The following is a 56107-nucleotide window of genomic DNA, read 5'->3' on the forward strand; positions in this document are numbered from 1 at the left end:
CCGGCCCCCGCAGATCGGGCTCCAGCGCGTTGCCGAGGCCGCCGTCGGAGTTCTGGTGGACCCGGAGAGCGTCGAGCGCGCGCGTGCGCGCCCCGTCCCGGAACAGCGCCGCGAACCGCGAGCGGTCGATCAGGCGGGCGCCACGCTCCGGGTGTCTCTCGGCCGAGGCGGGCGCCTCGGGGGTCACCGTCTTCATGCGGGGGACCATACGCGTCCCCACCGACAATTCCGGGCCCGCCGCCGGCGCCCCGCAGGCCGGTGACGGCCGGCAGGGGCGGTACGGGGACGTCGCCACAGGGACTTGAGGAACGACGTCGCTACAGGGACTTGAGGAACTTCGCGGCCACCGGGGCGGCGACCTGGCCGCCGGTGCCGCCGTTGCGCACCAGGACGGCGAACGCCAGGGAGCCGCGGTAGCCGATGAACCAGGCGTGCGCCGCGCCGCCGGAGACCTCGGCGGTGCCCGTCTTGCCCGCGGTGCCCGGCGGGAGCCCGGCCCGCGCGGCGGTGCCCTCGGTGACCACGGCGGCCATCATCGTGCGCAGGCCGGCGGCGATCCCCTCGTCCAGGGGCGCCTCGGGGGCGTCGCGCCCGGCCCCCGGCTTGATCACCGCCTGGCGCCAGGTGCCGCTCGCCACCGCCGCCGCGACCTCCGCCATGCACAGAGGGCTGGCCTGCACCGAGTTCTGCCCGATGGCGTCGGCGCCGAGTCCGTCGGCGTCCTGCGAGTCGCCGATCCGGCAGAAGCTCAGTCCCGGCTTCTCGTGGAAGCCGAAACGGTCGGCGGCCTCGGCGCGCAGCCGTCCGCCGCCGAGCCGCTCGTAGGCCTGCCGCACGAAGGTGGTGTTGCAGGACAGTGCGAACGCCTTGGTCAGCGAGATGTCGCCGTGGTCGGCGCCCCCGTCGTTGGTGAAGCGGCGCGCGTTCGGGATGGTGTAGGCGCCGGGGCAGGCCACCGTGGAGCCGGGGCCGAGCCCGGTGCGCAGCAGCGCCGCGGCGGTGACGATTTTGAACGCCGACCCGGGCGGGTACAGGCCGTTGAACGCCCCCTTGCCGCCGAGAGTGTCCGCCACCGCGCGGATCTCGCCGCTCGGCACGTCCACGGCCACCAGAGCCGCGGGCCGTCCCACCCCCTGCAGCGCCCGCGCCGCCGCGGCCTGGACCGGGCCCGAGATCGTGGTCCTGTCCTGTGCCGAGGTGGGCGGCGCCGACGACAGCAGCACCCGGCCCGAGGGCCGCTCCTCCAGCCGCAGCTCGGTGACCGCGCCGTCCAGCCCGGCGAAGTAGTCGCCCGCCTTGCTGTCGGCGGGGAAGCGGTCGCCCTCCCGGGTGAGCGCGGCGGGACGCCGCACCTTGTTCTCCACGAGGCGCAGGGAACCGCCGTCCTTCAGCGCGGGGTGCAGGACCTCCGGCGACCAGAGGACCTTCCACGCCCCGGCGCGCACGCCGAGGCGCAGCACCGAGGAGAACGGCCACCGGCCGAGCCCGGCCACCTCGCGGACGCCCTGGAACGGCATCTCGGCCGTCTCGGCGCCCTGCCGGACGAGCGGCCCGGGGGCGAGCGAAAGGGAGGCGACGCGCAGGTCGCGCGTGAAGGCACGGTGCCGCTCGGCGAGGTCGGCCGGCGGGTCGGCGACGGTGTCGCGCATGGCGGTGTAGTCGCCCTTGAGCCAGGCGTCGAAGAACCGCGCCGCCACGGGCTCGGGCCCCTGCGTCTCGGCGGGCGCGGAGTTGGCGGGCGTCGCGGCGGCGGGAGCGCCCGTCGTGACGAGCGGCTGACCGGGGGCCGAGGAGGCCGGGACCGGCGGGAACGTCCCGGGGTCGGACGCCGGCGGCTCGGACACCGCCGGCGCGGGGGCGGCGGGCGTGGGGGAGCCCGCCGCGGCGCGTGAGGCGTCGTGCGCCGGGGGTTCCGCCGGCCCCGGGGAGCCGAGGAGCATGTACACGCCGCCGAAGGCGACCATGACGATCACGAGGCCCACCATGAACTGGGGCCATTTGGCGCGGAGGCCGCCGCCTCCCGGCACGCTCATCGAAAAGCCCACCCGTTTCCCATCGCGACAGATGCTAAATGAGACGACCGCGCACGGCAGCTGGTTGTGGTGATTTCGGCGTTCCGTCCGGCCCCGTGGCCCGCGTATTCGGAATGACGGTCACGCAGGGTGTTCCGCGGCGGCCCGTCCGTGAGCGGCGGGCCTCCGGCGGTTTCACGGGCCGGGCGCGGGAGTGCCGTACGGCCAGATGCACTCGTCGAGATAGCCGAGAACGTGCAATTTACGGACGCTCGGATAATGGGTGACCGCAAGCCAATATCCATCTTGGCCGGGATGGATCCTCCAGCCGCCGCCGTGGCGTTCCACCCGGGCCGCCCTGGCCCGCCAATGCGCCACCACGGCCGCCACGAAGCGCTCGACCTCGCGCCGTGAGACGTTCCGCGTGGACGCGGTGTACAGCACGCCGGGCTCGATCAGCCCGGTCGTCCCGGAGCCGGGCCCCTCAGTCCCGCAGTCGGAGGCCGACTCCTCGTAGGTCTCGTCCGGGGTGCGGACGAGCGCGAGCCCGCCGGGGGGAGCGGCGCGGAAGGTCTCCCGCAGGAAGCCTTCGATGCGCGTCTGGGCCTGCTCCTTGGTCATCGTGTGGCCGGGGACCCCGCATCCCGGCGCCAGGGACAGCAGCGCCGCCGCGGCGGCGGCCCAGCCGCCCGCCCGCGACCTCACCGCGGCCCCGCCCCGTCTCCGGGCGCGCCGGCCCTTTTCCCATGGCCGCGCCCCGCCGCGGAGGATCTCACCCGTGAACCGGCCGGCATACCGCCCTCGCTCATCGCTCCCCATTTCGGCAATGGCCAGGGAAACGCGTTTCTCCCGGCCCGAAAACCCGGACACCCGAGGATTCGAGCCCCCGCCTCGTCGGCCTCGTGGAGCGTTTGACTACTGTGGCACGCCATTGGTTCCACCGGATATTTCCCCCGTGTCCGGTGAATCACGGCGACCTTCGGCGCTCAGCGGACACCGTCCCGCCTAGGGCCTGTTTCAAAGACCGGTGAGCCAGTCGTTGATGGACGCGACGTGGATGGTGGCCTCGTAGCGGACGGCGAGCTTGTCGTACCTGGTCGCGATGGCTCGATGGCGTTTGAGCAGGTTGATACCGCACTCCACCGCGTGGCGGGCGCGGTAGCCGGTGAGGTCGAACTTCGGAGGACGGCCACCATGGCTGCCACGCCGTAACCGGGCGGCAACGCGGTCGGCCGGTTCGGGGATGATGCACCTGATCCGGCGTCTGCGCAGGTGAGCACGGATCGCCCGTGAGGAGTAGGCCTTGTCGGCCAGCACCACCTCAGGCCGGGTCCGCGGCCGTCCCACGCCCGGCCGGGGAACTCTGATCGCAGCCATGACCGCCTCGAACTGCGGCGCATCCCCGCGCTGCCCGGCGGTCACCACCAGCGACAGCATCCGCCTGCTCTGCTCACAGGCCAGATGCAGCTTGGTCGTCCACCCACCCCGTGAGCGCCCCAGAGCGTGATCGGCGGGCTCGGTACGCACCCCACCGGGTGACTCGGCCTGCGCCTGCGGGTGCCGCGCTGCGCCGGCCGCGTGTTGATGGGCACGCACGATCGTGGAGTCCACTCCGACCTGCCAGCCGATCAAGCCGGCGGCATCGGCCAGGGCCTGCAGCCCAGTGGCGATCTTGTGCCAGGCACCGGCACGCTGCCAGCGGCGAAACAGCCCGTACACCGCCTGCCAGGAGCCGTAACACTCCGGCACATCCCGCCAGGGCGCCCCCACCCGCACCCGCCACCGGATCCCATCGATGAGCTGCCGCTTGCTCCACTTCGACGGCCGTCCTGATCTCCTTGGCGCGGGCAGCAGCGGCTCCAGGCGTGCCCATTGCGCATCGGTCAGGTCAAACCGCCTCGTCACCGCTAAGGTGGCCACGAGGTCTCCGGTGCTGGGGTTTTTCTTGGTCGATCAACCCTTTATCGGAGACCTCACTGCATGTCCCGACATGACACGCCGTCACACAGCGGACTTCGAAACAGGCCCTAGCCGACACTCCGGGCACCGAGGGAGGCGACGACCCTGACCGGCCGGGCTCCGGCATGGAACACTGTTGTCTGCCGCGAGGCCGACACGCCGGCCCGCGGCGTCGCGACGCGCGGAAGGCGGGTGATGGGCCATGGGCGGAGGTGACTCCGTCTTTCACGCCACCTCCGTGACCACGTCCACCGGCCGCCCGGCCGCACCACCGGTCAAGCCCGTGCCCGCCGCGGCCGCCGTGCCGCACGCGCGTGAGGGCGCGGAGGTCGCGGCGCTCGTGCAGGCCGTGCTGGACGGGGTCCCGGCGCAGGCGGCCTGGTCGGTGCCCGTCCGCGACAAGGACGGCGAGATCGTCGACTTCGAGCTGCTCGCCGCGGGCCCGCACGCCAAGGACATCCACGGCCGCGTCGGCAAGCAGCTGATCGGCGTCCGCGTCACCGGTTCCTATCCCTCGGTCAAGGACACCGAGCTGTGGCGCAGCTACCTGCGGGTGATGAGCACGGGCGAGCCCGAGGAGGTCGCCCGCTACCAGCACGTCGAGACGATCGAGGGCCTGCCGCACCGCTCCACCTTCACCGTCAGGGCCACCCGGGTCCTCGGCGGCCTGCTCGCCGCCTGGATCTGCGACGACGAGAAGGACCGCCTGGTCACCCGCCTCGGGCACACCGAACGCCTGGCCAACCTCGGCTGGGGGCACTGGAACCTGGCCACCGGCGAGGTCGAGTGGTCCACGCAGCTCTACGCCATCCTCGGCAGGGACCCGGCCGACGGGCCGCTCGACCCGAGCGGCTACCGCGCCATCACCCATCCCGACGACCTGCCGGTCATCGACGACGCGCTCGACGCCCTCGGCCGGGCCGACGCGCCGTTCGAGTTCGAGGTGCGGGTGCACGCCGGCGGCGAGCTGCGGCTGGTCCGCGCCGTCGTCGAGGTCAGCAGGGACGGCGCCGGCCGTCCCGCCGAGGTCCACGGCCTGATCCAGGACATCACCGACTGGCGGAGCACCACCGACCAGCTCGCCGCGGCCAGGCGCCTGCTCGCGGAGGAGTCACGGCTGACCGCCGAGCTGCAGCACATCATCATGCCGGTGCAGGACGACTTCCTCACGCTGCCCGGCCTGCGGGTCGGGGTCCGCTACGATGCCGCTGCCGCCGCGCCGCTCGGCGGCGACTGGTACCAGGCGATCCCCCTGGACGGCGACGAGGTGCTGCTCGCGGTCGGGGACGTCGCGGGAAGCGGCCTGCCCGCCGCCTCGGCGATGGCCAAGCTCCGCCACGCGATCACCGGCCTGGCCTTCGCCCACCAGCGCCCCGACGAGATCCTCGTGGCGCTGAACCGCCTGCTGCGCCGCCTGCGCCCCGACGTCCTCGCCACGGCCGTCGTCGCCCGCTTCCGCCCGCAGGACCACACGCTGACGTTCACGCACGCGGGCCACCCGCCCATGCTGCTGGTCCGGGGCCGCACGGTGCGCAGGCTCCTGCATCCCGGGGTGCTGCTCGGCGTCTTCGACGACGTCGAGTACACCCCCGCGACCGTGCGCCTGGAACCGGGCGACCTGCTGGTCATGTTCACCGACGGCCTGATCGAGCTTCCCGGCCGCGACCTGTTCGAGGGGCTCGACGAGCTGGCCGCGACGATCGGCGAGGTCATCGCCGCCCGGCCTCCCGACCGGCTGGCGGCGGTGATGGACGCGCTGGTGCCGAGCAACACCGGCGACGACACCTGCATCCTGGTCGCCCAGCTGACCCCTGCCACACCGGAGGTGGTCTGATGCCCGATCCCGACCTCGCGACCGCCACCCCGTCCTTCAGCACCGTGAGCCGGGCGGGCGCCGGCGTGCTGACGATCCGGGGACGGCTCGACTTCACCACCGAGCGGCGCGTCACCGAGTTCCTCGACCGGGCGTTCGCCCGGTTCGGGCCGAACCTGGTGCTGAACCTGCTGGAGGTCGACTTCCTGGACTCCCGGGCCACCGGCCTGATCGTCTCGTGCTGGAGGCGCGCCGTGGACGCGGGCGGGCGGCTCGCGCTGGTCGCGGTCGAGCAGGGCTCGGCGCGGGTCCTGTGGATCACCGGGATCGCCGGCCGGGTGCCGGTCTTTCCCACCGTCGAGGAGGCCCTGGCGGGCGAGCCGCCCGCCTGACGGTCAGCCGGTCCCCAGCGCGGCGTGACGCTCGCGCACGTCCGCCCAGCGCCGCCGGTGGAACGTCACGGTCCCGTGCACCAGCCCCGCCAGCTCCACGCTCAGATCGCCGTCCAGCGCCGCGTACAGGCCGTCCAGGGCGGCGGCCCCGTCCGGGCCCTCGTCGGCCGTGAGCTCCCCGGTCGGCAGGCAGCGCAGCACGGCGCGGGCGAACGCCTCCAGGGGCGGGGGCAGGAGGGCGCCTGGCAGGGCCTCGGCCGCGGCGGCGATCCTCGCCCGCACCGGCGCGTACTCCAGGCGCAGCCGCCGCAGCTCGGCGGCCGCCTCGCGGACGCGGCGGGGGAAGCGCGGCGTCTCCTCCTCCCACGCGTCGGGCACCCGGGCGGCCAGGGACTCCAGCACGTGCAGGTACCCCTTGTGGACGGCGCGCAGGTCGGCGAACAGCGACTCCAGGTCCTCCGGCGTGACCGGGCGGGCGGTCAGGACCTCGCGTAATCGGTCGGCGGCCTCCAGCGTCGCGGCGGCCGAGCCGATCTCGGGCATGCCGCTGCGGACGATGCGCGCCCGGAGCCGCGCGATGTCCGTCTCCCACGAATTCCGGCGCACCTCTATTCCTTCCAGCGACGCGAGCGGCCGTAGGCCCGGCGCCTTCGGGAAATCATTCGCCCGCAGGGCGCGCGCCCCGTCCACGTAGACCGGAATCACCGCCGCGGGCGCGTTCAACGCCGATTCACACAGGCGCCGGACGTGGTCGCCGGGCAGGTCGGCGCGCCGCCGCCCCTCGCCGTCCGCGAGCCACCGGGCGCCGATCATGACGATCACCACGGCGGAGCGTTCCAAAATCGCGGCGACCTGGGCGAACTCGGGCGGGACGTCCGCGGCGGAAGCCCCGGCGCCGTCCCCGGAGGGGGAGGGGGCGACCTGGACGTGACGCGGGCCGAAGACCTGGCGCAGTTCACGCGCGAGCGCGATGGACGTTTCCCCGGTGTCGTCGGCGCGATGGGCGATGAGAATCAGCGGATCGAGTGTTCCGGAAGGGGCGGGCATGCGACATACGCTACCGTCGCCATGATTTACCGGCCGGTATCGAGAAAAGGCGAAATTTCACCGGCCGGTGCCGGGAATTTTTCCGTAAATCGGCCGCTCCGCGACCGCGCGTGCACCCGGCGGAACAGAGCCGCCGGGCCGCGGAAGATGGTGGGCGATACTGGGATTGAACCAGTGACCTCTACCGTGTCAAGGTAGCGCTCTCCCACTGAGCTAATCGCCCTCGATGAGGATTCAGAGCGGACGACGGGATTCGAACCCGCGACCCTCACCTTGGCAAGGTGATGCTCTACCAGCTGAGCCACGTCCGCGTGCCCCGCCCCTGGCCACCGCCCGGGGGGACGACACGAGACTCTAGCGGGTTTTCCCCGTAGGTGCCTAACCGGCGTGGGATCCGCGGAAGCCCCGCGCGACGCCCCGCTCGATCGCCGGCAGCGTCAGGAAGATCTCCAGGATGCGGGTGAGCCGGTGCACCTCGATGCGGTGGAAGGGCGGCCCCTCGGCCCTGGCCAGCAGGAACGTCAACGCCAGCGGCGGCAGCGGCGCCGCGACGATGTGCAGCCCGGACGGCAGCGTGTGCGCCTCAGGACGCACCGGCGTGATCGAGGGGAACGGCACGTCCTCCGGGGCGCGCCAGCTCGCGTGCAGCACCGTCCGCGGGACCTTCTCGGTCGCGGCGGCGGCCCAATCGGCGCTGAACAGCACCGGCATCGAATCGATCAGCGTCGCCAGCGCCCGGTCGCCCGCCGCGGTGATGTACTTCAGGATCTCCAGCTCGGGGTAGGTGCCCGGCGCCTCACGCGTGCTCCACACCCCTTCGACGACCACCCCCGGCACGCCTTCGAGCCCCTGCGCGAGCGCGTCGCGCGGCGCGGAGTCCGGCCAGTACACGGTGAGATCGTCCACGGCCCTGCCCTCGCCGCGCTCCAGCACGACGAGCTGGATGATGTCGGCCCCCGCGACGCCCAGCACCCGGGTCACCTGGCCCAGGGCCCCCGGCCGGTCGGGCAGGGAGATCCGCAGCCTCAGCAGCATCCAGCCCCTCCCCGGTCGCGTTCGGCGGCACCCCTTCTCGAACCCAGTCCCAATGTAACCGCACGCGCCGAGGGCGGTCCAAGACGCCCGCCCGTGGCGCGCCCGCCCGGCGGTGTATGGGGATTCGACCCGTCCGGTCCGGGTGTGGGGTACAAATGGGCTGGTGAAGATAGGGGCGATCGACGTCTGGCCTCCCGTGGTGCTCGCTCCCATGGCGGGCGTCACCAACGCGGCGTTCCGCACGCTGTGCCGCGAGCAGGGCGGCGGCCTGTACGTGTCCGAGATGATCACCACCCGGGGCCTGGTCGAGCGCAACCCCAAGACCCTGGCCATGATCCGGTTCCCCGAGGGGGAGTCCCCGCGCAGCGTCCAGCTCTACGGCGTGGACCCGGCGGTCGTGGGCAGAGCCGTCCGGATCATCGCCGAGGAGGGCCTGGCCGACCACGTCGACCTCAACTTCGGCTGCCCGGTGCCCAAGGTCACCCGGCGCGGCGGCGGCTCGGCGCTGCCCTACAAGCGCGGCCTGCTGCGGCGCGTCCTGCGCGCGGCGGTGGCCAATGCCGGCACCCTCCCCGTGACGATGAAGATGCGCAAGGGCATCGACGGCGACCATCTGACCTACCTGGACGCCGGCCGCATCGCCGCCCAGGAGGGGCTGAGTGCGATCGCCCTGCACGGCCGCACGGCGGTGCAGCACTACGGCGGGACGGCCGACTGGGAGGCGATCGCCCGGCTGAAGGACGCCGTCCCCGAGATCCCCGTGCTCGGCAACGGCGACATCTGGACCGCCGACGACGCCCTGCGCATGATCCGCCGCACCGGCTGCGACGGCGTGGTGGTGGGCCGCGGTTGCCTCGGCCGCCCCTGGCTGTTCCGCGACCTCGACGACGCCTTCGAGGGCCGCCCCACGCGCGCCCGCCCCACGCTGGGGGAGGTCGCCGCGACGATGGCCCGGCACGCCGCGCTGCTCGTGGAGTGCTTCGGCAGCGAGCCGCACGGCGTGCTCGACTTCCGCAAGCACGTCGGCTGGTACCTCAAGGGCTTCGAGGCCGGCGCGGACCTGCGCCGCGACCTGGCCACCGCGGGCTCCCTGGAGGAACTGCGCGGCCACCTGGCCCGCCTGCCGGCCACGCGTCCCTGGCCGGGCGCGGCGGCGGACGGCCCGCGCGGCAAGACGAACGCCCGTGACCGCGTCCACCTGCCCGACGGCTGGCTGGACGACCAGGGCGACGTCGAGGTCTCCGCCGAGGCCGAGCTGGACGTCTCGGGAGGCTGACCGCGGCGGGCCTCAAAGGCGGCCTCAGAGGCGATTGAGTCCGACGACGTGGACGACCGCCCGTCCCTCCTCGTCGGAGGCCGCGAGGTCCACCTGGGCGTCGATGCCCCAGTCGTGGTCGTCCGCCGGGTCGTGCAGGACCTGCCGCACCCGCCACAGCTCCTGCTCCTCCTCGATCTGCAGCAGGGCGGGGCCGCGGGCGTCCGGGCCGGTGCGGATCTCGTCGTGCTCCTCGTAGTAGGCGTCCAGGGCGGCGGGCCAGTCGATGTCGGCCAGCTCGGCGAGCTCGTCGTACTTCTCCAGCGCCGCCAGCTCGACCATGCGGAACATGGCGTTGCGCACCAGGACGCGGAAGGCCCGCCTGTTGCCGGTGACCGGCCGGGTCTTCTCCTCCAGGCCCGGGCGCTCCACCTCCTCGGAGGGGTTCTGCAGCTTCTCCCACTCGTCCAGCAGGCTGGAGTCGACCTGGCGCACCAGCTCGCCCAGCCATTCGATCAGGTCCTGGAGGTCCTCGGTCTTCATGTGGTCGGGGACCGTGCGGCTGAGGGTGCGGTAGGCGTCGGCGAGGTAGCGCAGCACCGTGCCCTCCGAGCGCGCCAGCTCGTAGAACTGGACGTACTCGGCGAAGGTCATCGCCCGCTCGTACATGTCGCGCACCACCGACTTGGGGCTCACCGCGTGGTCGCCCACCCACGGGTGCCCGCGCCGGTAGGTCTCGTACGCGCCGAACAGCAGGTCTTCCAGCGGCATGGGGTAGGTGACGTCGGTGAGCAGCTCCATGCGCTCCTCGTACTCGACGCCGTCGGCCTTCATCTGGGCGACGGCCTCGGCGCGCGCCTTGTTGAGCTGGGAGTGCAGGATCTGGCGGGGATCGTCCAGCGTCGACTCCACGATCGACACCACGTCCAGGGCGTAGGTGGTGGAGGCGGCGTCGAGCAGCTCGAAGGAGGCGAGCGCGAAGGTGGACAGCGCCTGGTTGAGCGCGAAGTCCTCCTGCAGGTCCACGGTGAGGCGCGCCATGCGGCCGTGCTCGTCCGGCTCGCGCAGCTTCTCCACGACGCCGCCCGCCAGCAGCGAACGGTAGATCGCGATCGCGTGGCTGATGTGCCGCCGCTGGGCCCTGCGCTCCTCGTGGTTGTCGGTCAGCAGGCTCTTCATCGCCGCGAAGCAGTCGCCCGGCCGGTTGATGACGGCGAGGAGCATCGCGTTGCTGACCTTGAACCGGGAGGTCAGCTGCTCGGGCTCGGCCTTCTGGAGTCGTTCGAAGGTCTCCTCGCTCCAGTTGACGAAGCCCTCCGGCGGCTTCTTGCGCACGACCCTGCGCCGCTTCTTCGGGTCGTCGCCCGCCTTGGCCAGCGCCTTCTCGTTCTCCACGACGTGGTCGGGGGCCTGGCAGACGACGTGCCCGAGGGTGTCGAAGCCCGCGCGCCCGGCCCGCCCGGCGATCTGGTGGAACTCGCGGGCGCGCAGCAGGCGGACGCGGTTGCCGTCGAACTTGCTGAGCGCGGTGAACAGCACCGTGCGGATCGGGACGTTGACGCCGACGCCCAGCGTGTCGGTGCCGCAGATGACCTTCAGCAGGCCGGCCTGGGCCAGGCGCTCGACCAGGCGGCGGTACTTCGGCAGCATCCCGGCGTGGTGGACGCCGATGCCGTGCCGGACCAGCCGCGACAGCGCGCGGCCGAACCGCGTGGTGAACCGGAAGTTGCCGATGAGCGCGGCGATGGCCTCCTTCTCGGCCTTGGTGGACATGTTCACGCTCATCAGGGCCTGCGCCCGCTCCATGGCCGCCGCCTGCGTGAAGTGCACGACGTACACCGGCGCGGACTTCGTGGCCAGCAGCTCTTCGAGCGTCTCGTGCAGCGGCGTGGTGCGGTAGCTGTAGAACAGCGGCACGGGACGCGTGGCCGATCGCACGACGGCGGTGTCGCGGCCGGTGCGCCGCGTCAGGTCCTTCTCGAAGCGGGTGACGTCTCCCAGCGTGGCCGACATCAGGACGAACTGCGCCTGCGGCAGCTCCAGCAGGGGCACCTGCCACGCCCACCCGCGGTCGGGCTCGGCGTAGAAGTGGAACTCGTCCATCACGACCTGGCCGATGTCGGCCCGGGCCCCGTCGCGCAGCGCGATGTTGGCGAGGATCTCGGCCGTGCAGCAGATGATCGGCGCCGAGGCGTTGACCGAGGCGTCGCCGGTCATCATGCCGACGTTCCCGGTGCCGAACAGCGCGACCAGGTCGAAGAACTTCTCCGACACCAGGGCCTTGATGGGGGCGGTGTAGAACGTCCGCCGCCCGTCGGCCAGCGCCGCGAAGTGCGCCCCGGCGGCGACCAGGCTCTTGCCGGAACCGGTCGGCGTGGAAAGGATCACGTTGTTGCCCGAGACGACCTCGATCAGCGCCTCCTCCTGCGCCGGGTAGAGCGTCAGCCCGCGTTCGGCGTTCCACGCGGCGAACGCCTCGAACAGCGCGTCGGGGTCGGTGTCCTGAGGGAGGTGCTGGAGGAGGCTCACCCCTCAATACTGCCGAAAGCCACGCCGTGGTCGGTCCACCTTTCGCCCTCGGCGGGCCCGGAGTGAACCGCGGGGAGCCGCGCCGCGTCTTCTGCCGGGGCCCGGACGGGTCCCGGTGGAAGGAGAGATCGATGCGTGGAGCGAGGACCGCCGCGGCACTGGCCGCGGCGGCGATGGTCGTCGTGCCGGCGAGCGCCGCGGCGGCGACGGCCCGGGGAGGGGCGGTCGCCCCGGCGAGCGCCGCCGCGGCGACCCCGGCGAAGGCCGCGAACAAGCTGTTCCGGGCCTGGCTCCGCGACGACAGGGCGGCCGCGGCGGCCGTGGCGTCGCCCGCGGCGGTCAAGACGCTGTTCGCCTACGTGTACCGGGCGCCGGACGAGTTCACCGGGTGCGTCAAGAACGCCTGCCGGTTCACCCACACCAGCGTGCGGGTGCCCGGCGGCCTCAACGGGATCCTGATGCTCGTCTCCGGCGGCAAGGTCGCGAAGGTGTACGAGTCCCGCCACGTCACCGCGCCGGAGAAGGCCGCCAAGTACCTGTTCGCGGCGTGGAAGGCCGGCGACAGGAACCGCGGCCTGGAAATCGCGTCCACCGGCGCGGTGAAGACGCTGTTCCGCGTCGAGTTCGGCGGGGTCGGCTACATCTTCCAGGGGTGCCAGGCCGAGCGCGGCGGCAGGTCCTGCGCCTACTCCTACGAGGGCGGCGCCATGTTCCTGCACGTGCGCGGGAGCAGGACGCGCGGCTACGAGGTGCGGTCCATCTCCTACATCGCCGACTGAGCGCCGCGGCGGCGGGCGGTGGCACGATGGGCGCATGCGTGACCTGTCCGCCGCGTGGCGCGCGCTCGCCGGGGAGTCGGCCGCGTCCCTGGCCGTCGGGGCCGAGCTGGCCGCCCGCTGGGCCGAGCCGCACCGCCGCTACCACACCCCGGCCCACCTGCGCGCCGTGCTCGCCGCCACCGAGCCGCTCGCCGGCCACGCCCGCGACCTGGTGGCGGTGCGGCTGGCGGCCTGGTTCCACGACGCGGTGTACGACGGCAGGCCGGGGTGGGACGAGGAGCGCAGCGCCCAGCTCGCCTCCTCCCGGCTCGCGCGCCTGGGCGGCGGCCTCGCGCGGCGCGCCGGGGAGGTCGCCCGGCTGGTGCGGCTGACCGCCGGGCACGGCCCCGAGCCCGGCGACCGCGACGGCGAGGTGCTGTGCGACGCCGACCTCGCCGTGCTCGCCTCGCCCGGCTACGACGCCTACGCCCGCGCGGTCCGCCAGGAGTACCGCCACGTGCCCGAGGAGGCGTTCAGGACGGGCCGGGCGCGCGTCCTCGCGGGGCTGCTGGCGATGCCCGTGCTCTACCGGACCGCGCCCGCGCGGGAGATGTGGGAGACGGCGGCCCGCACGAACGTGCGCGCCGAGCTCGCCGCGCTCACCGGCCGCGCGGACGTCCCCGGCTGACCCGCCCTCGCGACGCATCCGCGGCCCCGGCGGTCACGGATACCCCTTGGGGCCCCGCGGTCCCGGCGGTCGGGGATACCCTCCTGGGCCCGCCACCGTCCGGGGACCCGTGCGGTCACGGATACGCGGCCCGCGCGTCCAGCCCCGCGTACGCCTTGCGCAGCAGGTGGTGCAGCGTGCGCCGCTCGTCCGGGTCCAGGGCCGCCAGGATCGCCTCGTGGGCGTCCCGCGCCGAGCGGACCGCCTCGGCCAGCGCGCGGCGGCCCTCGTCGCTGATGCGCACCGAGTAGCGGCGGCGGTCGGCGGGGTCGCGCCCGCGCTCGACCAGGCGGCGGGGGAGCAGGGCGTCCATGACCGCGACCAGGTCGCTCGGGTCGATGCCGAGCCGCCTGCCGAGATCGCGCTGCGAGGCCGGGCCGAAGTCGGCGAGCGCGGCCAGGACCGCCAGATGCCACAGGCCGAGCCCGAGGGGCTCCAGCCGGTCCGCGACGGCACGCCTGCCCGCCTGGCCGGTCTTGGACAGCACGAAGGCCGTGATGCCGAGCAGGGACGGCGGCAGTTGCGGCACATCGCTCATCCCGGAATGATAGGGCCGCACCAATCGTTGGTGCTACCCAACTATTAGGAGCGTGTGATGGACGCCCTGTATCCCCGGGTGCTCGCCGGCGACTTCGCCGGCTGCTTCCGCTTCTACGACGGCCTGCTCGGCACGGTGACGGGCGGCACCCTCGTCAAGGGCGACCCGTCCGGCCCGTACGCCAACTGGGACCTCGGCGGCGAGGCCCTGCTGGCGCTGCTGGACAGGTCGGTGATGGACGCGGTCACCGCGCTCGCGCCGCCCGGGCCCACCGGCGGGGTCATGCTCGTGCTGAAGGTCGAGGACGTGGAGGCGGCGGCCGCGGTCGCGCGCGAACACGGCGGGCGCCTGGTCGCACCGCCGGCCGCGCGCCCCCAGTGGGGCCCTACGGTGAGGACCGCGCACCTGCGCGACCCCGACGGCAACCTGGTGGAGCTCCAGTCGTACTGACCGCTCACAGGCCGAGGTCGTCCAGCTCCTTGTAGAGGGCGGCGCGCGAGGGGTCCGCGGCGACCGGGCGGCCCGAGGGCGGCGGGCCCGAGGGGATTCCCGGGACGGGCCTGGCCACACCCGGCATCGGCCGGGGGGCGGCCTGCGGCGGGACGGCGGCGGCGCGGGGACGGCGGTCGCGGAAGAACCAGCCGCCGAGGATGCCCCCCGCGAAGCCGAACAGGTGGCCCTGCCAGCTGAACTCGTCGGTCGGCAGCAGCCCGGTGAAGTGGTAGGCGAAGCACAGCGCCATGACCAGCCCCACCACGATGTCGATGCCGTGCCGGTCGAACAGGCCCTTGACCAGCACGTAGCCGAAGTAGCCGAACACCACCCCGCTCGCGCCCGCGGTGACGCTGTGCGGGCTCGCCACGAACCACACGCCGAGGCCGCTGGTCGCCGCGATGAGCGCGGTCACACCGAGGAACTTGCCCACCCCGCGGTAGGCGGCGAGAAAGCCGAACACGAACAGCGGGCCGGAGTTGCCCTCGATGTGCGCCCAGCTCCAGTGCAGGAACGGCGCGGCGACGATGTCGGGCAGCCGGGCCGGGTCGCGGGCCGCGATGCCGAACGACTGGCTGAGGGAGTAGCCGGTGGCCCAGTTGGCGATCTGGACCAGCCAGATCAGGGCCAGGAAGCCGACCATGACCCAGAACGCCTTGCGGGCCTCGGCGACCATGATCTCGGCCGTCCGGGAGTCGCCGCCCATGCTGTCTCCTGACTAGTGCACGCGCCGGAACCTGTGGCCGGACGCCCGGGCAGCACCCCGTCGGTCCGTCACGGTATTTTCGCAAACACCGCGCCGGTAGGGCCACCGGTCGCGTAACCCGTACACGACCGGTGGCCCGGCGATCTCCCGCGCCCGCTCAGCCGCCCGCGCGTTCGAGGATCACGACGGGGATGTCGCGGTCCGTCTTGGCCTGGTAGTCGTCGTACTGCGGCCAGGTGGCGGTCATCAGCCGCCACACCTCCGGCTTCTCCTCCGGCGTGGCGGTGCGGGCGCGCGCGGTGAACCTGTCGCCCTCGACCTGCACCTCGACCTCGGGGTGTGCCGTCAGGTTGTGGTACCAGTCGGGCGACTCGGGCGCTCCTCCCTTGGAGGCCACGATGACGTAGTCGTCCCCGTGACGCTGGTAGATGAGCGGTGTGGTGTGCTCCCGGCCGCTGGTGCGGCCGGTGGTGGTCAGCAGAAGGACCGTGGTGCCGTTCCAGTCGTGCCCTTCCTTGCCGTCCGTGGCGCGATATCTGTCCACATGCTCTTTTCCGTAAAGCATCCGATCACCCTCCGGGTCGACCTGTACGCGGATGGCCTACCCCCTTTGGGGCGGGGCTCATCCAGTGTCGGATCATGCCCTGCGTGAACCCCGCGAGGAAGCGCAACCGCGGACCGCGCCGGGTACGAAGTCGGCATCGGAGGTGATGCGGATGACCCGGTGCCTCGTCACCGGCGCGACCGGTTACATCGGGGGCAGGCTGGTGCCCGAGCTCCTGAACGCCGGCCACGAGGTGCGCTGCATGGCGCGCTCGGCCCGCCGCCTGCGCGACCAGACGTGGATCGGTCGCGTCGAGGTCGCCGAGGCCGACGCCACCGACCACGCGGCCACCCGGGCCGCGCTGGAGGGCGTGGACGTCGCCTACTACCTGATCCACACCATGGCCGCGGGCCGCGGCTTCCCCGAGCGGGACCGCAGGGCCGCGGAGACGTTCGCGGCGGCGGCCGAGGAGGCGGGGATCGGCCGCGTCGTGTACCTCGGCGGGCTCGCGCCCGAGGACCGGCCGTCGGCGCACATGGGGTCGCGGGCCGAGGTGGAGCGCGTCTTCCTGGAGTGCTCGGTCCCCGCTGTGACCTACCGAGCCTCGGTGATCATCGGGTCCGGCTCGGTGTCGTTCGAGATGCTGCGCTACCTGACCGAGCGGCTGCCGGTGATGACCACGCCGCGGTGGGTGGGCACCCGTACCCAGCCCATCGCGATCCGGGACGTGCTGCGCTACCTCGTCAAAGCGGTGGAGATCCCCCGCGAGGTGAATCGGGGCTTCGACATCGGTGGGCCCGACGTCCTGACATATGCCGACATGATGCGCGGGTACGCGGCCGTGGCCGGGCTGCCGCGCCGTGTGATCATTCCGGTGCCGCCGCTCACGCCCCGGCTCTCCAGCCTCTGGATCGGCCTGGTCACCCCCGTCCCGGCGAACGTGGCCAGGCCGCTGGTCGAGTCGCTGCGCGACGAGGCGGTCTGCCGCGAGCACGACATCGCCCGGTACGTCCCCGACCCGCCGCACGGGCTGATCGACTTCCGCGCGGCCGTGCGGCTGGCGCTCCAGCGGATCAAGGAGGCCGACGTCGCGACCCGCTGGTCCTCCGCCTCCACGCCGGGCGCCCCCAGCGACCCGCTGCCCACCGACCCCGACTGGGCGGGCGGCAGCCTCTACACCGACGAGCGCGCCCGGGTCGTGGACGCGCCCCCCGAGGCCCTCTGGCGGGTCATCGAGGGCATCGGAGGCCGCAACGGCTGGTACTCCCTGCCCCTCGCCTGGGACGTCCGCGGGCTGCTCGACCGCGTGTTCGGCGGGGTCGGCCTGCGCCGGGGGAGGCGTGACCCCGCGCGGCTGCGGGTCGGCGACGCCCTGGACTTCTGGCGGGTGGAGGAGATCGAACCCGGCCACCTGCTGCGGCTGCGCGCCGAGATGCGCCTGCCCGGGCTGGCGTGGCTGGAGCTGACCTGCCGCCGCGACCACGGCCGCACCGTGTACGGGCAGCGGGCCGTCTTCCACCCGCGCGGACTGCTCGGGCACCTCTACTGGTGGGGCGTCTCGCCGTTCCACGGGCTCATCTTCGGCCGCATGCCGCGCAACGTGGCCAAGGCGGCGGAGACATTCGCGGGTTCCCGTTCCTGAATTACCAGATATCGGGCAAAATACCGAGTCTCCGGCAAAGACATGCGCCCTGGTATCTCCGACGTATAACCTTCGCACGCTGATGTGGCGTAAGCGCAGAGGGAATACAGAAGGAATACGGTGTGGCGCGTTCGTGGGCTGAGTCGCCGGGGGAGGTCGCGCACTCCTGGGCGGAGCTGCCCGCGGACCGGGTCGTGCTGCTGGCCGGCGCCGGCGCCGCCGCGCACGCCCTGACCGCAGAGCCGCCGCCCGACGCCGCGCCTGCGATCCTCACCTGTGTCCCGGTCGTCGCGCGGTCCGTCGCGGAGGCCGCCGGCCACATGCTCGACGCCCTCCAGGACGCCGCCCTCGACCTGTTCCCGGCCTGGCTCCCGGACGCCGCCGGCATCCAGGCCGGAGCCGCCGGCACCCTCGCCGTCCGAGCCCTCGCCCTGCGCACCGCCGCCACAAGCCCCCATTTCGGCCCCTTCCTCGCCGCCCTCGCCGAATCCGCCCTCCACCACACCGACGGCACCCCCCGCCGTACCGCCTCAGGTGGCCCTCCTGACGCACGCTCAGGGGGTTTTCCCGGCGCGCGGTCCGGCACGGGCGCCTTTGCCCGGACGTCTCGGTTCGGACCTGAGGTGCGCGCGGCCGGGCTGGCCCGCGTGCTCGCCGCCGGGTTCCAGCGGTCCGGGACCGCGCTTCTCGTACCGGTGCCGGAAGACTTCTCCCGCGCCGACCAGGACGTCCTGCTCGCCGCCGCCGAATGGCTGGCCGCGCGGGGCGGCTTCGGCGTGTGGCTGACCGGAGCCCTCTCCGCGCCCGCCGACCGCGTCACGCACGTGACCCTGCGCCTGCCGTCGCCCACGAGCGCCGATCCCGGGCTCTCTCCCCCTTCCACGCTCCCGCCGCGCGCCGTGACCTTCCCCGCCGTGACCGGGATGCCCCACCCCGCGAGCCACGCCGAGAAAGCCCTGGAAAGAGCCCTCGCCGCCCGCCCCTGGTCACACGGCCGCGCCTGGAACCAGACCTACAGGTCCGGCCCCCTCGCCAACCCGATCCGCGTGGACCTCATCTGGCGCCGCGAACGCTGCATCGTCGAAATCGACGGCGAGGACCACCACAGACCCGACCGCTACGCCGCCGACCGCCTGCGCGACGTCCAGTTGCAACTCGACGGCTACGCGGTGCTCCGCTTCACCAACGCCCAGGTCCTGATGGACGTCGAAGCCGTCGCCGCCCGTCTGGAGCGCTACCTCACAACCCGCCGCGACACACTCGCGAAAGGATCCCCCCGTGTCTGACGAGAAATTGTCCCTCCCCGAACTCGCCGTCCTGGTCGCCCTCATGCGGGAGGCCAGCGAGGTCTCCAACGCCGGCCTGGAAGAGAAATACGGCTTGCGGCTCGACGGAAAGCGTCGCGTGAAGCTGAACGACATGAAGCTGGTGGAGACCCGTAAAGAGGGACGCGTATTCGTCCACATGCTGACCGACGACGGCTGGAGCCGGATGCGGCGGGAGATCGGGGCGGGCCTGCGGAACCCGCAGATCACGAAATCCCCGAAAGTCCTCGTGGAAGGCTTGGCCGCCGGGCTTGTCGCCATCATGGAACGGACCGGTCACACCCTTGCGGACGTTTTCGCCCCGTCACCTGACCCCGTTCAGGAACCCTCGCCCGGCCCGGAACCGGGCGACATCGAGGGACGGATACGGGCGGCCTACAGAGATCTGGCGAATGAACCCGGCGCTTGGGTGGGCATCGCGGAGATCAGGTCGTATCTCGGGGACGTGCCGAGGGACGAGGTGGACGAGGCGCTGAGGGCGATGAACCGTCTCCCCGACGTCAGTCTGGTGCCTGAGTCCAACAACAAGGTTCTCACCCACGAAGACCGCGACGCCGCGGTGACGATCGGGGACCAGGACAAGCACCTCATCTGGATCGGAGCACGATGAACGGTGAGGAGCGGCGCGCCCTGGCGGCCCTGCGCTTCAACTACGCGGAGGTCGCGGACGACGTCTGGCGCCGGTCGGAGTTCCACGTGGACGGCCTGCACCGGGCGACTGTCCAGGCGCTCGTGGACGGCATGACGGAGGCGGGCGAGAGCGTCACCGCCAGCCCGATCGGCGTCGTGGTCCAAGGACAGCGCGGCTCCGGGAAGACGCACCTGGTCGGCTGGGTGCGGGAGAGGATTCAGCAGGAGGGCGGCTATTTCTTCCTCGTCAGCCTTCTGGACACCCGGGATTTCTGGGATAGCGTGCTCGTGTCGATGCTGGACAGCCTGGCGCGTGACTTGGACGCCGACAACCAGCTCAGATCGTTCCTGAGACAACTCTCGTCACGTGTCGGCATGCCGCGCGTGGACCGGCTCCAGTTGTTCGGCCACGCCCCGTTGACGAGGCCGATACTGGACGCCTTCATCGATGCGTTGCGCCGATTCGACGACAGGGTGGGCCGCGACACGCAGGACACCGCGCGGGCTCTTGTGCTGCTCGCGTCCGACGACTTCCACGCGCAGGACGTCGGCACCTCCTACCTGTCCTCCCAGCCGGAGGAGGAGCCGGGTGAACGGGCGGACTGGGGAATCAGAGAATCGAAGAAGTCTCCGCAGGAAATCGTCAAGGACGTGTTCCGCCTGCTGGCCGTCATCGGGCCATCGGTGATCGCCGTCGATCAGGTCGACGCCCTGATCGCGCAATCCTCCATCGCCACCAAGGCCGCGGCGGAATATGACTGGCGTAACGCTCTGGTGATCGAGCAGATAGCCGGTGGCCTGATGTCCCTGCGCGAGAACACGAGCCGGACGTTGACGGTGCTCTCCTGCCTGCCGGCCTCATGGGCGCTCATCAAGACAGTGGCCGTGGACAGCGTGCGCGACCGGTTCCGTGAGAGCATTCCCCTCCAGTCCGTCCCGAGTGCCAAGATCGGGCGGGATCTGATCGAGAAGCGGCTCGCGAAGCGGTACCGGGCGATCGGTTTCCGTCCTCCGTATCCGACATGGCCGGTGAAAGAGTCCGCCTTCGAGAACGCGCCCGACTTCACCGTGCGGCAGCTTCTCATAAAGATCGACGAGCATGTCAGGAACTGTCTCGTCGGCGACGAGATTCGTGAGCTGGAGCATCTCACCGGTGAATCCGGCCCGGTGGCCGACCGCACTGTCCCCGTGATCGACACCTCGGCGCTGGAGGCACTGGACGCGCGGTTCGCGGCCCTGAAGGACGCCGCGGAGACCGGCCCGGCCCTCGATCCGCGGAGCGAGGACGCGGTGATGCCCGCGCTGCTGTCCGCCGGGCTCGCCGCCTGGATCGCCGGGTACGGCGACGCCGGGAGGGAACTCGGCCAGGACGCGCCGCCGAGTGGCAAGCCCTCCCTGCACGCGCGGCTGCGGCGGAGCCTGGACGAGTCCACGGAGGACGAGGCGCACTGGGCGTTCCGCGCCATCGCCGCCGGGCATCCGATCGCCGTGCTCAACCGCCTGCGCGCCGCCTCGGTGGCCGCCGGCCTCAACTCGGGGGCCTCGCGGCGACGGCTGTTCGTCCTGCGCAACGACGAATGGTCCGGCGGGCCCCGTACCCGCGAGGCGGTCGCGGAGTTCGAGCGGCTGGGCGGCAGGGTCCTGCCTGTCGGGACGGAGGATCTGAGGACCCTCGCGGCGCTCAAGGCGTTGATGGCGGAGAACGCGCCGGAGTTGCCGACGTGGCTTGTCGCGCGCAAGCCGGCCGCCGAGGTGAGGCTGCTGAACGAGGCGCTTTCCGATGTCTGGACCGTTCCTGAGGCAGGGGTGGAGGAAGCGGAGTCCGCAGGCGTAACCGGTGGGGCGGACGTCGATGCGGTGGAGACGGACGGGCAGGTCCCGGTGAAGCCCGTCAAACGCGGAGGTCTCGGACCAGGAGGCGCTGCGGCGCTGAACGCCGTCCGGGGACTGGACATCGTCGGCGGCGGAAGCGTCACCGGCAACGAGGAGGAGGCCGCAGGTGAGGGGGCTCCAGCGGTCACCCGCGTGACCGAGACGGTGGGGCGCGACGGTCTTTCTGATGAAGCGGTCGAGACCCTCGTAGTCCAGGCGGGCGAGGCAGGCGAGGGGAGCGAGGAGGCTCGGGCCGTCCACTTCGAGGAGGTCGCCGGGCGTGCGGTCACGGAGACGGCGATCACGGTCGGGAAGGGGCTTTCCGATGAGGCGGTGATCGTAGAGCTGGAGGCGTTGCGGAAGCACACGGTGATCTTCGCGGGGTCGGGGTCGGGGAAGACGGTGTTGATTCGGCGCGTGGTCGAGGAGTGTGCGCTGCGCGGCGTGTCGGCGATCGTGCTGGATCCGAACAACGACCTGGCCAGGCTTGGGGACGCCTGGCCGGAGAACCCTCCGCAGTGGGGGCCCGGGGACGCCGGGAAGGCCAAGGAGTACCTCGACGCGACCGATGTCGTGGTGTGGACGCCGGGGCGGGACGCGGGGCGTCCGCTCACCTTCCAGCCGTTGCCCGACTTCACCGGCGTCGTGGACGACCCGGACGAGTTCCGTGAGGCGGTCGGCACGGCGGTGGAGTCGCTGGCTCCGCGTGCGAGGCTGACCGGCAACAACACCAGGGCCCACCGGGGCATGGCCGTGCTGAGGGAGGCCCTGACGTACTACGCGCGGCGCGGCCGGGTGACGCTGAAGGGGTTCACCGAGGTGCTGGCGGCCCTGCCGGAGGGCGTGAGCGAGCTGCGCGACGCGCAGAAGCTGGCCGCGGACATCGCCGAGAACCTGCACGCGGCGACGGTGAACGATCCCTTGTTCGGCGGGGAGGGCACGCCGGTGGATCCGGGGGTGCTGCTGACGCCGGCCGCGGGTAAGCGGGCGCGGGTGTCGGTGATCAACCTGGCGGGGCTGCCGTCCGACGGGCAGCGGCAGGGGTTCGTCAACCAGCTCCAGATGGCCCTGTTCTCGTGGATCAAGCGCAACCCGGCGGGGGACCGCCCGCTCGGCGGCCTGTTCGTCATGGACGAGGCGCAGACGTTCGCGCCGTCGGGGGCGATGACCGCCTGCACGCACAGCACGCTGGCGCTGGCGTCCCAGGCGCGCAAGTACGGGCTCGGGCTGGTGTTCGCGACGCAGTCGCCCCGGGGGTTGCACAACAGGATCCCGGGGAACGCGGCGACGCAGTTCTTCGGCCTGCTGAACGCCCCGGTGCAGATCGAGGCGGCCAAGGAACTGGCCAGGGCGAAGGGCGGCGCCGTCGCCGACGTCGCGCACCTCGGCGCGGGGGAGTTCTACGCGGCCCTGGAGGGCGGCGGCTTCCGCAAGGTGCGCACCTCGCTGTGCCTGAGCCACCACCCGAAGAGCGCGCTCACCACCGACGAGGTCATCGCCAGGGCACGACGACCGCTGGAGCGCTGACGCCGCTCCGGGGGCCTTCCCGGCGACGACGAAGGCCCCCGGAAGGATCGCCGCGCCGATGTCATAAGGTCCGGGGCCGATCGTTACCCGGTGTCACAAAGCTCGCGAGCGGATCGCTACTCCGATATGTCATTACGTGGACGAGCGTTCCGTATGTGCGGAAGACTGTCCGGATCGATCACTGGCCGAGCGGGGTGGGCACGGCCAGGCACCGCGGCCGCCTGCCTCCTCGCTCCGACGCACCACGGGAGCACGGATGAGTGCGAGCCGCATGACCGCGACGGACCCCGCGCCCTTCAGGCTCAGGCGGAACACCCGGGACCTCCCGAAGGCCGTCGAGACGCTCGCCAAGGCGCTGCCCGCGCGCGACCTGAAGACCGTCCTGGCCGACGCGAACCGCACGGCCGTCCGCAAGGGGAGCACGTCGGCGTTCGGCTCGATGAGCCCCAAGCCCGCCGACTGGTACTGCTTCGAGGAGGGCGACGACCAGACCACCGACTGGTACCCGCAGGGCGTCGCCGCGTCCGCGGAGGCCGGCCGCCCGGACCTGCGCACGTTCGTGGTGAGCTGGTACTGGAGGCCCGAGGGCAAGGCCACCGAGCGGGGCGTGCGCCTGTCGTTCCTCAGCGCCGAGACCCGCAGGTACCGGCACGTCCTGCTGGTCGAGCCCAAGGTGGACGGCTCGTACGCCGCGGTGAACATCCACGCGGGCGGAGTCGCCTGGTACGGCGACCTGCTCTACGTGGCCGACACCTCGCGCGGCTTCCGGGTGTTCGACCTGCGGCGGATCTTCGAGGTCAAGGGCGACGACGACAAGATCGGCAAGCAGGGCGGGCGGTACCACGCGTTCGGTTACCGGTATGTGATGCCGCAGGTGGACGCCTGGGCGGGCACCGGGTCCGCCCGGTTCTCCTTCGCCGCGGTGGACCGCAGCACCACCCCGCACTCGCTGATCTCCGGCGAGTACGTCGACCCGTCCGACGACCCGGGCGTGGCCGGCAGGGTGGCGCGCTGGCCGCTCGCCCCGGACGGCACGCCGGTGGCGGGCACGGACGGGACCGCCGCCGCGGCGGACGCGTTCACGCTCGCCGGAGCGAAGATCCAGGGCGCGCTGTCGCACAAGGGCGCCTGGTATCTCAGCCAGGCGGCGTCCTCGACGGTCAACGGGTCGCTGCTGGTGGTGCCGGACGGGCGGACGGCGCAGGTCAGGAAGTTCCCCGTGGGCCCGGAGGACCTGACCTGCTGGGGGGAGAAGAACCAGCTCTGGTGCGTCACCGAGTTCAAGGGACGCCGCGCCCTGTTCACCGTCCCGCTCTGAGGCCGGCCCCTCCAGGCCGGGACGGCCCGCTTGCACGACTTGCGGACGGCTTGCGCGGGAGGGGGCAAGCGGACGTCAAAGACCGTGCAGGCGGGCCCGCGTATCACTGGGTGTGCAAGGCCCCGGCGCCAAGGACCGGACCGGGAAGCATTCGCCCCAGGAGAAGAACATGAAGCGCACCCTGCTCGGTCTCGCCGCCGCCGCCACGCTCGCCGGGCCGGCCGTCACCGTCCCCGCGGTCTCCGCCTCGGCGGCCACCGGCGACTTCGGCCCGGACACCTGCCGCCAGGGCTACGTGTGGCGTGAGGCCCGTCCCTCCGACCACGTGTGCGTCACCTCGGGCACCCGCACCCAGACCCGCGACGACAACGCCGCCGCCGCGTCGCGGTGGACCTCCGGCGCGTTCGGGGCGCACACCTGCGTCCAGGGCTACGTCTGGCGGGAGGCGTTCGCGGGCGACGACGTCTGCGTCCTGCCCGCCGTCCGCTCGCAGGCGCGCGCCGACAACGCCGCCGCGGCCGACCGCAGGGTCTCCGCCCGCCTGTGGATCACCAAGTACACCGTGCCGCCGACCGACAACGGCGACGGCACCTCGACCACGACCTCGGTGGACGACATCCCGCGGCTCAAGCTGAGCGGCGACCACTTCAACTTCGGCCAGGTCAAGCTGTACCTGCGCTACAACACCGGCCGCACCTACTGGAGCGGCGCCGTGACCGCGAGCGCGCACGGTGGCTTCGCGGGCGGCAGCTTCGGCAAGAAGAGCGGGGTGTTCGACTGCTCGGGCGCCGCGCGCCCGGCCAACGGGTACGCGCAGGCGTACGACGTGGTGTCCGGCCGCTGGTCGGCCAAGGTTCCGGTGCGGATCGGCTGCGCCGTCCTGTGAACCGCGGTCCATGGGCCGGCTCCTGCGCGAGGGGCCGGCCCTCCGGCTTTTCGAGGGACAACGCCGGGGAGGACATCGGGGGAGGGGGACCCCGGGAGCGGTCTCAGGGCCGTCCCTGACTCCTCCCTGAAGTCGCCTCCGGCCTATGTCGCCGGGCGTCGCGGCCGCCTAGCGTGAATGCCATGGGACGCATTCTTCTGATCGTCATCGCCGTCATCGTCGGCTTCTTCCTGCTCGGCAGCGTGCTGGGCCTCATCGCCGGCCTCGTCAAGTGGGCCCTGATCATCGGCGTGGTCGCCCTCGCCGTGCTGGCCCTCACCAAGATCTTCCGTTCCCGCGCGGGCTGATCCGCGCGGGACGCCCGCGGGGCCGCCGGGCGGGTAGCCGTCCGGGCGGATGGGGTATGGGGTCGGTAACCGGTCACATGCCGAGGAATCTGGAGGAACCATGCGATACCTCGCACGTCCCCACCAGATCCCCCCGAGAGTCGCCGTGGGCGCGTACTTCCTGGATTCGGGCCTGTCGAAGTTCGACGCCGACGAGGGGACGGCCGAGGGAGTGCACGGCATGGCCGTGCGCGCCTATCCCTTCCTCGGCAAGGTGGACCCGATGCTGTTCACCCGGGCGCTGTCGATCACCGAGATGGCCCTCGGGGCGGCGCTGCTGGTGCCGGTGGTGCCCTCGGTCGTGGCGGGGGCCGCGCTCGCGGGCTTCGCCGGGGGGCTGATCGGCCTCTACCTGCGCACGCCGGGCATGACCCGCCCGGGCGGGGTGCGGCCGAGCGACCAGGGCAAGGCCGTCGCCAAGGACGTCTGGCTGCTCGGCATCGGCCTCGGCCTGGTCGTCGACGAGTGCGTCCACGAATGCGCCGGCCGAGGGGCCGCGTGAGCGGTCACCAGCCCTTGCGGCCCCGCGTCCGCGTGTCGGACACGAAGGCGCCCAGGGCGTCGCGGGTCGCGCGCAACGCCTCGTTGGCCGCCTCGGCCGTCCGCTGCGCCACGCCGACGAACACGTAGTCCACGATCAGCAGCTGGCTGATCCTGCTGGCCAGCGCGCCGGGACGGAACGCCGTCTCACGGCCCGCGGAGATCAGCACGTGCCCGCACACCTCGGCCAGCGACGAGCGCGGGTTGTTGGTGACGGCGACGGTCGTCGCGCCCGCCTTGGCCGCGCGCCGCAGCGGCTCCACCACGTCCGGCGTCTCGCCCGTGGTGCTCACCCCGACCGCGACGTCGCCGGGCCTCAGCAGGACGGCGCTGGTCAGCGCCAGATGGGCGTCGGTGAACCCGTGCGCCGACAGCCCGATGCGCATCAGCTTCTGCGCCATGTCGAGGGCCACCAGCCCGGAGGCCGCGACCCCGTACACGTCGACGCGCCGCGCGGCGGTGATGGCCGCCACCACCTCGCCGAGCAGCTCGGGGGAGAGCTGCGCCGCGGTGTCCTCCAGCGCCTGCGCCTCGGCCCGCGTCACCTTGGCGATCACGTCGGACAGGGGGTCGTCCGGGGCGAGGTCGCCGGGCACCAGGCGGTCGGGCCCCTGCCGCGTCGTGGCGGCCGCGGCGGCCAGCGCCAGCCGCAACTGGGCGTAGCCGGAGAAGCCGAGGGCGCGCGCGGTGCGCACGATCGTCGCCTCGCTGGTGGCCGAGGTGGCGCTGAGCTCGGTGATCGTGCTGCGCGCGACCGTCGCCGGGTCGTCGAGGATCAGCCGGGCGATGATCTGCGCCGAGGGGGTCAGCGAGGGAAGCACGGCCCGCACCCGGGCGACCAGGTTCTCCGGGGTCGAGCCTTCCGGGTCGATCATGGGGGTCCTTTTCTGTTACCGACACATTACTCAATCATGGCCTTTTCCGGACTGCTCCATGGCCGTACGGCACGCGCACGCGACCAGGGGAAGAGCGGCGGGCCGTGGCTCAGCCGGAGGTGAGCCACTCGGCGGCGGCGATCGCGCTCACCCGCGAGTCGCCGCCCGTGGCCAGGTGGACCGCGCCGCAGGGACGGCCGGGCAGCCCCATCTCGATCACCACGGCGTCCGGGCGGCGGCGCAGCACCTCCGCGAGCACCCGGCGCATCCACGCGTGCCGGTGCGCGTCCCGCGTGACGAGGACCGGCGGCGCGTCCCCGTGGCCGCCCAGGGGAGGGACGGCGTGGTGGTCGGGGGTCAGCGTCACGCGGGTCGTGCCGGGCAGCCGCGCCGCCAGCGCCTCGGCGGGCCCGTAGGGGGGAGCGTCGCCGATCGCCTGGTGGGGGCGCGCGGTCATCTCGATCACGACCGGCGCCCGGGTCAGCACCGGCCGCGCCACGGCCCCCTCGCCCGGCACGGCGCGCAGCGCCAGCCGGGCGCTCTCCAGGCCGAGCCGCGACACCCCGTACTCGGGGTCCAGCGGCACGCCGGGCCCGCCGGCGGGGCCGCCGCCCGTCCAGGCCACCAGCGCGGCCACGCGGTCCGCCGCCTCGGCCAGCCGCGACTCCGGCAGCGTCCCGTCGCGGACGGCGCCCGCGATCGCCTCCCGCATCGCGGCGACGTTCTCGCCTCCGGGGGAGGAGATCCCCACGCAGATCGCGTCGGCGCCCGCGGCGAGCGCGCGCACGGCCACCTCCGGCTGCGACATGCGCGCCGAGACGGCCTTCATCTCGATCGCGTCGGTCACCAGCAGGCCCTGGAAGCCGAGCTCCTCGCGCAGCAGGTCCGTCATCACGCGGCGGCTCAGCGTGGCGGTGAGGTCCGGGTCCAGGGCCGGCACCAGCAGGTGGCCGCACATGATCGCCCGGACTCCCGCGGCCACGGCCGCGCGGAAGGGGGGCAGGTCGCGGCGCTCCAGCAGCTCGCGGGAGGCGTGGAGGGTCGGCAGGGCCAGATGGGAGTCGGTCACGGTGTCCCCGTGGCCGGGGAAGTGCTTGGCGCAGGCGGCCACCCCCTGCGCCTGCAGCCCGGTGACCCACGCCGCCGCGTGCCGGGCGACCAGGCCGGGATCGGCGCCGAAGGACCGCACGCCGATCACCGGGTTGGCGGGGTCGGCGTTGACGTCCACGTCCGGCGCGTAGTCGAGCGTGACGCCCGTGGCCGCGAGGAGCCGCCCGATCTCGGCGGCGGTCCGCTCGGTCCTGGCCACGTCGTCGAGCATGCCGAGCGCGGCGTTGCCCGGCCACGAGCTGCCGCGGGCCGCCTCCAGGCGGGTGACCGTGCCGCCCTCCTCGTCAGCGGCCACGATGACCTCGGGGTTCTCCTCGCGGAGCCGCCGCACCACGTCCGCGGGGTCCCCGTCGATGTTGCGCGCGAACAGCACCACCCCGCCCAGCCCTCCGGCGAGCTCCCTGAGCACCCAGTCCGGCGGCGTGGTGCCGTCGAAGCCGACCTGAAGCACGGCGGCGGCCAGGCGGTCGAGATCGGACCTGCGGGACGAGCGATCGGGCATGAGCGGCGCCTCCGGTGGCGGGACATGGCGGAACATGGCGAGTGTGGCGGGCCCCGCACCGGTGGCGTCCGTGCCGGTGAGGGCCGGGACGGTGCGGGCGGGGTGGTCGGACGGTGATCCTTCCGGGCTGTGGACGGTGACCGCGCCGGAGGACTTTGCCCCCGGTGTGGCACTACGCGACACTTGACGTATCTTCTATGAAGATTTCCTTCATGAGCTCTCGGTTAGGTCACGGCCTGATGACAATTCTCTTCGAACCCCTCCCCCCAGATGAAAGCGACCGCCAACTCCGCCCGCGCGACGCCAAGCAGGCCCGCCCCCTCGCCGAGCCCCCTGCCCTCACCCATCCCGCCCCTCACCCGTTCCCGCCCCGCCGAACCGTGACCGGAGACGCGTCGTGAACGCCGGCCCGGTCGGCCGCAGGTTCTTCCTGAAGGGCCTGGCCGCCGCGGCGCTCGTCCCCGCCGCCTACCTCGGCGTGCGCGCCGTCACCGGCGAGGCCGATGCCGAGGCGCCCGCGAGCGACGCCGCGCTCGAACCCGTCCTCGCGCCCGCGCCCCGCCAGATGCGCGGCATGTGGATCGGCACCGTCGACAACGACAGCTGGCCCTCCCGCCCCGGCCTGACCGCCGACCGGCAGAAGGCCGAGTTCGCCGCCTTCCTGGACTTCGCCAGAGCCAAGCGCTTCAACGCGGTCTTCGTGCAGGTGCGGCCCGCCGCGGACGCCTTCTGGCCCTCGCCCCACGAGCCCTGGTCGCAGTACATCACCGGCGTCCAGGGCCGCGACCCCGGCTACGACCCGCTGGCCTTCATGGTCGAGGCCGCGCACGCCCGGGGCCTGGCCTTCCACGCCTGGTTCAACCCCTACCGGGGCTCGCTCCAGCCCGACCCCGCCCGGCTCGCGGCCGGCCACCCGCTGCGGCGCAACCCCGGCTGGGCGGTGCCCTACGACGGCCGGCTCTACTACAACCCCGGCCTGCCCGAGGTCCGCGCCTTCGTCCAGGACGCCATCATGGACGCGGTCACCCGCTACCCCATCGACGGCGTCCACTTCGACGACTACTTCTACCCGTACCCGGTGGAGGGGCGGTGGTTCGACGACGCCACCGCCCACGCCCGCCACGGCGGCGGCTTCCCCGACCGCGCGGCCTGGCGCCGCCACAACATCGATGTGCTGATCAAGGAGATGGCCCACCGGGTCCGGTCGGAGAAACCCCACCTGCAGTGGGGCGTGAGCCCGTTCGGCGTGTGGCGCAACCGCGCATCCGACCCCGGCGGCTCGCGCACCGAGGCCCTGCAGTCCTACGACGACCAGTACGCCGACACCCGCGGCTGGATCGAGAAGGGGTGGCTCGACTACGTCGTGCCGCAGCTCTACTGGACCATCGGGACGCCCGCCGCCGACTACGCCGAGCTGGCCGCGTGGTGGGCGCGGGCCGTGGCCGGCGGCGACACCCAGCTCTGGGTCGGGCAGGCCGCCTACCGGGCCTGCGCGCCCGGCGAGACCGGCGCCTGGCGCGACCCCGCCGAGCTGTCGCGCCACCTGGACCTCGGCCGCGACCACCCGGCCATCGGCGGCGACGTCTACTACAGCGCGAGCGACCTGCGCGCCGACCGCCTCGGCTTCACCACGCGGCTCTGTGAGGACCACTACACCCGGCCCGCCCTGCCGCCGCTCCTGCCGCGGCACGCCGACGGCCCCCGGCCACACCGCCCGGTGCTGACCGGCGTCCGCCCGGTCTCCGGCGGCGTCGAGATCTCCTTCGCGGCCCCGGAGCCGCCCCGGCCCCGCCTCTACGCCCTCTACCGCTCCAACGGCGGGGCCCCGGCCGAGCTGATCGCCACGCTGCCCGGCGCGCCGGAAGGCCGCCACACCGATCCCGGCGGCCGCCCGGACTCGGTCTACCACGTCACGGTCCTGGACCACGCCAACCGTCAGAGCCACCCGAGCCGCCACCCCGGCTGACCGTGGACGGCCGCCGGTCTTTCACGGCGGCCCCCGCCAGGGGCGGCCTATAGTTGCGCGAATCCGGGGCAGGAGAGGCTTATGGGCGAGGCCGTGCCGTTGGTCGTCGGAGTGGACGGCGGAGGGACGAGCACACGCTGCCTGGTCGCCACCCTGGACGGCGAGATCGTCGCGCGCGGACGGGCGGGCGGAGCCAACCCCCGCTCGGCGCGCGACCCCGGCGGCAACCTGACCCGCGCCCTCACCGAGGCGCTCGCCGCGCTGCCGTCCCCCCTGAGCCCGGCCGGAGTCACCGGGGGCGTGTTCGGCCTCGCCGGGAGCAGCGAATCCGGGCGCAGGCAGGCCGGTGAGCTGGCCCGCGGCGCGTGGCGCGCCGCGGGGCTGACCGGACCGCCCGTCGTCGTGCCCGACATCGTCGTGGCCTTCGCCGGCGGCACCTCCGCCCCGGACGGCGGCCTGCTGCTGTCCGGGACCGGCGCCGTGGCCGCCCGCATGGCGCGGCGCGCGATCGCGCACCGCTACGACGGCTACGGCTGGCTGCTCGGCGACAAGGGCTCGGGCTTCTGGATCGGGCGCCGCGCCGTCCAGGCCGCGCTGGCCCGCCTCGAAGGCGGCGGGCCGTCCACCGTCCTCACCGACCGCGTCCTCGCCGCCCTGGAGGACACCCCGCAGGGGCCGGACGAGCGCACGGCGGCGCGGCGGGCCGAGGCCCTGATCGCGGCCGTCTACGACCACGAGCCGGCGCGGCTCGCGATGCTCAGCCCGGTCGTGGACGCGGCGGCCAGGGAGGGCGACCCCGTGGCGCTGGCGATCCTGGACGAGGCCGCGCGCCGCCTGCTGGCGACCCTGGAGGTCGTCGGCCCGCTCGACCCCGGGCGGCCGGTCGTGTTCGCGGGCTCGCTGCTCACCGGCCCCACCCTGGTGGCCGAGCGCGTCCGCGCCGCCCTGCCCGGCCGGGACGTCTCCTACTCCCGCGACGGGGCCGCCGGGGCCGCCGCGCTGGCCCTGCGCGCCGTGTGGCCGGGCGGCGGCGAGGACCCGCGCGCCGAGGCGGCGCACCGCCGCCTCCTCGCCCCCTGACGGCCCGGGACGGCGCCCGCTCCCGCCGCGCCCACCCGGACGGCCGGACCACCTGCCGTCCCGCGAGATGATCGAGGCGGTGAGGTCGTGCCGCCGTGCGGCGGGCGGCGAGGGGCGGGGACGACGGGGGAGTGCGATGGGCGGCGCGCGTGTGCCGGGTGCCGGGAAGGCGGGGGAGGGGGCCGCGCGCGCCGCGGGGACCTCCGACGTGCTCGCCCGGTGGGTCACCGAGGTATTCGCGCCGCAGGTGCTGGTCATCGCCCTGCCGCCCGTGGTCGGCCTGGTGTCGGACGGCTGGACCGGCTTCTGGTGGGGGCTCGTGGCCTCGCTGCTGTGCGGCGGCGTCCCGGCCGCGGTCATCGCGCTCGGCGTGCGCGCGGGCCGGCTGGACTCGCGCCACATCGTCGACCGGTCCCGCAGGACCGGCCCGCTGCTGGTCGCCGTCGCCGCGGTCCTGGCCGCGCTCGTCCTGCTGGCCGTGCTCGGCGCGCCCCGGCTGCTGGTCTCCACGGTGGCGGCGATGCTCGCCGGGCTGGCGGTGACGGTCCCGGTGACGCTGCGCTGGAAGATCTCCTTCCACGCCGCCGTGTCCGCGGGCACGGTGCTGGTGCTGTCCCGCGTCCTGCCCGCGGCGCCGACCCTGGGCGCGGGCGTGCTCGTCGTGATCCTGGTCTGCTGGGCGCGGGTGCGCCTGACCCACCACACCTACGCCCAGGTCGCGGCCGGGGCGGTCGCCGGGGCGGCCTCGGCCTGGGTGGTGCTGGCCCTCACCGGCGCGTGAGCCGCCGCCGGCCGGGAGGCGTGTGCGCCCTCTCAGCCGGGAGGCGCGCGAGCCCTCTCAGTCGGGAGGGAGGGGCGCCCGCTGCCACAGCGGGTCGCGGTACAGGACCACCGAGGGGCCGCGCAGCAGCTCGTCGGGGGCCGAGAGCATCACCAGCTCGCCCGACGCCTCCAGCCCGCGCAGCACGTCGCGCACCCGCGGCCCCACCGGAAGCCGCCCGCGCGGCAGCCCGAGCGTCTCGCGGACGGCGTCGGCGACCTGCGAGAGCCGGAACGGCCCGGAGAACCCGGCGATCACCTCGCGGACCAGGGCCGTCGTGATCACCTCTGCGGCCTCGCCGTGCGCGACCTCCCAGACGAGCTGGACGTTGCGGCGCCCCGTGGCGGCGCAGGCGGCGCACCGCTGGACGAACCCGGGCACGAGCTCCCGGTCGGCCGAGCCCAGGCACGCCGAGCACTGACCGGTCTCCATGGCGTGCAGCTCGGCGGCGACCCTGCTCGGCAGCGGCGCGCCGCACGAGCAGGCGAAGGCGCGGAACGCCCCGCCCTCCACGAGGGCGCGCTCGTCGGCGTCCTCCGGGATCTCCTGCCATCGGGTGGTGATGGTGTGTGTCGCGGGCCGCGTGCTGTGCTCGGTCATCCCCTGTGACTCTACTCACCCCGGCGTCGCGGGGGCCGCGAAACGGACGCAAGCCTCGCCGGGGCTCACGCCGGGCGCCGGGAGGTCATGGAGCTCCAGGACCGGGCCATGTTCCCACCATCACGTGGTTTCATTGGTTCCATGGCGAACCCGGCGATTTTGACCGTCGACGACGACCCGGCCGTCTCGCGGTCGGTGGCCAGGGACATCAGGCGCCGCTACGGTGATCGTTACCGCGTCGTGCGCGCCGATTCCGGCCAGGCCGCCCTGGACGCGCTCCGCGAGCTGAAGCTCCGCGGCGAGCAGGTCGCCGTCATGCTGGCGGACTACCGAATGCCCCACATGAACGGCATCCAGTTCCTCGAGTCCGCGATGGACATCTTCCCGCGGGCCCGCCGCGTGCTGCTCACGGCGTACGCCGACACCGAGGCGGCCATCGACGCGATCAACATCGTCGACCTGGACCACTATCTGCTCAAGCCGTGGAACCCCCCGGAGGAGAAGCTCTATCCGGTCGTGGACGCGATGCTGGACGCCTGGACGGCCGCGCCCGACGAGACGATCAACGACATCCGCGTCATCGGCCACCGCTGGTCGGCCCCCTCCTACGCGGTGCGCGACTTCCTCGCCCGCAACCTGGTGCCCTACCGCTGGCTGCTGGCCGACGACCCCGAGGGAGGCCGCCTGCTGGCCGCCGCGGGCCTCACCGAGGACGACGTGCCGCTCGTGCTCACCTCCGACGGCACCACCCTGGTCAAGCCCACCGAGGCCGAGGTGGCCGCGCACGTCGGCCTGACCACCACCCCCGCCGAGGATTTCTACGACCTGGTCGTGGTGGGCGCGGGCCCGGCGGGGCTCGGCGCGGCCGTGTACGGCGCCTCCGAGGGCCTGCGCACGGTGCTGCTGGAACAGCGCGCCACCGGCGGGCAGGCCGGGCAGAGCAGCCGCATCGAGAACTACCTCGGCTTCCCCGACGGCGTCTCGGGCGCCCAGCTCACCGAGCGCGCCCGGCGGCAGGCCCTGCGCTTCGGCGCCGAGATCCTGACCACGCGCGAGGTCGTCGGCCTGGAGTCCGGCGGCACCACCCGGCTGCTGCGCTTCGGCGACGGCAGCGCCATCGCCGCGCACACCGTGGTGCTGGCCACCGGCGTCTCCTACCGCATGCTGGAGGCGCCCGGCCTGGCCGAGCTGACCGGCCGCGGCGTGTTCTACGGGTCGGCCGCCACCGAGGCCCCCGCCTGCGCGGGCGAGGAGATCTACGTCGTCGGCGGCGCCAACTCCGCGGGCCAGGCGGCCATGCACTTCTCCCGGTACGCCCGCCGCGTCCACATCCTGATCCGCGCCGGCGACCTGCGCCGGTCGATGTCGCAGTACCTGATCGACCAGATCGAGGGCACGCCGAACATCACGGTCCACCCGCACACCTCGGTGGCCGGGGGCGCGGGGGACGGCCACCTGGAGCGGCTGACGCTGTGCGACCCCCGCTCCGGCCAGGTGCGCGAGGCTCGGACGTCCTGGCTGTTCATCTTCATCGGGGCCGAGCCGCGCACCGACTGGCTGGACAAATCCATCCAGCGGGACGATCGTGGCTTCGTGCTCACCGGTTCGGACCTGCTCGCGGACGGCCGCCGCCCGCCGGGATGGTCGCTGCCGCGCGATCCGTACCACCTTGAGAGCAGCATGCCGGGCGTGTTCGCGGCGGGCGACGTGCGCGCCGCCTCCGTCAAGCGCGTCGCCTCCGCCGTGGGGGAGGGCGCGATGGCCGTTTCGCTGATCCACCGTTACATGGAGACGCAATGACCGAGCCGGGCGACACCGCCGGGCGCGGCGACGCGGGGGGTGAGCGTCTCACCCCCGGCGAGCTGCGCAGCCTGTTCCTGTTCGAGTCCCTGACCGACGCCCAGCTCGCCGTGTTCGCCGGCGAGGGCCGCGTGGAGCGCCACGCGGCGGGCGAGATCGTCTGCCACGAGGGCGACCCCGCGACGTGCTTCTACGTCCTCCTCGCCGGCACCGTCTCGCTGACCCGGCGCGTCAAAGGGGACGAGATCGAGATCAGCCGCACCGACCAGCGCGGCGTGTACGCGGGGGCGATGCAGACCTATCTGGCCGATCAGGTCAAGCAGAACTACACCGCCTCCCTGCGCGCGATCAGCGACGTCGAGCTGTTCTCGATGCCCGCCGCCGTGATGGCCAAGGCGCTGCGCGACTGGTTCCCGATGGCGACGCACATGCTGGAGGGCATGTTCGTCGGCATGCGCGTGAACCAGACCATCGTCGGCGAGCGCGAGCGCCTGCTGGCGCTCGGGTCGCTGTCGGCCGGGCTCACCCACGAGCTGAACAACCCGGCGGCGGCGGCCGTGCGCGCCACCGCCGTGCTGCGCGAGCGGGTCGCGGGCATGCGGCACAAGCTGGCCCTGATCGCCGACGGGCGGCTGGACGGCTCGCGGCTGCGCGACCTGGTCGAGCTGCAGGAGGAGGCGGTGAAGCGGGCGGCGACCGCGGTGCCGCTGTCGGCGCTGGAGACCGCCGACGCCGAGGACGAGCTGGGCGACTGGCTGGACGACCACGACATCGCCGGCGGGTGGGAGCTGGCCTCCACCCTGGTCGCGGGCGGCATCGACTCGCGCTGGCTGGACCGCATCAGCGGCGCGGTCGGCGGCGAGAACCTGGAGCCCGCCATCCGCTGGCTCACCTACACGATCGAGACCGAGCTGCTGATGGGCGAGATCGACGACGCGGTGAGCCGCGTGTCGTCGCTGGTCCAGGCCGCCAAGCAGTACTCCCAGCTCGACCGCACGCCGTACCAGACCGTCGAGGTGCACGAGCTGCTCGACGCCACGCTGACCATGATGCAGGCGAAGATCCCCGCGGGGGTCCGCACGGTCAAGGAGTACGACCGCACGCTGCCCGAGATCCCGGCCTACGCCGCGGAGCTGAACCAGGTGTGGACCAACCTCATCGACAACGCCCTGGCCGCGATGCACGACGGCGGCGGCGTGCTGACCCTGCGCACCGGCCACGAGGCCGACCGCGTCTTCGTCGAGATCGCCGACACCGGGCCGGGCATTCCCGAGGAGATCCGGCCGCGCATCTTCGAGCCGTTCTTCACCACCAAGCCGGTGGGCGAGGGTACGGGACTCGGACTGGACATCAGCTACCGCATCGTGGTGAACAAGCACCACGGCGACATCCGGGTCGAATCCGCGCCCGGTGACACCCGCTTCCGGGTGATCCTTCCGATCGCGGCCCAGTGAACCCGCCGCGACCTTGATCTATAGGCTTGACGGGCCCCTTTCTAAAAGTAAAGCTTACTAAAAATTAAGCCTCTTACGCCTGCGAGGGACGCCTATGAGCCTCTCCTTACCGTCCCGATCCTCCCAACCGGGCGCCGCGCGCCGGCTCCGGGACGCCACCCGCCGGGCGACCGCCCGGCTCACCGCCGTCCTGACGCTGGCGGCCGGCGCCGGCCTCGTGGCGGTCACGGCGGCGTCCCCGGCGACGGCGGCGTCGATCGGCCGGATCGTGCCCGCCCCGGTCTCCGCCCAGCCCTCCGCCACCGCCTACACCCTGCCGTCCGACGCCCGCGTCCAGACCCAGGCCGGCTCGGCGCAGGCGGCGGGCGTCGGCGCCTACCTGGCCGGCATCCTGCGCCGCTCCACCGGCTACGCCCTGCCGGTGACCCCCGCGCGCGGCGCCCCGTCCTCGGGCATCTCCCTGCTGCTGACCGGCGCGCCGGACACGGCGGGCGAGCAGGGCTACCAGCTCGACGTCACCGCCAAGGCGGTGGTGATCCGGGCGCGCACCCCGAACGGCCTGTTCAACGGCGTGCAGACGCTGCGCCAGCTCCTGCCCGCCGAGATCGAGAGCGCCACCGCGCGCCCCGGCCCCTGGGTGATCCCGGGCGGGCGCGTCGTCGACCACCCCCGGTTCACCTACCGGGGCGCGATGCTCGACGTCGCCCGCCACTTCCACCCGGTGGAGACGGTCAAGCAGTACATCGACAGGATCGCCCTCTACAAGATCAACTACCTGCACCTGCACCTGACCGACGACCAGGGCTGGCGCATCGCCGTGGACGGCTGGCCGCGCCTGGCGACCTACGGCGGCAGCACCCAGGTCGGCGGCGGCCCGGGCGGGTACTACACCAAGGCCGACTACAAGGAGATCGTGGCCTACGCCGCGCAGCGGTTCGTCACGATCGTCCCCGAGGTCGACATCCCCGGCCACACCAACGCCGCGCTCGCCTCCTACGCCGAGCTGAACTGCGACGGCGTCGCCCCGCCGCTCTACACCGGCATCCGTGTCGGGTTCAGCTCCCTGTGCACCTCCAAGGAGGACACCTACACGTTCGTCAAGGACGTCCTCACCGAGCTGGCCGCGATCACCCCCGGCCCGTATCTGCACATCGGCGGCGACGAGGCCCACTCCACCCCGGCCGCCGACTACGCGACGTTCATGAACCGCGTGCAGCCCATGGTGGCGGCCGCCGGCAAGAGCGCCATGGGGTGGCACCAGATGGGCGCGCCCACCGTCGGCGACGCGCCGGGCCGGGTCCTGCAGTACTGGGGGACCACGGCCTCGGACGCCACGGTGAGCGGGGCCGTCGCGCGCGGCGCCAAGGTCGTGATGTCCCCGGCCAACAAGGCCTACCTCGACATGAAGTACGACGCCACCACGCCGCTCGGGCTCAGCTGGGCCGGCTACGTCGAGGTGAAGACCGCCTACGACTGGAACCCGGGCGCCTACCTCGCCGGGGTGCCGGAGTCGTCGGTGCTCGGCGTCGAGGCGCCGCTGTGGACCGAGACGCTCCTCACCGAGGACCACATCGAGTACATGGCCTTCCCTCGCCTGCCCGCCATCGCCGAACTGGGCTGGTCGCCGTGGTCCACGCACGACTGGGAGGGCTTCCGCGCCCGCCTGGGCGCGCAGGCGCCGCGCTGGACGGTCATGGGCATCGACTTCTACCGGTCCTCGCAGGTCGTCTGGAGCCCCGGCACGGTGACGCACGAGGCCGAGGACGCCACCGTCTCCAAGGGCGCCGTGCGCTCCGACCACCCCGGGTACTCCGGCTCCGGGTACGTCGACTACCCGGGCGGCAAGGGCGCCTACGTGCAGTGGGACGTCGCCGCGGCCGAGGCCGGGTGGGCGACGCTGCGGGTGCGCTACGCCAACGGAGGCCGCGGCGACCGGCCGCTGACCATCGAGGTCAACGGGCGGGTGGTCGCGCGCCGCCTGGCCTTCCCGCCGACCGGGTCGTGGTCCTCGTGGCGGACCAGGACGGTCACCGTGGACCTCCCCGCCGGGACCAGCACGGTGCGCGCCACCGCGGCCGGCCACGACGGCGGGCCGAACGTCGACCTGCTGGAGGCCCGCTTCTGAAGGACCCCCGACGAAGGACGGTCCGGGCCCCCGCGCGAGGGCGCGGCGGCCCGGACCGTCCCGGGCGTCCCCGCCGGTCGCGCGCGACGGCACCCCCCGGGCCCCGCGCGCGACCGGCGGGCGTCATTCCACGGTGAAGCCGCTGAACAGCAGGGCCGCCAGCCCCAGCGCCACCAGGATGTTCAGCACCGTCGCCGAGGCGAAGACCGCCACGGGACGCCACCCCGCCTCGCGTAGCGCCGCGACGCGGAACTCCAGCCCGATGCTGACGAAGGCCAGGATCAGGAACCACACCCGCAGGTCGTTGGCGACGCCGATCACCGCCTTGCCCTCGGCCGCGGTGACCGTGGTGAGGTACCAGGTCGCGATGACCGAGGCGGCGACGAAGCCGAGGACGAACTTGGGGAAGCGCCGCCACAGCTCGCCCGCGCCCGGCCGCGCCGCGCCGGGACGCCGCTCGACGCGGAAGGCGAACCAGGCGGTGAGCAGCACGACCACGACGCCGATGAGGGCGTTCTGGGTGACCTTGACGATGGTCGCCACCGCCAGGGCGTTCTCGCCGACGATGGCGCCCGCGGCGGTGACGGCGGCGGTGGTGTCGATGTTGCCGCCGATCCACGCCCCTGCCACCTCGGGGCTCAGCCCGAACGCCGAGGCCAGCGCGGGCAGGACGAAGATGGACGGCAGCGCGAAGGCGATCACGAGGCTGGCGCTGTAGGCGAGCTGCTCGCGGCGGGCCTGCACGGCCCCGGCCGCCGCGATGGCCGCGCTGACGCCGCAGATCGCCACCGCCGACGACAGCAGCGCCCGGAGCTTGTCGTCCAGGCCGAGCCTGCCGCCGAGCCACCAGGTGAACAGGAACACCGTGGTGATCAGCACGATGGCCTGGACGATCGCGGGCCCGGCCGCGGTGACGATCACCTTGAGGTTGATCGACGCGCCGAGCAGGACCAGGCCGGTCTTGATGAAGAACTCGGTCAGGAACCCGCCCGACAGGCGCTCGCGGACGCCGGTCGCGGTCAGGACGGCGTTGCCGAGCAGGCCGAGGGCGATGGCGTAGACGGGGTACTCGATCGCCTTGGCCAGGTCGGAGCTCGCGAACCAGGTGGAGACGTTCTTGTCCAGGTAGCGGGTGGCCGCGCCGAGCGCCAGCACGACCAGGACGCCGAGGGCGGGCCACCACGGCGCGGGAGCGGCGGGCGCGGGGGCCGGGCGGGCGGCGGTGACGTCTTCCGCGCTCATCACGGCACCAGCCCGGTCGGGATCACGCCGAGGATGACCAGGACCAGCAGGACGAGGCCGAGGATCGTGGCCGCCCAGTCCTCGTTCAGGGTGCGGCTGCCGCCGGCGGGGGGCGGCTCTGGCTCGCTCATGGGAGTGCTCGCCTTTCCATGGCCGTCACGGCCATCTCTGGCCGGGCGAGGACACCCCCGGGTCCCCGCCCGCGCCGCGCGGGAGATCGTGCAGCCCGATCCTGTGCCACTTTCCCCGATAAATCAATAGGAAATACATGAAAATTCGATCCATCGACGTCCCGTGCCCGAACGGTGATCCGGACGTGCGGGCGTTCCGGGTCCTGAGGGGGCGGGCCGCCAGAATGGGCCCTGCCGAATCACACGAAATCGCACGGAGGAATGAGCGTTGACGATCGCGCGGATCGCGGGCGCCCGGTGACCCTGCTCGCCGGGCGGTACCGGCTGATCGCGCCCATCGGCCAGGGCGGCATGGGCACGGTGTGGCGCGCGGCCGACGAGCTGCTGCGCCAGGAGGTCGCGATCAAGGAGGTGCTCCTGCCGCCGGAGCTCGGCGCCGAGCACCGGGCCGAGCTGCGCGAGCGCACGCTGCGCGAGGCCCGCGCCGCGGCCAGCCTGCGCTCCCACCCCTCGATCGTCACCGTCCACGACGTGGTCCTGGAGGGCGGCCAGCCCTGGATCGTGATGGAGCTGGTCCGCGGCCGGTCCCTCGACAAGATCGTGCGCGAGGGCGGGCCGCTGCCGCCCGCCCGCGTGGCCGCCGCCGGCCGCGCCGTCCTGGACGCCCTCGGCGCCGCCCACGCCGCGGGCATCCTGCACCGCGACGTCAAGCCGGGCAACGTGCTGATCACCGATGACGGGCGCGTCCTGCTCACCGACTTCGGCATCGCCACCATCGCGGGCGACCCCGCGCTCACCCAGGCCGGCCTGCTGAGCGGCTCGCCGGGGTACACCGCGCCCGAACGGCTGCGCGGCGAGCCCGACGGCCCGCCGTCCGACCTCTGGTCGCTCGGCGCCACGCTCTACGCGGCCGTCGAAGGAGTCCCGGCGTTCCGGCGCGACAACGCGGCGGCGGTCATGGCGGCCGTGATGATGCACGAGCCGCGTCCCCCCGTCCTGGCGGGACCGCTCGCCCCCGTGCTGGCCGCGATGCTGGAGAAGGACCCGGCGCGGCGCTGCCCCCCGGACTGGGCGGCGGCCCGGCTGCACGAGATCGCCTCGGGCGCGGTCACCGGCTCCGGCGCGACCGGCCCCGCGGGGGCCTACGGGCCGACCCGGCCGGTGCCCGCGCGGCGCGGCGGGCGCGGCGCCCCCGTGATCATCGCCGCCGTGCTCGCCGTGACCGTGCCGGCGGCCGGATTCGGCCTGTGGCGCACCGGTGTCCTGCCCTCGATCGGCGCGTTCGGCGGCCCGGCCACCTCGCCCGGGAACGGCGCCACCCCGCCCGCGTCCGGAGGTCCGGCCACGATCCCCGCGACGGCCTCTCCCGCCCAGGGCCTGCTGCAGGCCAACCCCGAGGCGTGCGCGCTGCTCACCCCCGCGCAGGTGCGGCTCATCCTGGGCGCCCCGGGCAAGGAGCGGTTCATGACCAAGGACGCGTGCATGTGGACCGCGCCCGATCACACGTACGTCAACATCCAGAAGTACCGGTTCCCCACGGTGGACGTCGCCCGCATGACCTTCGACACGACCCGGTCGACCATGGAGGACGAGCCCCGGCGCTACCCGGGCACCCGCCTGCGCGAGGGCCCGGCGGTGGGCGACGCGGCCTACGGGTGGACACGGCGCAAGGACCCGGCCGGGTCCGGCTACGAGACGACGGTGATGTTCAGGACCGCGAACGTCTGGGCGACCCTCTACCACTTCGGCCGCGAGCCGGGCTTCGCCACCGCCGACCGGATGGCGGCCTACGTCGAGAAGGCGTTCCTGGCCGCGGGATGAGCGAAGGCCCGGCGCGCGCCGGGCCTCGGAGGACAGCACCCGGCCGTCCACCGCCGCGCGCCCGGCAGAACCGAACCGCCGGAAAGGAACCGGCCCGGAGGAAACAGCCGGAAATGAAACGGCGCCGTACCCGGCTCGGGTACGGCGCCTCATGGGCCTCATCGACCCCGAACCGTCACGGCTCAGGACGCCGGCGAGGCGAAGGTGGTGGGCGATACTGGGATTGAACCAGTGGCCTCTACCGTGTCAAGGTAGCGCTCTCCCACTGAGCTAATCGCCCGGGTACAACAGAGGTGGAGACGGGATTTGAACCCGTGTACGCGGCTTTGCAGGCCGCTGCCTCGCCTCTCGGCCACTCCACCGGGCAAGCCCCCTCGTGGAGACCTCTCCGAGCGGACGACGGGATTCGAACCCGCGACCCTCACCTTGGCAAGGTGATGCTCTACCAGCTGAGCCACGTCCGCGTGACCGGCCGGTTGACCCCCGGCCTCACGCAGAGAACTCTAGCGAATCCCGGCCAACTCCCCAAACCGAAATCGTGCTCCGGTCGAGACGGCCCCGGCGCCGCGCGCGGGCCGAAGCCCCGCCGGACGCTTCGACGGGGGCCGAAACGTGGGTGGGTTAGCGTCGGAGACATGGCAGAACACCACGCCGACGCCGACATCGCCGCGGTCGCCTCCCTGATCGCCGAGCCCGCGCGGGCGGCCGTGCTGACCGCCCTGCTGGACGGGCGCGCCCTCGCCGCCGGCGAGCTGGCCCGGCTGGCGGGCGTCAGCCCCGCCACGGCGAGCGCGCACCTGGCCCGGCTGCTGGACGGCGGCCTGCTGCGCGTGGCCAGTCAGGGACGGCACCGCTACTACCGGCTCGCCGGACCGGAGGTCGCCGAGATCCTGGAGGTCCTGGCCCGCGTCAGCCCGCGCGCCCCCGTGCGGTCGCTGCGCCAGTCCCGGCGGGCACGGCTGCTCGGCGAGGCGCGCACCTGCTACGACCACCTCGCCGGGCGGGCCGGGGTCGAGCTGCTCGCCGCGATGCTGGCGGCCGGCCACCTGACCGGCGCCGACTCCTTCGAGGTCACCCCCGCGGGCGAGGAGGCCCTGGCCGGGCTGGGGGCCGACCTCGCGGCGGCACGCCGGTCCCGGCGGCGGTTCGCGGCCGCCTGCCTGGACTGGACCGAGCGCCGCCCCCACCTCGCGGGCGCGCTCGGCGCCGAGATCACCCGCGCGCTGCTGGAGCGGGACTGGTATCGGCGGGACCCGGCCGGGCGCGCGCTCCGGCTGACCGAACTCGGAGGAAAGGGGCTGGCCGCTATGTTCTCGTGTAAGGGGCTAACATCGCATACGCCAGTTACCTAGCAAGAGAGTGACACCATGCGCGACAACGAGGTCGTGAGCGCCGGGAACACCGACGCCGTCGAGGTCGGCCCCCGGCCGCTCAGTTTCGCCGAGGTGGTCCGCGTGGCCAGGCACGGCGCCTCCGTCCGTATCGGCGATGAGGCGGTCACGGCCATGGCGCGCGCCCGCGCCCGCGTGGAGGAGCTCGCCGCGAGCCCCACCCCCGCCTACGGCGTGTCCACCGGGTTCGGCGCCCTCGCCACCCGCCACATCGACCCCGAACTGCGCGCCCAGCTCCAGCGCTCCCTCATCCGCTCCCACGCCGCCGGCTCGGGCCCCGAGGTCGAGACCGAGGTGGTCCGCGCGATGATGCTCCTGCGCCTGCGCACGCTGGCCACCGGCCACACCGGCGTCAGGCCGTCCACCGCCGCCCTGCTCGCCGGCCTGCTCAACGCCGCCATCACCCCGGTCGTCCGCGAGTACGGCAGCCTCGGCTGCTCCGGCGACCTGGCCCCGCTGTCCCACGTCGCCCTCGCGCTGATGGGGGAGGGCGAGGTGCGCGACCGCGACGGCGAGCTCAGGCCCGCCCGCGAGGCGATGAAGCGGGCCGGGCTGGAGCCGGTCGAGCTGGTCGCCAAGGAGGGGCTCGCGCTCATCAACGGCACCGACGGCATGCTCGGCATGCTCGTGCTCGCCCTGGACGACCTCGGGCGGCTGTTCCGGGCCGCCGACATCGGCGCCGCCATGAGCGTGGAGGCCCTGCTCGGCACCGACCGGGTCTTCGCCGCCGACCTGCAGGCCCTGCGTCCCCACCCCGGCCAGGCCGCCTCCGCCGCCAACCTGGTCGCGCTGCTGCGCGACTCGGGCATCATGGCCTCCCACCGCGACGACTCGTGCACCCGCGTGCAGGACGCCTACTCGCTGCGCTGCGCCCCCCAGGTGGCAGGCGCCGCCCGGGACACCGCCGCGCACGCCGCCGTGGTCGCGGGCCGCGAGCTGGACTCGGCGGTCGACAACCCCGTGATCCTCGGGGACGGCAGGGTCGAGTCGAACGGCAACTTCCACGGCGCGCCGGTCGGCTACGTCCTGGACTTCCTGGCGATCGCCGTGGCCGACCTCGCCTCCATGTCCGAGCGCAGGACCGACCGCATGCTGGACGTCGCCCGCAGCCACGGCCTGCCGGCCTTCCTCGCCTCCGACCCCGGCGTGGACTCCGGGCACATGATCGCCCAGTACACCCAGGCGGCGATCGTGTCGGAGCTGAAGCGGCTGGCGGCGCCCGCGAGCGTGGACTCGATCCCGAGCTCGGCCATGCAGGAGGACCACGTGTCCATGGGCTGGTCGGCCGCGCGCAAGCTGCGCCGCTCGCTGGACGGGCTCACGCGCGTGCTGGCGATCGAGATCCTCACGGCCGGCCGGGCGATCGAGCTGCGGCTGCCGCACCGGCCGGGACCCGCCACCGGCGCGGTGGTCGCCGCGCTGCGCCAGGAGGTGCCGGGCCCGGGCCCCGACCGCTTCCTCTCACCGGAGATCGAGGCCGTCGTGCGCCTGGTCGCCGACGGCACGGTGGTGTCGGCCGCCGAGTCCGTCACGGGCCCGCTGTCCTGAGCCGTCACGGCCGGGGGAGCGCCGTGGACGTCTTCATCGCCGGCGCGCCCGGGCGGCGCGTCGGCGCGGTGGTTTAGGGACAATGTAAAGGTGTATTTCGCCCATGTCGGAGGTCGGCTGGCGACGGAACTCCAGGACGTGACCACCGACCTCGCCGCCCTGGACTCCGGCGGCTGGTGGGCCGTCGTGGTGACCTACGAGGGGAAGGTCACCTGCGCCCGCTTCGGCGACGTGCGCCCGGCCCCGCTGCCCCGCCCCTCCGGCCCCTGGCCCGCCTCCCTGCGGTGGACCTCCTCCCTGGACCGGCGAGGCTACGAGGACGGCGTGCGGCGCATCCGCTCCTACATCGAGCAGGGCGAGGTCTACCAGGCCAACCTGTGCCGGATCCTCACCGCGGAGCTGCCGGGCGACGCCGACCCGCTCGTGCTGGCCGGGCGGCTCGCGCGCGGCAACCCCGCCCCGTACGCGGCCACCGTCGTGGTGCCGGGCATGACTTTGGTGTCCGCCTCGCCCGAGCTGTACCTGTCCCGGTCGGGGGACGTGGTGGAGTCCCGTCCGATCAAGGGGACGGGTGTGACCGCGGCGGACCTGCTGGAGAAGGACCACGCCGAGAACGTCATGATCGTCGACCTCGTGCGCAACGACCTCGGCCGGGTGGCCGAGGTGGGATCGGTCACGGTGCCGTTCCTGTGCGCCGTCGAGGAGCACCCGGGCCTGGTCCACCTGGTCTCGGCGGTGCGGGCCCGCCTCGCGCCCGGGCAGGGCTGGCCCGAGCTGTTCGCCGCGACCTTCCCGCCCGGTTCCATCAGCGGCGCGCCCAAGTCCTCGGCCCTGAGGATCATCGCCGAACTGGAGCCGGAGCCGCGTGGGCCCTACTGCGGGGCGGTAGGCTGGGTCGACGCCGACCGGCGCGAGGCGGCGCTCGCCGTCGGCATCCGCACGTTCTGGGCCGAGCACGGCCACATCAGGTTCGGCACCGGCGCCGGCATCACGTGGGGCTCCGACCCCGCGCGCGAATGGCGCGAGACCGAGCTGAAGGCGGCCCGGCTCATCGCGCTCGCCTCCGGGCAGGCCTGACGTCCGTCCCCTCCGCACGGCGACGTGGACGCGGCCACCCGGATACCGGGTAGACCTCGCTATACCCGCCGTACTTCGGCGGCCTCGTCAGAACGGAGAACCCTTCGATGAACGTACCGGTCTGGGTCAACGGCGACCTGGTGGACCCCGCGCAGGCCAGCGTCTCGGTCTTCGACCACGGCCTCATGGTGGGCGACGGTGTGTTCGAGACGATCAAGTGCGTGAACGGCGAGTCGTTCGCCCTCACGCGCCACCTCGACCGTCTCGCGCTGTCGGCAGAGCGCATGGGCCTGCCCGCGCCGGATCTCGCCGCGATCGCCGGCGGCGTGCGCGCCTGCCTCGCCGCGGCGCCGCCGTGGCCGCTCGGCCGTATTCGCGTCACCTACACCAGCGGGAACGGGCCGCTCGGCTCCGACCGCGGCAACCAGGGCGCCACCGCGATCGTGATCGTCGGCGCCCAGGCGCCCTTCCCCGAGGCCGCGAGCGTCACCGTCGTCCCCTGGCCCCGCAACGAGCGCGGCGCGCTCGCCGGGGTGAAGACCACCTCCTACGGCGACAACGCCAAGGCGCTGGCCTACGCCAAGGCGCGCGGCGGCGAGGAGGCCGTCTTCGCCAACCTCGCGGGCGACCTGTGCGAGGGCACGGGTAGCAACGTGTTCGTCGTCAAGGACGGCCACCTCATCACGCCCACGCTCGCCTCGGGCTGCCTGGCCGGGGTGACGCGCGCGCTGGTGCTCGAATGGCACGGCGGCGAGGAGGCCGACGTGCCGGTCGCGGCGCTGCGCGAGGCCGAGGAGGCGTTCCTGACCTCCACGACCCGCGACATCCAGCCCATCCGCGTGGTGGACGACACCGTCCTGCCCGCCGCGCCCGGCCCCGTCACCGCCAAGGCGATGCGCGTCTTCGCCGAGCGCGCCGCGGGCGACCTGGACCCGTGATCACTCCGGATAGGAGACCTGGGTCTGGGGGTTGAGCTCGTCCATCCGCACCGGCTTGGCCGGGTCGGTGAGCGGGTCGTCGATCGCGATGATGTCCAGGCCCTTGGTCATGTCGCTGGAGTAGATGTAGCCGTTGTAGTAGTACGCCGACCACGACCCGGCGATCCTGGGCTCGCCGCCGTCGGGGTCGACCGGGCCCCGGTCGACGTAGGCGATCTCCTTGGGGTGGTCCGGGTCGGTGAAGTCCGCCACCGACACCCCGCCCTGGTACCACCCCTGCACCAGGATGGTCTTGCCCGGCACGGGGATCAGCGAGCCGTTGTGCGACACGCAGTTCTCGGTGGCCGTCTGGTACCGGGGGATCTTGAAGTAGCCCCGGCGCTTCAGTTTGCGGTCGGCCGTGATGTCGTACACCGCGTCGGCGCCGTGCAGGGGACCGGTCTTGGCGTCGCAGGTGGGCGACATGCCGCCGCCGAGCTCGTCGGAGAAGATCACCCGGCTCGCGTCGTTGCTGAAGGTCGCCGAGTGCCAGGTGGAGAAGTTCTCGGTGTCGATGACCTGCTGCAGCACCTTTGGCTGCGCGCGGTCGGAGATGTCCATGAGGATGCCGTTGCCGATGCAGGCGCCCGCCGCCAGGTCCTTCTCGGGGTAGACGGTGATGTCGTGACAGCCGCTGGTCGCCCCCGGCTTGGAATCGTCCTCGCCGTCGTGGAACAGCACGGGCTGGGAGACCACCTTGGCCTGGGCGGGGTTCTGGACCGGAACCTCGACCACGGCGATGGAGTCGTGGGGCGGTGCGCAGTGCGGGCCGCTGAGCGGGCCGAAGGAGGAGATGTAGAGGTACACCTTCGAGGCGTCCTTGCCGGGCACGAGGGTGTGGGTGTGCGAGCCGCAGTCGGTGGCCAGCGACTTGATGTAGCGGGGCTTGGTCTTGTCCGAGATGTCGAAGATCCGGATGCCCTCCCAGCCCTCCGCCGGGTCGCCGTCGCCGCTGGTGCAGGTGTCGCCGTCCCGCGGCTCGTCGACCGAGAGGAACAGCAGGTTCCCGGACACCGAGATGTCGTTCTGGGAGCCGGGGCAGACCACCCGCGTGACCACCTTGGGCTTGGCCGGGTCGCTGATGTCGACGATCGTGAAGCCCTGGAAGTTGCCGACGAAGGCGAAGTCGCCCTGGAAGGCCAGGTCGCTGCCCAGCGCGTGCTCGCCGTCGAACGGCTTCGACAGCGGGACGTTGGCCACGAGACGGGCGTTCGGGCTGTGCTGGACGCCGTCCGCCGAGGCGGGCGCCGTCGAGGACGTGCCGCCGGGCGTGGGCGTCCCGCCCGCCGGGGTGGCGGCGGGCTTGGGATCGGCGGTGCATCCCGCCATGACCAGCACCGCTCCGATCGCCGCGGCGGTCGCCCCGCTACGCCACCTGCCCACAAGTCCCCCCCGCTGCCGGAATGATTGCTGGGATAGTGCCCCAGTATGGAAGCTATGTCGAAGCGGGTCGGTCCGAGCCGGGTTTTCGTAACGGTTGTGCTGGCATCCGGACTCGGAACGGTGCTCGCCGGCTGCACCGGCGATCCGCCCGGCGAGCGCGCCCCCATCGTGGCCGGGAGCGACGCTCCGGTGATCGTCCCCGGCGCGCCCGGGGAGGAGGGGCGCACGGCGACGCCGGGGGAGCGCGTCGGGCGCGAGGATTCACGGCCCTCCGCCGCCGACGTACTTTTCGCCGAGCGGATGATCCCGCATCACCGGCAGGCCCTGGAGATGGCCGGCCTCGCGCCCGCGCGCGCCTCGGAGCCGCGGGTCAGGGCCCTGTGCGCGCGGATCACGGCGGCCCAGCGCCCGGAGATCGACGTGATGTCCCGCTGGCTGCGCGCACTCGGCCGGGACGTGCCCGCCGAGCATTCCGGGCACGCGGGGGACGGCTCCGGCGAGCCGGACACGTACGGAATGGCGAGCCTGGAGGAGATGAACCGGCTGCGCGCCGCGCGCGGGGAGGAGTTCGACGCCCTGCTGCTACGGCTCATGATCCGCCATCACGAGGGGGCGGTGACGATGGCGGGGGAGGAGCTGACGGGGGGTACCGACCGGTTCCTGCGGGCCATGGCCAAGGACGTCGCCGCCGGGCAGCGGGCCGAGATCGTCAGGATGCGCGCACTGGAGAATTAGTGACGCGAGGACACTGGGGAATGGCGAGGGACGGAGGAAGGCTCAGGAGCTCCAGAGCATGTTGGACAGCTCTTCGTCCAGGTCCATGAAGTCGGTTTCGCGGCCGGCGGACACCAGCTCGTAGGTGCGGTGGAGGAACTCGGTCAGCGGGTGCAGCGGCACCTCGAACAGGGCCTGCCCGAACGGGGAGGTGAGGCTGATGTTGAGCGTGCGCTCGCCGTCGGCCCGCGCGGGCCACACCTGGACGTCCCCGTCGCCGACGCGGCGCACGATGCCGACGGTCAGCAGCTCGCGGGCGAAGATCCACTCGACCGGCTCGTCGTTCCCCACGTGGAAGGCCATCCTGATGGCGTACGGGTCGTCGGCCGTGTAGCTGAGGCCGGCGAGCAGGGGGACGGTCGTACGGTCGGGGACCACGAGTCGAAGGCCCAGCTCGGCAGAGACGGTGGCGTTCATCGTCAGCCAAACCTTTCGTAGGTGGGTCCCCTGCGCGGGGCTTGGGTCGCGGTGCTCTGAAGGACTTCGTCCGGCGCCATGTCTGCGGAACGAAGGCACTGCAGGAGAGATTCCGCTCCTGAGGGCTTCTGTAACGCATATCACAGCGCGACATTTATGCCTCTACCTGGTCAAACATCGCTTAGAGGTGCCTGTTTGCAAGGGTTTTGCGAGTCGTTCCGGCCGTCCTACGGGGCATCTACGGGTGTCTCCGGGTAAAGATCATAAGTGGTGCGATTCGGATGAGTATGGGGCATGACGATGCTATGACAACAGGGCGCCACGCCGTCGGAGTCCCGCCAACCTTTCCATGATCGGTTTTGGCCGCCGGTTCGCCAGCGCGGCGCGGAGTGAGGTATGGTTTTCCGCGTCGGGCCCGCCTCGCAGGAGACGGAAACCCGGCGCGTGAGGGGCGATTAGCTCAGCGGGAGAGCGCTTCGTTCACACCGAAGAGGTCACTGGTTCGATCCCAGTATCGCCCACCGCATCCCCGCGCATAAGAGGCCGGTTCGCCGTAGCGAACCGGCCTTTTCCGATCTCCGGGGCCGACGCGGGCGGCGCTCGCGGAAGAACCGGCACGGCGCCGCGATATCGGCACTGGGCACGCTCTCAGCGTGGGAGGCTGGTGACGCAGGGTGTACGGGCGCAGTGACGGAGATAGAGCATGAGCCGTTTTCCGGCGGAGGACGACCTGGACGAGGATCAGGTCATCGACCATCGGCGGGCCGGTCCCACGGTGTTGCGCATGCTGGTGGGGGCCGAGCTCCGCCGCCTGCGCGAGGCCGCCGGCATCAGCCGGGGCAGGGCGGGGTACGAGATCCGCGCCTCCGACACCAAGATCAGCCGGTTGGAGCTCGGCCGCACCGGCTTCAAGCCCCGCGACGTGCAGGACCTTCTCACCCTGTACGGGGTGACCGATCACGCCGGTCGCGAGTCCCTGCTGGTCATGGCGCGGCAGGCCAGCACGCCGGGGTGGTGGCACGCCTACGCCGACGTCATCCCCGCCTCGCTGGAGTCCTACATCGGCCTGGAGCAGGGCGCGGCGGTGATCCGCACCTGGGATCCGCTGTACGTCACCGAGCTGCTGCAGACCGAGGACTACGCGCGGGCGCTGGTCCAGGCGGTCAACCGCGGGGCCGCCGACGAGGAGAACGAGCGCCGCGTCGCGCTCAGGACGCGGCGGGCGCGCGTCCTCACCGACCCGGGCACGGTCACGCTGTGGGCGGTCCTGGACGAGTCGGCGCTGCGGCGCCGGGTGGGCGGCGCGGCGACGATGCGCGGCCAGCTACGCCACCTGATCGAGGCGTCGGCGCTGCCGAACGTCACGATCCACGTCCTGCCGTTCAGCCACGGCGCCCACGGCGTGATGGGCGGCCCGATCGCGATCATGCGGCCGCCGGCGACCGAACTGAGCGACGTGGTCTGCCTGCCGCAGCTCGTCGGGGCGATCTACCCGGACCGGCAGGCGGACGTCGACCGGTATTACGCGGTCATGAACGCCCTGGTCGTCGACGCCGTTCCGGCGGCCGCCTCGGTGCGCCTCATCGAGGACATGCTCAAGGAATACTGAGGCCGTCACGGGCCCGGACGGCGCGTCGGCTCAAACCAGATGATCGGCCATCATCAGCCGAAATATTTGCCGAGGCCCCTGTGACCTGCGTTTTCGCACGGGTATGGCCAAATTGATCCGTTCCGCGAAGGAAGTCGGAAGGCGGTGAGGTCATGACTAGACCGACCGGCCTGGAGGCGCATCCCGATATCGTCGCGATGCGAGCCAAGTACGAAAGGGCGGGGTCGAGCGCGGTCGCGCAGGTGATCGAGGGGCTCACCCTGCTCGCCGGGCTCTATCTCGCGATATCTCCGTGGGTTGTGGGGTTCATCACCGGCCAGCCCAGGATCTCGGTGAACAATTTGATCACCGGGCTCGTGGTGGCCGCCCTCGCCCTGGGGTTCGCGTCCGCGTACGGTCGCACCTACGGGCTCACCTGGATGCTGCCGATCCTGGGCATCTGGACGATCATCACCCCGTGGGTCATTCGATCGGCCACGACCGGAACCATTGCCAACAACGTCGCCACCGGCGCCGTCATCCTGCTGCTGGGCCTCGGCGCCATGGCGGTGGGCACCCGGTCGCCGATGCGCGGGGAGAGGATGCACGGCGACAGGCTGCACGGCAACCGGTCCGGCAGGGTGTGAGCGAGGGCCCCTCGGGTGTGGCGGCACGCCCGCCACACCCGTGCCACCGACCGCGGCCCCGTGGCGATCGTCCTGTTTGTCGCCCCGCGTAGGGGTATGGGGTTCGTCGTGACGGTGGAACTGCGGGAGAGCAGCCCGGCCGAACCGGGCATCCGCCGGCGGCGCCGGGGGCGTGGTTTCAGCTACCACTGGCCCGACGGCCGGCAGGTGACGGGCCGCGTCGCGCTACGGCGCATCAAGGCCCTCGCCATCCCCCCGGCCTGGTCGGAGGTGTGGATCTGCCGGTCGGACAACGGCCATATCCAGGCGGTCGGCACCGACACCGCAGGACGGCGGCAGTACCGCTATCACTCGGTGTGGCGCGAGGAGCAGGACCGCGCCAAGCACGAGCGCGTGTGCCAGATGGCGGTCAGGCTCCCGGCCTTCCGGGAGCGCGTCGCCAAGGACCTGGCCGGGGACGGGCTCACCCGCGACCGGGTCATGGCCGCCGCGGCGCGGATGCTGGACATCGGGTTCTTCCGGGTGGGAGGCGAGGAGTACGACTCCTTCGGCCTCGCGACGCTTCGCATGGAGCACGTCACCTGCGACAAGGGGCAGGTGACCTGCGCCTATCCGGCCAAGGGCGGCAAGATGCGGGAGGTGGAGATCATCGACAGGGACGTGTGCCGCGTCGTCACCGAGCTCCACCGGACCGGCGAGGAGGGGGACCTGCTGCGCTACGCGGACGGCTCCGGCTGGACCGACGTGCACAGCGAGGACATCAACGCCTACCTGCGCGAGGCGCTGGAGTGCGACGTGTCGGCCAAGGACTTCCGCACCTGGCACGCCACCGTGCTCGCCGCCGTGGGCCTCGCGGTCTCCGTGCGCGCCCGCCACAGGACCGGCAGGAAACGCGCGGTCAACCGGGTCGTCAAGGAGGTCGCGGACTACCTGGGCAACACGCCCGCCGTGGCCCGTGCCTCCTACATCGACCCGCGAGTGATCACCGCCTACGAGAAGGGCCGCACGATCGAGAAGGCGTTGACACGGCTCGGCGCCGACGCCGAGTTCGGGAGCCTTGCCACCCACGGCGGCGTGGAACGGGCGGTCGTCGCGCTGCTGCGCCGCATCTAGCCCCGCCACCCCGCCGAGGAGAGAAAGGTGAACGCCATGACCGACCTGATGAGGGAAACGCGGGCCGACAGCAACCCGTACGCCTCCCTGTCGACCGCCGAACTGATCAAGCACCTGTCGGAGGACGTGTCCCGGCTGGTGCGCGACGAGATCAGGCTGGCCACCATGGAGCTGGGCCGCAAGGGCAAGCGTGCCGGGCTCGGCGCGGGCCTGTTCGGCGGCGCCGGCGTGATGGCGCTGTACGGCGGCGGCGCGCTGGTCGCCACGGCGATCCTGGCGCTCGCCCTCGTGCTCCCCGGCTGGCTCGCCGCCCTGATCGTGGGCGTCGCGCTGCTGATCGTGGCCGCCCTGATGGCCCTGATGGGCAAGGAGCAGGTGAGCAGGGCCACGCCGCCGCTTCCCGAGGAGGCCATCCAGAGCCTGAAGGCCGACGTCGACGTCGTGAAGGAGAGTGCGCATCGATGACCGAGACAGATCCCATCGGCCGCCCGTACCGGCCTACCGCAGGCGAGGTCGGCCTGCACAGGCAGGAGCCGGGCACGGCGACCAGCCCTGACTCGCTGGGCCAGTCGCTCAACGTGCCGCAGGTGCACGCCCTGCCCAAGCCCTACGTCAAGCCCGTGGTCAGCCACGGCAGGGGTGATCCCCTCGCCGGGCTGTCGGAGTCCTCGCTGGAGCCGCGCCACGAGGCGCCGCCCGGGTCGTACGACGAGGTCGCCGGCTACGACCGGTCGCGCTACTACTGGAGCGAGGAGGACCGGCTGCGCGACGACATCCACCGCACCCGCGAGGAACTCGGCCTCACCGTCGAGGCGCTCGCGCAGAAGGTGGACGTCAAGGCCCGCGCCCGGCGGAAGGTGAGCCAGACCAAGGACAAGGCCGCCGAGATGGCCGGGCGGCTGCGCGGCGGCCCGCACCCGCACAAGGTGGCCGCGGACGGCGCGGGCACCATGCGGGCCGCCGGGGCCGTCCCGGTGGGCACCGGCGGCGTCGACCGGCGTCCCGCCGCCCTCATCGTGGCGGGGCTGGCCACCATGATCGGCGCCGGCTGGGCGGCCTGGGGGCGCAGGCGGCCCCGCGGCGGAGCGCTTCGCCACCGGTGAGCCCGGTGGACGGCGGGGGCCCTCGTGCCCCCGCCGTTCGCGCGTCCGGGCCATCGTGCTCCAGAGGCGGCTGATGAGCAGGGAAACCGCGGGTCATCGGCGGCATGTCGCCGCGGGCGGCCTGCCGGGCCGCGCGCATCCTGAGAGAAGCGCCGCCTTCCGCGAGGGGATGACCCATGCCGCTTCACCCGAACATCGACCCCGAGCTCGCCGCCGGCCTGGAACAGGCGTTCCTGCCTCCCGTCGACCTCGCCCGCATGGGGCACGACGAGCTTCCCGGCGTGCGCGGCCGCATGCGCGCGGCCTTCGCCGACATGCCGCCCGTCGTCGCGCCCGGGGTCTCGGTCGAGGACCTGCGCGTCCCCGGCCCGGACGGCGATCCCGACATCCGGCTGCGCGTCTACCGTCCCGAGGACGCCGACGGCCCGCTGCCCGCCCTGTACTGGATGCACGGCGGCGGCATGGTGCTCGGCATGGTCGAGATGGACGACGGCACGCTGTCGCGCTACGTTCGCGAGGCCGGCTGCGCGGCGGTGTCGGTGGACTACCGCCTCGCCCCGGAGAACCCGCACCCGGCGCCGGTCGAGGACTGCTACGCGGGCCTGGTCTGGACGGCCAAGAACGCCGGCGAGATCGGCGTCGACCCCGCGCGCCTCGCCGTCGGCGGCTCCAGCGCCGGCGGCGGCCTCGCGGCGGGCACCGTGCTGCTCGCCCGGGACCGGGGAGGGCCGCAGGTGGCCTTCCACATGCTGCTCTCGCCCATGCTGGACGACCGCAACATCACCCCCTCCAGCCGGGAGTTCGACGAGGCCGTCCTGTGGAGCCGCGCGGAGAACCTCTTCGGCTGGACGGCCCTGCTCGGCGCGGACGCGGGTACCACGGCCGTGTCGCCGTACGCCGCGCCCGCCCGCGCCGCCGACCTGTCGGGCCTGCCGCCCGCCTACATCGACGTCGGCGAGCTGGAGGTCTTCCGCGACGAGTGCATCGACCACGCCCAGCGGCTGCTGCAGGCGGGGGTCTCCACCGAGTTCCACCTGTTCCCCGGCGCCTTCCACGGCTTCGACGCCGTGCTGCCGGACGCCGCGGTCAGCAGGCGCGCGGTCGCGGGACGGGTGGCGGCCCTGCGGCGCGCGCTGGCCGGCTGAGCCCGGCTCGGTCCGCCCGCTCAATCCACCTCGGCGCTGCCGGTGACGCGCAGCTTGCGCCGCGCCCGCTCGTAGAAGGTGGTCGTGCCGAGCCGCACGACGTGCCCGGCGCCGCGCACCGCGGTCACCGTGACACGGTCGCCGGAGGACAGGCGTCCGTGCACGGCGCCGTCCACCTCGACGGCCAGCTCGCCGCTGGAGGGGAGCAGCTCCAGCGCCACGTGCTCGTCGGCCGACAACACGAGCGCCCGGTTGAACGTCGAGTGCGCCGCCGCGGGCACGACCAGGAAGCCCTCGACCCGGGGCGAGACGATCGGGCCCCCGGCCGAGAAGTTGTAGGCGGTCGAGCCGGTGGAGGTGGCCACGATCACCGCGTCGGAGGAGTAGCGCACGAACGGGTCGCCCTCCACCGAGATCGCCACCGCGGCGAGCCGGTCGCCGGGGATGCGTACCAGGGCGATGTCGTTGAACGCCGTGACCCGCCTGCCGTCCGGGAGCGAGGCCCGCACCGCCATGCGCGGCTCGACGGTGAAGTCGTGGTTGTCGATGGCCGACAGCGCCGGCTGCAGTTCCGCCACGTCGATCTCGGCGAGGAAGCCGAGCCTTCCGAGGTTGACCCCGAGCACCGGGGTCGAGCGGCCGGCGAGCAGGCGCATCGTGCGCAGCATGGTGCCGTCCCCGCCGAGGCTGACCACCAGGTCGGCCCGCTCGACCAGGGCGTCGGGCCCGACCGCCTCGGCGCTGCAGTCGATGCGGCCCACCTCGTCGGGCAGGCCGAGCACCGTGACCTTCCTGGCCCGCGCCCACTCGACGATGACGTCGATGGCCTCCTTGGAGTCGCGCCGCGGGTGCAGCACCAGCCCGACCGTCGTGACCATGCCCATGAGGCCACTGTACGGGCGGGCCGCGCTCGCGGGGACCCGTGCGCGCGCGCCGCTCGTTACGATGAGAGAGACCTGAGCCGCGCGGCCAATACCATTGACGGGCCGCCCCGGTCCGGCGTTGTCCGCAAGCGGTCACATGGGCGGCCATATTGAGGAGCGACCACGCTTTCCGGACGCCCGTTCTTGACGCGACAACGCTCACCTCACCGGCAATCCGTGTAGTCGGCCATGCCCGGCGGCGGGCCCTCCCGTGGTCCGGGCACCATTTTTCGCGCGCCCCCGGGGCCCGGCGTCCGGGTTCGGCGCTGGTAGGCACGGCGATAATCAGGCAAGAGCCGGAAACCCGCTAAGTCGGCCGCCGCGGACCGGCCAATGTGCCGTCCTGTTCTCCGCGTGGGATGCCGGGGAAACCGGGTATATTCTTGGGGTGTCAAACTAAGCCCTGTGAAAGGAGTGGGAGATGGCTACTCAGATCCAGACGCTACTCATCGACGACCTGGAAGGTGGGGAAGCAAAAGAGACCGTGTTCTTCGCCATTGACGGCACCAGCTACGAGATCGATCTGAACGACAAAAACGCCAGGAATCTCCGGGAGGCTCTT

51 protein-coding genes and 6 tRNA genes (2 of these 57 running past the window's edge) are annotated in these 56107 nt (G+C 73.0%); 34 read left to right on the plus strand and 23 right to left on the minus strand.

Features of this window, described 5'->3' with window-relative positions; genetic code table 11:
- The 4 genes from BJ982_RS23655 to BJ982_RS23670 all read right to left on the minus strand — a co-directional run.
- On the minus strand, window positions 1-196 hold the 5' portion of the coding sequence (locus tag BJ982_RS23655) for a hypothetical protein (RefSeq protein WP_184883494.1). Its footprint begins 92 nt before the window's first position; the window shows 196 of its 288 coding nt (coding positions 1-196); it begins with the start codon at window positions 194-196; the stop codon falls past the left edge of the window.
- Window positions 197-317: 121 nt separating this feature from the next.
- The gene (locus BJ982_RS23660; protein ID WP_184883496.1) at window positions 318-2033 is read right to left on the minus strand and encodes a penicillin-binding transpeptidase domain-containing protein; all 1716 of its coding nucleotides are present in this window, start codon (window positions 2031-2033) and stop codon (window positions 318-320) included.
- 174 nt (window positions 2034-2207) lie between these two features.
- On the minus strand, window positions 2208-2717 hold the full coding sequence (locus tag BJ982_RS23665) for a hypothetical protein (protein WP_184883498.1): 510 nt from the start codon (window positions 2715-2717) through the stop codon (window positions 2208-2210).
- Between the two features lie 312 nt (window positions 2718-3029).
- Entirely contained in the window at window positions 3030-3917 is an 888-nt protein-coding gene (locus tag BJ982_RS23670) for an IS5 family transposase (protein WP_311772227.1), read from the minus strand.
- 292 nt (window positions 3918-4209) lie between these two features.
- On the opposite strand from BJ982_RS23670, the gene BJ982_RS23675 reads away from it, so the two are divergent.
- Window positions 4210-5805, plus strand: coding sequence for a PP2C family protein-serine/threonine phosphatase (locus BJ982_RS23675; protein WP_184883500.1), 1596 nt, complete (start codon window positions 4210-4212; stop codon window positions 5803-5805).
- Window positions 5805-6176, plus strand: a complete 372-nt coding sequence (locus BJ982_RS23680) for an STAS domain-containing protein (RefSeq protein WP_184883502.1) — start codon at window positions 5805-5807, stop codon at window positions 6174-6176. The genes BJ982_RS23675 and BJ982_RS23680 overlap by 1 nt, the downstream gene beginning before the upstream one ends.
- A 3-nt stretch (window positions 6177-6179) precedes the next feature.
- Here the strand turns inward: BJ982_RS23680 and BJ982_RS23685 are convergent, their stop codons facing one another.
- The 4 genes from BJ982_RS23685 to BJ982_RS23700 form a co-directional block, all read right to left on the minus strand.
- A complete protein-coding gene (locus tag BJ982_RS23685) occupies window positions 6180-7223 on the minus strand; it encodes a hypothetical protein (protein ID WP_184883504.1) in 1044 nt (347 codons plus the stop codon).
- A gap of 148 nt (window positions 7224-7371) precedes the next feature.
- Window positions 7372-7446, minus strand: a tRNA-Val gene (locus tag BJ982_RS23690).
- A 15-nt stretch (window positions 7447-7461) separates the two neighbouring features.
- A tRNA-Gly gene (locus BJ982_RS23695) sits at window positions 7462-7534 on the minus strand.
- A 67-nt stretch (window positions 7535-7601) separates the two neighbouring features.
- Window positions 7602-8258 carry an ACT domain-containing protein gene (locus BJ982_RS23700; protein WP_184883506.1) on the minus strand — a complete coding sequence of 219 codons (657 nt, stop codon included), beginning with the start codon at window positions 8256-8258 and terminating at the stop codon, window positions 7602-7604.
- 163 nt (window positions 8259-8421) lie between these two features.
- Here BJ982_RS23700 and dusB point away from each other — a divergent pair, with 163 nt between their 5' ends.
- On the plus strand, window positions 8422-9534 hold the full coding sequence (gene dusB, locus BJ982_RS23705; RefSeq protein WP_239123479.1) for a tRNA dihydrouridine synthase DusB: 1113 nt from the start codon (window positions 8422-8424) through the stop codon (window positions 9532-9534).
- Window positions 9535-9558: 24 nt separating this feature from the next.
- Here dusB and BJ982_RS23710 read toward each other — a convergent pair whose 3' ends face one another.
- Window positions 9559-12042 (minus strand): DEAD/DEAH box helicase, encoded by a 2484-nt coding sequence (locus BJ982_RS23710; RefSeq protein WP_184883508.1) that lies wholly within the window; start codon window positions 12040-12042, stop codon window positions 9559-9561.
- Between the two features lie 131 nt (window positions 12043-12173).
- Between BJ982_RS23710 and BJ982_RS23715 the strand changes: the two genes are divergently transcribed.
- Complete coding sequence (locus BJ982_RS23715; RefSeq protein ID WP_184883510.1) at window positions 12174-12821, plus strand: hypothetical protein; 648 nt, start codon at window positions 12174-12176, stop codon at window positions 12819-12821.
- 34 nt (window positions 12822-12855) lie between these two features.
- Window positions 12856-13488 (plus strand): HD domain-containing protein, encoded by a 633-nt coding sequence (locus BJ982_RS23720; protein WP_184883511.1) that lies wholly within the window; start codon window positions 12856-12858, stop codon window positions 13486-13488.
- A 115-nt stretch (window positions 13489-13603) separates the two neighbouring features.
- Here BJ982_RS23720 and BJ982_RS23725 read toward each other — a convergent pair whose 3' ends face one another.
- Window positions 13604-14065 (minus strand): MarR family winged helix-turn-helix transcriptional regulator, encoded by a 462-nt coding sequence (locus BJ982_RS23725; RefSeq protein ID WP_184883513.1) that lies wholly within the window; start codon window positions 14063-14065, stop codon window positions 13604-13606.
- A 57-nt stretch (window positions 14066-14122) separates the two neighbouring features.
- Here BJ982_RS23725 and BJ982_RS23730 point away from each other — a divergent pair, with 57 nt between their 5' ends.
- Window positions 14123-14515 carry a VOC family protein gene (locus BJ982_RS23730; RefSeq protein ID WP_184883515.1) on the plus strand — a complete coding sequence of 131 codons (393 nt, stop codon included), beginning with the start codon at window positions 14123-14125 and terminating at the stop codon, window positions 14513-14515.
- Between the two features lie 4 nt (window positions 14516-14519).
- On the opposite strand, the gene BJ982_RS23735 is transcribed toward BJ982_RS23730, so the two are convergent.
- Entirely contained in the window at window positions 14520-15263 is a 744-nt protein-coding gene (locus BJ982_RS23735) for a rhomboid family intramembrane serine protease (RefSeq protein WP_184883518.1), read from the minus strand.
- A gap of 157 nt (window positions 15264-15420) precedes the next feature.
- Window positions 15421-15828: a nitroreductase family deazaflavin-dependent oxidoreductase gene (locus tag BJ982_RS23740; protein ID WP_184883520.1), complete on the minus strand. Its 408-nt coding sequence runs from the start codon at window positions 15826-15828 to the stop codon at window positions 15421-15423.
- Window positions 15829-15979: 151 nt separating this feature from the next.
- Here BJ982_RS23740 and BJ982_RS23745 point away from each other — a divergent pair, with 151 nt between their 5' ends.
- The 8 genes from BJ982_RS23745 (at window position 15980) to BJ982_RS23780 (ending at window position 25895) form a co-directional block, all read left to right on the plus strand.
- The gene (locus BJ982_RS23745; RefSeq protein WP_184883522.1) at window positions 15980-17449 is read left to right on the plus strand and encodes an SDR family oxidoreductase; all 1470 of its coding nucleotides are present in this window, start codon (window positions 15980-15982) and stop codon (window positions 17447-17449) included.
- A 122-nt stretch (window positions 17450-17571) separates the two neighbouring features.
- Window positions 17572-18735 carry an endonuclease domain-containing protein gene (locus BJ982_RS40565; RefSeq protein ID WP_184883524.1) on the plus strand — a complete coding sequence of 388 codons (1164 nt, stop codon included), beginning with the start codon at window positions 17572-17574 and terminating at the stop codon, window positions 18733-18735.
- Window positions 18728-19384, plus strand: a complete 657-nt coding sequence (locus tag BJ982_RS23755) for a hypothetical protein (protein WP_184883526.1) — start codon at window positions 18728-18730, stop codon at window positions 19382-19384. The genes BJ982_RS40565 and BJ982_RS23755 overlap by 8 nt, the downstream gene beginning before the upstream one ends.
- A complete protein-coding gene (locus tag BJ982_RS23760) occupies window positions 19381-22803 on the plus strand; it encodes a helicase HerA domain-containing protein (protein WP_203959372.1) in 3423 nt (1140 codons plus the stop codon). The genes BJ982_RS23755 and BJ982_RS23760 overlap by 4 nt, the downstream gene beginning before the upstream one ends.
- A gap of 271 nt (window positions 22804-23074) precedes the next feature.
- Entirely contained in the window at window positions 23075-24121 is a 1047-nt protein-coding gene (locus BJ982_RS23765; protein ID WP_184883528.1) for a hypothetical protein, read from the plus strand.
- Window positions 24122-24290: 169 nt separating this feature from the next.
- On the plus strand, window positions 24291-25007 hold the full coding sequence (locus BJ982_RS23770; RefSeq protein ID WP_184883531.1) for a hypothetical protein: 717 nt from the start codon (window positions 24291-24293) through the stop codon (window positions 25005-25007).
- A 182-nt stretch (window positions 25008-25189) separates the two neighbouring features.
- Window positions 25190-25354 (plus strand): hypothetical protein, encoded by a 165-nt coding sequence (locus BJ982_RS23775; RefSeq protein WP_184883533.1) that lies wholly within the window; start codon window positions 25190-25192, stop codon window positions 25352-25354.
- Between the two features lie 100 nt (window positions 25355-25454).
- Window positions 25455-25895 carry a MauE/DoxX family redox-associated membrane protein gene (locus BJ982_RS23780; protein ID WP_184883535.1) on the plus strand — a complete coding sequence of 147 codons (441 nt, stop codon included), beginning with the start codon at window positions 25455-25457 and terminating at the stop codon, window positions 25893-25895.
- A 4-nt stretch (window positions 25896-25899) separates the two neighbouring features.
- Here the strand turns inward: BJ982_RS23780 and BJ982_RS23785 are convergent, their stop codons facing one another.
- Both BJ982_RS23785 and BJ982_RS23790 read right to left on the minus strand, forming a co-directional pair.
- Window positions 25900-26808 (minus strand): MurR/RpiR family transcriptional regulator, encoded by a 909-nt coding sequence (locus BJ982_RS23785; RefSeq protein WP_184883537.1) that lies wholly within the window; start codon window positions 26806-26808, stop codon window positions 25900-25902.
- Window positions 26809-26917: 109 nt separating this feature from the next.
- Window positions 26918-28420 carry a glycoside hydrolase family 3 protein gene (locus BJ982_RS23790; protein ID WP_184883539.1) on the minus strand — a complete coding sequence of 501 codons (1503 nt, stop codon included), beginning with the start codon at window positions 28418-28420 and terminating at the stop codon, window positions 26918-26920.
- Window positions 28421-28817: 397 nt separating this feature from the next.
- Here BJ982_RS23790 and BJ982_RS40570 point away from each other — a divergent pair, with 397 nt between their 5' ends.
- From BJ982_RS40570 to BJ982_RS23805, 3 genes are all read left to right on the plus strand, one after another.
- Window positions 28818-30386 carry a glycoside hydrolase family 10-like protein gene (locus BJ982_RS40570; RefSeq protein ID WP_275411756.1) on the plus strand — a complete coding sequence of 523 codons (1569 nt, stop codon included), beginning with the start codon at window positions 28818-28820 and terminating at the stop codon, window positions 30384-30386.
- A gap of 81 nt (window positions 30387-30467) precedes the next feature.
- Window positions 30468-31466: an N-acetylglucosamine kinase gene (locus BJ982_RS23800; RefSeq protein WP_184883541.1), complete on the plus strand. Its 999-nt coding sequence runs from the start codon at window positions 30468-30470 to the stop codon at window positions 31464-31466.
- Window positions 31467-31602: 136 nt separating this feature from the next.
- Window positions 31603-32247, plus strand: a complete 645-nt coding sequence (locus BJ982_RS23805; RefSeq protein ID WP_239123483.1) for a hypothetical protein — start codon at window positions 31603-31605, stop codon at window positions 32245-32247.
- Window positions 32248-32304: 57 nt separating this feature from the next.
- Here BJ982_RS23805 and BJ982_RS23810 read toward each other — a convergent pair whose 3' ends face one another.
- Entirely contained in the window at window positions 32305-32886 is a 582-nt protein-coding gene (locus tag BJ982_RS23810; protein ID WP_184883544.1) for a hypothetical protein, read from the minus strand.
- A 141-nt stretch (window positions 32887-33027) separates the two neighbouring features.
- On the opposite strand from BJ982_RS23810, the gene BJ982_RS23815 reads away from it, so the two are divergent.
- The 3 genes from BJ982_RS23815 (at window position 33028) to BJ982_RS23825 (ending at window position 38265) form a co-directional block, all read left to right on the plus strand.
- Window positions 33028-34686, plus strand: coding sequence for an NAD(P)/FAD-dependent oxidoreductase (locus tag BJ982_RS23815; RefSeq protein ID WP_184883545.1), 1659 nt, complete (start codon window positions 33028-33030; stop codon window positions 34684-34686).
- Window positions 34683-36140 (plus strand): ATP-binding protein, encoded by a 1458-nt coding sequence (locus tag BJ982_RS23820; RefSeq protein ID WP_184883547.1) that lies wholly within the window; start codon window positions 34683-34685, stop codon window positions 36138-36140. Before BJ982_RS23815 ends, BJ982_RS23820 begins: the two co-directional genes overlap by 4 nt.
- A gap of 94 nt (window positions 36141-36234) precedes the next feature.
- Window positions 36235-38265, plus strand: coding sequence for a family 20 glycosylhydrolase (locus BJ982_RS23825; protein WP_184883549.1), 2031 nt, complete (start codon window positions 36235-36237; stop codon window positions 38263-38265).
- A 123-nt stretch (window positions 38266-38388) separates the two neighbouring features.
- Here BJ982_RS23825 and BJ982_RS23830 read toward each other — a convergent pair whose 3' ends face one another.
- On the minus strand, window positions 38389-39507 hold the full coding sequence (locus tag BJ982_RS23830; protein ID WP_184883551.1) for a YeiH family protein: 1119 nt from the start codon (window positions 39505-39507) through the stop codon (window positions 38389-38391).
- Window positions 39507-39638 carry a hypothetical protein gene (locus BJ982_RS39615; protein WP_260413837.1) on the minus strand — a complete coding sequence of 44 codons (132 nt, stop codon included), beginning with the start codon at window positions 39636-39638 and terminating at the stop codon, window positions 39507-39509. Before BJ982_RS39615 ends, BJ982_RS23830 begins: the two co-directional genes overlap by 1 nt.
- Window positions 39639-39899: 261 nt before the next feature.
- On the opposite strand from BJ982_RS39615, the gene BJ982_RS23835 reads away from it, so the two are divergent.
- Window positions 39900-41459, plus strand: a complete 1560-nt coding sequence (locus tag BJ982_RS23835; RefSeq protein ID WP_184883553.1) for a serine/threonine-protein kinase — start codon at window positions 39900-39902, stop codon at window positions 41457-41459.
- A gap of 205 nt (window positions 41460-41664) precedes the next feature.
- Here BJ982_RS23835 and BJ982_RS23840 read toward each other — a convergent pair.
- The 3 genes from BJ982_RS23840 to BJ982_RS23850 form a co-directional block, all read right to left on the minus strand.
- A tRNA-Val gene (locus tag BJ982_RS23840) sits at window positions 41665-41739 on the minus strand.
- Window positions 41740-41750: 11 nt separating this feature from the next.
- A tRNA-Cys gene (locus tag BJ982_RS23845) sits at window positions 41751-41821 on the minus strand.
- Window positions 41822-41850: 29 nt separating this feature from the next.
- Window positions 41851-41923: transfer RNA gene (locus BJ982_RS23850), tRNA-Gly, on the minus strand.
- Between the two features lie 171 nt (window positions 41924-42094).
- On the opposite strand from BJ982_RS23850, the gene BJ982_RS23855 reads away from it, so the two are divergent.
- The 4 genes from BJ982_RS23855 to BJ982_RS23870 all read left to right on the plus strand — a co-directional run bounded on the left by BJ982_RS23855 (window position 42095) and on the right by BJ982_RS23870 (window position 46413).
- A complete protein-coding gene (locus tag BJ982_RS23855; protein WP_184883555.1) occupies window positions 42095-42811 on the plus strand; it encodes an ArsR/SmtB family transcription factor in 717 nt (238 codons plus the stop codon).
- Between the two features lie 15 nt (window positions 42812-42826).
- Complete coding sequence (gene hutH / locus BJ982_RS23860) at window positions 42827-44398, plus strand: histidine ammonia-lyase (protein WP_184883557.1); 1572 nt, start codon at window positions 42827-42829, stop codon at window positions 44396-44398.
- 90 nt (window positions 44399-44488) lie between these two features.
- The gene (locus BJ982_RS23865; protein WP_239123489.1) at window positions 44489-45475 is read left to right on the plus strand and encodes a chorismate-binding protein; all 987 of its coding nucleotides are present in this window, start codon (window positions 44489-44491) and stop codon (window positions 45473-45475) included.
- Between the two features lie 107 nt (window positions 45476-45582).
- Window positions 45583-46413 carry an aminotransferase class IV gene (locus tag BJ982_RS23870; protein ID WP_184883559.1) on the plus strand — a complete coding sequence of 277 codons (831 nt, stop codon included), beginning with the start codon at window positions 45583-45585 and terminating at the stop codon, window positions 46411-46413.
- Here BJ982_RS23870 and BJ982_RS23875 read toward each other — a convergent pair whose 3' ends face one another.
- On the minus strand, window positions 46414-47781 hold the full coding sequence (locus BJ982_RS23875) for an LVIVD repeat-containing protein (RefSeq protein ID WP_184889230.1): 1368 nt from the start codon (window positions 47779-47781) through the stop codon (window positions 46414-46416). It lies immediately after the preceding gene.
- A 150-nt stretch (window positions 47782-47931) separates the two neighbouring features.
- Here BJ982_RS23875 and BJ982_RS23880 point away from each other — a divergent pair, with 150 nt between their 5' ends.
- The gene (locus tag BJ982_RS23880; protein ID WP_239123493.1) at window positions 47932-48570 is read left to right on the plus strand and encodes a DUF305 domain-containing protein; all 639 of its coding nucleotides are present in this window, start codon (window positions 47932-47934) and stop codon (window positions 48568-48570) included.
- Window positions 48571-48612: 42 nt separating this feature from the next.
- Here BJ982_RS23880 and BJ982_RS23885 read toward each other — a convergent pair whose 3' ends face one another.
- Window positions 48613-49026, minus strand: coding sequence for an SsgA family sporulation/cell division regulator (locus BJ982_RS23885; RefSeq protein ID WP_114032276.1), 414 nt, complete (start codon window positions 49024-49026; stop codon window positions 48613-48615).
- A 449-nt stretch (window positions 49027-49475) separates the two neighbouring features.
- Here BJ982_RS23885 and BJ982_RS23890 point away from each other — a divergent pair.
- The 7 genes from BJ982_RS23890 (at window position 49476) to BJ982_RS23920 (ending at window position 54622) form a co-directional block, all read left to right on the plus strand.
- Window positions 49476-49547: transfer RNA gene (locus BJ982_RS23890), tRNA-Val, on the plus strand.
- A gap of 182 nt (window positions 49548-49729) precedes the next feature.
- Entirely contained in the window at window positions 49730-50635 is a 906-nt protein-coding gene (locus BJ982_RS23895) for a helix-turn-helix domain-containing protein (RefSeq protein ID WP_184883564.1), read from the plus strand.
- Window positions 50636-50787: 152 nt separating this feature from the next.
- Window positions 50788-51261, plus strand: a complete 474-nt coding sequence (locus BJ982_RS23900; RefSeq protein WP_184883566.1) for an SPW repeat protein — start codon at window positions 50788-50790, stop codon at window positions 51259-51261.
- Between the two features lie 96 nt (window positions 51262-51357).
- A complete protein-coding gene (locus BJ982_RS23905; RefSeq protein ID WP_221482359.1) occupies window positions 51358-52374 on the plus strand; it encodes a DNA topoisomerase IB in 1017 nt (338 codons plus the stop codon).
- A gap of 36 nt (window positions 52375-52410) precedes the next feature.
- Complete coding sequence (locus BJ982_RS23910; RefSeq protein ID WP_184883568.1) at window positions 52411-52839, plus strand: phage holin family protein; 429 nt, start codon at window positions 52411-52413, stop codon at window positions 52837-52839.
- Window positions 52836-53477 (plus strand): DUF3618 domain-containing protein, encoded by a 642-nt coding sequence (locus BJ982_RS23915; RefSeq protein ID WP_184883570.1) that lies wholly within the window; start codon window positions 52836-52838, stop codon window positions 53475-53477. The genes BJ982_RS23910 and BJ982_RS23915 overlap by 4 nt, the downstream gene beginning before the upstream one ends.
- A 176-nt stretch (window positions 53478-53653) precedes the next feature.
- Window positions 53654-54622, plus strand: a complete 969-nt coding sequence (locus tag BJ982_RS23920; protein WP_184883572.1) for an alpha/beta hydrolase — start codon at window positions 53654-53656, stop codon at window positions 54620-54622.
- Window positions 54623-54642: 20 nt separating this feature from the next.
- Here BJ982_RS23920 and BJ982_RS23925 read toward each other — a convergent pair whose 3' ends face one another.
- On the minus strand, window positions 54643-55506 hold the full coding sequence (locus BJ982_RS23925; protein ID WP_184883574.1) for an NAD(+)/NADH kinase: 864 nt from the start codon (window positions 55504-55506) through the stop codon (window positions 54643-54645).
- Between the two features lie 460 nt (window positions 55507-55966).
- Between BJ982_RS23925 and BJ982_RS23930 the strand changes: the two genes are divergently transcribed.
- Window positions 55967-56107, plus strand: the 5' portion of a protein-coding gene (locus BJ982_RS23930) for a histone-like nucleoid-structuring protein Lsr2 (protein ID WP_184883576.1). Its footprint extends 192 nt past the window's final position; only the first 141 of its 333 coding nucleotides appear in the window; the start codon lies at window positions 55967-55969; its stop codon lies beyond the right edge, outside the window.

Source organism: Sphaerisporangium siamense, assembly GCF_014205275.1.
Taxonomy (GTDB): Bacteria; Actinomycetota; Actinomycetes; order Streptosporangiales; family Streptosporangiaceae; genus Sphaerisporangium; species Sphaerisporangium siamense.

Coding starts and splice junctions, on each gene's coding strand:
- BJ982_RS23760 (WP_203959372.1), top strand. CDS start 19,381: ATGAACGGTGAGGAGCGGCGCGCCCTGGCGGCCCTGCGCTTCAACTAC.
- hutH (WP_184883557.1), top strand. CDS start 42,827: ATGCGCGACAACGAGGTCGTGAGCGCCGGGAACACCGACGCCGTCGAG.
- BJ982_RS23780 (WP_184883535.1), top strand. CDS start 25,455: ATGCGATACCTCGCACGTCCCCACCAGATCCCCCCGAGAGTCGCCGTG.
- BJ982_RS23820 (WP_184883547.1), top strand. CDS start 34,683: ATGACCGAGCCGGGCGACACCGCCGGGCGCGGCGACGCGGGGGGTGAG.
- BJ982_RS23770 (WP_184883531.1), top strand. CDS start 24,291: ATGAAGCGCACCCTGCTCGGTCTCGCCGCCGCCGCCACGCTCGCCGGG.
- BJ982_RS23825 (WP_184883549.1), top strand. CDS start 36,235: ATGAGCCTCTCCTTACCGTCCCGATCCTCCCAACCGGGCGCCGCGCGC.
- BJ982_RS23785 (WP_184883537.1), bottom strand. CDS start 26,808: ATGATCGACCCGGAAGGCTCGACCCCGGAGAACCTGGTCGCCCGGGTG.
- BJ982_RS23920 (WP_184883572.1), top strand. CDS start 53,654: ATGCCGCTTCACCCGAACATCGACCCCGAGCTCGCCGCCGGCCTGGAA.
- BJ982_RS23855 (WP_184883555.1), top strand. CDS start 42,095: ATGGCAGAACACCACGCCGACGCCGACATCGCCGCGGTCGCCTCCCTG.
- BJ982_RS23900 (WP_184883566.1), top strand. CDS start 50,788: ATGACTAGACCGACCGGCCTGGAGGCGCATCCCGATATCGTCGCGATG.
- BJ982_RS23800 (WP_184883541.1), top strand. CDS start 30,468: ATGGGCGAGGCCGTGCCGTTGGTCGTCGGAGTGGACGGCGGAGGGACG.
- BJ982_RS23895 (WP_184883564.1), top strand. CDS start 49,730: ATGAGCCGTTTTCCGGCGGAGGACGACCTGGACGAGGATCAGGTCATC.
- BJ982_RS23660 (WP_184883496.1), bottom strand. CDS start 2,033: ATGAGCGTGCCGGGAGGCGGCGGCCTCCGCGCCAAATGGCCCCAGTTC.
- BJ982_RS23815 (WP_184883545.1), top strand. CDS start 33,028: ATGGCGAACCCGGCGATTTTGACCGTCGACGACGACCCGGCCGTCTCG.
- BJ982_RS23700 (WP_184883506.1), bottom strand. CDS start 8,258: ATGCTGCTGAGGCTGCGGATCTCCCTGCCCGACCGGCCGGGGGCCCTG.
- BJ982_RS23790 (WP_184883539.1), bottom strand. CDS start 28,420: ATGCCCGATCGCTCGTCCCGCAGGTCCGATCTCGACCGCCTGGCCGCC.
- BJ982_RS23925 (WP_184883574.1), bottom strand. CDS start 55,506: ATGGGCATGGTCACGACGGTCGGGCTGGTGCTGCACCCGCGGCGCGAC.
- BJ982_RS23720 (WP_184883511.1), top strand. CDS start 12,856: ATGCGTGACCTGTCCGCCGCGTGGCGCGCGCTCGCCGGGGAGTCGGCC.
- BJ982_RS23910 (WP_184883568.1), top strand. CDS start 52,411: ATGACCGACCTGATGAGGGAAACGCGGGCCGACAGCAACCCGTACGCC.
- BJ982_RS23775 (WP_184883533.1), top strand. CDS start 25,190: ATGGGACGCATTCTTCTGATCGTCATCGCCGTCATCGTCGGCTTCTTC.
- BJ982_RS23810 (WP_184883544.1), bottom strand. CDS start 32,886: ATGACCGAGCACAGCACGCGGCCCGCGACACACACCATCACCACCCGA.
- BJ982_RS23805 (WP_239123483.1), top strand. CDS start 31,603: ATGGGCGGCGCGCGTGTGCCGGGTGCCGGGAAGGCGGGGGAGGGGGCC.
- BJ982_RS23680 (WP_184883502.1), top strand. CDS start 5,805: ATGCCCGATCCCGACCTCGCGACCGCCACCCCGTCCTTCAGCACCGTG.
- BJ982_RS23735 (WP_184883518.1), bottom strand. CDS start 15,263: ATGGGCGGCGACTCCCGGACGGCCGAGATCATGGTCGCCGAGGCCCGC.
- BJ982_RS23730 (WP_184883515.1), top strand. CDS start 14,123: ATGGACGCCCTGTATCCCCGGGTGCTCGCCGGCGACTTCGCCGGCTGC.
- BJ982_RS23715 (WP_184883510.1), top strand. CDS start 12,174: ATGCGTGGAGCGAGGACCGCCGCGGCACTGGCCGCGGCGGCGATGGTC.
- BJ982_RS23835 (WP_184883553.1), top strand. CDS start 39,900: ATGAGCGTTGACGATCGCGCGGATCGCGGGCGCCCGGTGACCCTGCTC.
- BJ982_RS39615 (WP_260413837.1), bottom strand. CDS start 39,638: ATGAGCGAGCCAGAGCCGCCCCCCGCCGGCGGCAGCCGCACCCTGAAC.
- BJ982_RS23765 (WP_184883528.1), top strand. CDS start 23,075: ATGACCGCGACGGACCCCGCGCCCTTCAGGCTCAGGCGGAACACCCGG.
- BJ982_RS23740 (WP_184883520.1), bottom strand. CDS start 15,828: ATGCTTTACGGAAAAGAGCATGTGGACAGATATCGCGCCACGGACGGC.
- BJ982_RS23905 (WP_221482359.1), top strand. CDS start 51,358: ATGGGGTTCGTCGTGACGGTGGAACTGCGGGAGAGCAGCCCGGCCGAA.
- BJ982_RS23885 (WP_114032276.1), bottom strand. CDS start 49,026: ATGAACGCCACCGTCTCTGCCGAGCTGGGCCTTCGACTCGTGGTCCCC.
- BJ982_RS23745 (WP_184883522.1), top strand. CDS start 15,980: ATGACCCGGTGCCTCGTCACCGGCGCGACCGGTTACATCGGGGGCAGG.
- BJ982_RS23875 (WP_184889230.1), bottom strand. CDS start 47,781: ATGGCGGGATGCACCGCCGATCCCAAGCCCGCCGCCACCCCGGCGGGC.
- BJ982_RS23685 (WP_184883504.1), bottom strand. CDS start 7,223: ATGCCCGCCCCTTCCGGAACACTCGATCCGCTGATTCTCATCGCCCAT.
- BJ982_RS23830 (WP_184883551.1), bottom strand. CDS start 39,507: ATGAGCGCGGAAGACGTCACCGCCGCCCGCCCGGCCCCCGCGCCCGCC.
- BJ982_RS23915 (WP_184883570.1), top strand. CDS start 52,836: ATGACCGAGACAGATCCCATCGGCCGCCCGTACCGGCCTACCGCAGGC.
- BJ982_RS23725 (WP_184883513.1), bottom strand. CDS start 14,065: ATGAGCGATGTGCCGCAACTGCCGCCGTCCCTGCTCGGCATCACGGCC.
- BJ982_RS23870 (WP_184883559.1), top strand. CDS start 45,583: ATGAACGTACCGGTCTGGGTCAACGGCGACCTGGTGGACCCCGCGCAG.